Origin of the sequence: Catellatospora sp. NPDC049609 (assembly GCF_040675365.1) — a bacterium.
Lineage (GTDB): Bacteria > Actinomycetota > Actinomycetes > Mycobacteriales > Micromonosporaceae > Catellatospora.
In genome coordinates this window covers 1-44,413 of record NZ_JBFAOU010000056.1, presented here as the reverse complement: position 1 = coordinate 44,413, position 44,413 = coordinate 1, and the positions used below count along the sequence as shown (strand labels likewise).

At 71.6% G+C, this 44,413-nt stretch carries 37 protein-coding genes; 25 read left to right on the top strand and 12 right to left on the bottom strand.

The annotated features are described in order from the left end of the window. Positions 1-29 precede the first annotated feature (29 nt). The 6 genes from AB0J67_RS17825 (at position 30) to AB0J67_RS17800 (ending at position 7,641) form a co-directional block, all read left to right on the top strand. Positions 30-770 carry an SDR family oxidoreductase gene (locus AB0J67_RS17825; protein WP_363483397.1) on the top strand — a complete coding sequence of 247 codons (741 nt, stop codon included), beginning with the start codon at positions 30-32 and terminating at the stop codon, positions 768-770. 155 nt (positions 771-925) lie between these two features. Beyond that, positions 926-1,831, top strand: coding sequence for an ABC transporter ATP-binding protein (locus AB0J67_RS17820; protein ID WP_363483394.1), 906 nt, complete (start codon positions 926-928; stop codon positions 1,829-1,831). After that, complete coding sequence (locus AB0J67_RS17815) at positions 1,828-2,781, top strand: ABC transporter permease (protein ID WP_363483391.1); 954 nt, start codon at positions 1,828-1,830, stop codon at positions 2,779-2,781. Before AB0J67_RS17820 ends, AB0J67_RS17815 begins: the two co-directional genes overlap by 4 nt. 193 nt (positions 2,782-2,974) lie before the next feature. Continuing rightward, positions 2,975-3,733: a hypothetical protein gene (locus tag AB0J67_RS17810; RefSeq protein WP_363483388.1), complete on the top strand. Its 759-nt coding sequence runs from the start codon at positions 2,975-2,977 to the stop codon at positions 3,731-3,733. Positions 3,734-4,013: 280 nt separating this feature from the next. After that, positions 4,014-7,256: a M36 family metallopeptidase gene (locus tag AB0J67_RS17805; RefSeq protein WP_363483385.1), complete on the top strand. Its 3,243-nt coding sequence runs from the start codon at positions 4,014-4,016 to the stop codon at positions 7,254-7,256. Next, positions 7,246-7,641 (top strand): hypothetical protein, encoded by a 396-nt coding sequence (locus tag AB0J67_RS17800; protein ID WP_363483382.1) that lies wholly within the window; start codon positions 7,246-7,248, stop codon positions 7,639-7,641. The genes AB0J67_RS17805 and AB0J67_RS17800 overlap by 11 nt, the downstream gene beginning before the upstream one ends. Positions 7,642-7,710: 69 nt before the next feature. On the opposite strand, the gene AB0J67_RS17795 is transcribed toward AB0J67_RS17800, so the two are convergent. Both AB0J67_RS17795 and AB0J67_RS17790 read right to left on the bottom strand, forming a co-directional pair. After that, on the bottom strand, positions 7,711-8,709 hold the full coding sequence (locus tag AB0J67_RS17795) for an RNA polymerase subunit sigma-70 (protein WP_363483379.1): 999 nt from the start codon (positions 8,707-8,709) through the stop codon (positions 7,711-7,713). Positions 8,710-8,829: 120 nt separating this feature from the next. After that, positions 8,830-9,297 carry a hypothetical protein gene (locus AB0J67_RS17790; protein ID WP_363483376.1) on the bottom strand — a complete coding sequence of 156 codons (468 nt, stop codon included), beginning with the start codon at positions 9,295-9,297 and terminating at the stop codon, positions 8,830-8,832. Between the two features lie 334 nt (positions 9,298-9,631). Between AB0J67_RS17790 and AB0J67_RS17785 the strand changes: the two genes are divergently transcribed. Further along, on the top strand, positions 9,632-10,888 hold the full coding sequence (locus AB0J67_RS17785; protein ID WP_363483373.1) for a hypothetical protein: 1,257 nt from the start codon (positions 9,632-9,634) through the stop codon (positions 10,886-10,888). A 116-nt stretch (positions 10,889-11,004) separates the two neighbouring features. Here the strand turns inward: AB0J67_RS17785 and AB0J67_RS17780 are convergent, their stop codons facing one another. Next, a complete protein-coding gene (locus AB0J67_RS17780) occupies positions 11,005-11,412 on the bottom strand; it encodes a hypothetical protein (protein WP_363483370.1) in 408 nt (135 codons plus the stop codon). 265 nt (positions 11,413-11,677) lie between these two features. Here AB0J67_RS17780 and AB0J67_RS17775 point away from each other — a divergent pair, with 265 nt between their 5' ends. The 7 genes from AB0J67_RS17775 to AB0J67_RS17745 all read left to right on the top strand — a co-directional run bounded on the left by AB0J67_RS17775 (position 11,678) and on the right by AB0J67_RS17745 (position 21,542). After that, the gene (locus AB0J67_RS17775) at positions 11,678-12,472 is read left to right on the top strand and encodes a MerR family transcriptional regulator (RefSeq protein WP_363483367.1); all 795 of its coding nucleotides are present in this window, start codon (positions 11,678-11,680) and stop codon (positions 12,470-12,472) included. Continuing rightward, entirely contained in the window at positions 12,469-13,407 is a 939-nt protein-coding gene (locus AB0J67_RS17770; protein ID WP_363483364.1) for a hypothetical protein, read from the top strand. The genes AB0J67_RS17775 and AB0J67_RS17770 overlap by 4 nt, the downstream gene beginning before the upstream one ends. A 65-nt stretch (positions 13,408-13,472) precedes the next feature. Then, positions 13,473-14,045 (top strand): isoprenylcysteine carboxylmethyltransferase family protein, encoded by a 573-nt coding sequence (locus AB0J67_RS17765; protein WP_363483361.1) that lies wholly within the window; start codon positions 13,473-13,475, stop codon positions 14,043-14,045. A gap of 355 nt (positions 14,046-14,400) precedes the next feature. Further along, positions 14,401-17,868, top strand: coding sequence for a discoidin domain-containing protein (locus AB0J67_RS17760; protein ID WP_363483358.1), 3,468 nt, complete (start codon positions 14,401-14,403; stop codon positions 17,866-17,868). Between the two features lie 180 nt (positions 17,869-18,048). Next, complete coding sequence (locus tag AB0J67_RS17755; RefSeq protein WP_363483355.1) at positions 18,049-18,735, top strand: DUF899 family protein; 687 nt, start codon at positions 18,049-18,051, stop codon at positions 18,733-18,735. Positions 18,736-18,911: 176 nt separating this feature from the next. After that, positions 18,912-20,003, top strand: a complete 1,092-nt coding sequence (locus tag AB0J67_RS17750) for a winged helix DNA-binding domain-containing protein (protein ID WP_363483352.1) — start codon at positions 18,912-18,914, stop codon at positions 20,001-20,003. Positions 20,004-20,150: 147 nt separating this feature from the next. Next, entirely contained in the window at positions 20,151-21,542 is a 1,392-nt protein-coding gene (locus AB0J67_RS17745; protein WP_363483349.1) for a DUF1996 domain-containing protein, read from the top strand. Between the two features lie 61 nt (positions 21,543-21,603). On the opposite strand, the gene AB0J67_RS17740 is transcribed toward AB0J67_RS17745, so the two are convergent. From AB0J67_RS17740 to AB0J67_RS17725, 4 genes are all read right to left on the bottom strand, one after another. After that, positions 21,604-22,266, bottom strand: coding sequence for a hypothetical protein (locus AB0J67_RS17740; protein ID WP_363483346.1), 663 nt, complete (start codon positions 22,264-22,266; stop codon positions 21,604-21,606). Between the two features lie 4 nt (positions 22,267-22,270). Continuing rightward, positions 22,271-22,912, bottom strand: a complete 642-nt coding sequence (locus tag AB0J67_RS17735; RefSeq protein ID WP_363483343.1) for a response regulator transcription factor — start codon at positions 22,910-22,912, stop codon at positions 22,271-22,273. Between the two features lie 14 nt (positions 22,913-22,926). Continuing rightward, on the bottom strand, positions 22,927-24,114 hold the full coding sequence (locus AB0J67_RS17730) for a histidine kinase (protein WP_363483340.1): 1,188 nt from the start codon (positions 24,112-24,114) through the stop codon (positions 22,927-22,929). Between the two features lie 171 nt (positions 24,115-24,285). Then, positions 24,286-24,726, bottom strand: a complete 441-nt coding sequence (locus AB0J67_RS17725; protein ID WP_363483337.1) for a VOC family protein — start codon at positions 24,724-24,726, stop codon at positions 24,286-24,288. Positions 24,727-24,830: 104 nt separating this feature from the next. On the opposite strand from AB0J67_RS17725, the gene AB0J67_RS17720 reads away from it, so the two are divergent. From AB0J67_RS17720 to AB0J67_RS17690, 7 genes are all read left to right on the top strand, one after another. Beyond that, positions 24,831-25,427, top strand: a complete 597-nt coding sequence (locus AB0J67_RS17720; RefSeq protein ID WP_363483334.1) for a sugar O-acetyltransferase — start codon at positions 24,831-24,833, stop codon at positions 25,425-25,427. Positions 25,428-25,526: 99 nt separating this feature from the next. Continuing rightward, positions 25,527-26,525 (top strand): LacI family DNA-binding transcriptional regulator, encoded by a 999-nt coding sequence (locus tag AB0J67_RS17715; RefSeq protein ID WP_363483331.1) that lies wholly within the window; start codon positions 25,527-25,529, stop codon positions 26,523-26,525. A 113-nt stretch (positions 26,526-26,638) separates the two neighbouring features. Beyond that, positions 26,639-28,819, top strand: coding sequence for a carbohydrate-binding protein (locus tag AB0J67_RS17710; protein ID WP_363483328.1), 2,181 nt, complete (start codon positions 26,639-26,641; stop codon positions 28,817-28,819). Positions 28,820-28,915: 96 nt separating this feature from the next. Next, a complete protein-coding gene (locus tag AB0J67_RS17705) occupies positions 28,916-31,027 on the top strand; it encodes a glycoside hydrolase family 36 protein (RefSeq protein WP_363483325.1) in 2,112 nt (703 codons plus the stop codon). A gap of 62 nt (positions 31,028-31,089) precedes the next feature. Further along, positions 31,090-32,400 (top strand): extracellular solute-binding protein, encoded by a 1,311-nt coding sequence (locus tag AB0J67_RS17700; protein WP_363483322.1) that lies wholly within the window; start codon positions 31,090-31,092, stop codon positions 32,398-32,400. A gap of 68 nt (positions 32,401-32,468) precedes the next feature. Beyond that, entirely contained in the window at positions 32,469-33,425 is a 957-nt protein-coding gene (locus AB0J67_RS17695) for a sugar ABC transporter permease (protein WP_363483318.1), read from the top strand. Further along, complete coding sequence (locus AB0J67_RS17690) at positions 33,422-34,282, top strand: carbohydrate ABC transporter permease (protein WP_363483315.1); 861 nt, start codon at positions 33,422-33,424, stop codon at positions 34,280-34,282. The genes AB0J67_RS17695 and AB0J67_RS17690 overlap by 4 nt, the downstream gene beginning before the upstream one ends. Positions 34,283-34,354: 72 nt before the next feature. Here the strand turns inward: AB0J67_RS17690 and AB0J67_RS17685 are convergent, their stop codons facing one another. The 5 genes from AB0J67_RS17685 to idi (AB0J67_RS17665) all read right to left on the bottom strand — a co-directional run bounded on the left by AB0J67_RS17685 (position 34,355) and on the right by idi (AB0J67_RS17665) (position 41,567). After that, positions 34,355-35,800, bottom strand: a complete 1,446-nt coding sequence (locus AB0J67_RS17685; RefSeq protein WP_363483312.1) for an MFS transporter — start codon at positions 35,798-35,800, stop codon at positions 34,355-34,357. A 129-nt stretch (positions 35,801-35,929) separates the two neighbouring features. Further along, complete coding sequence (locus AB0J67_RS17680) at positions 35,930-38,008, bottom strand: chondroitinase-B domain-containing protein (RefSeq protein WP_363483309.1); 2,079 nt, start codon at positions 38,006-38,008, stop codon at positions 35,930-35,932. A gap of 372 nt (positions 38,009-38,380) precedes the next feature. Next, the gene (locus AB0J67_RS17675) at positions 38,381-39,448 is read right to left on the bottom strand and encodes a hypothetical protein (RefSeq protein WP_363483306.1); all 1,068 of its coding nucleotides are present in this window, start codon (positions 39,446-39,448) and stop codon (positions 38,381-38,383) included. Positions 39,449-39,624: 176 nt separating this feature from the next. Beyond that, entirely contained in the window at positions 39,625-40,869 is a 1,245-nt protein-coding gene (locus AB0J67_RS17670; protein ID WP_363483303.1) for an MFS transporter, read from the bottom strand. Positions 40,870-41,024: 155 nt separating this feature from the next. Beyond that, the gene (idi, locus tag AB0J67_RS17665; RefSeq protein ID WP_363483300.1) at positions 41,025-41,567 is read right to left on the bottom strand and encodes an isopentenyl-diphosphate Delta-isomerase; all 543 of its coding nucleotides are present in this window, start codon (positions 41,565-41,567) and stop codon (positions 41,025-41,027) included. Between the two features lie 198 nt (positions 41,568-41,765). Here idi (AB0J67_RS17665) and idi (AB0J67_RS17660) point away from each other — a divergent pair, with 198 nt between their 5' ends. The 4 genes from idi (AB0J67_RS17660) to AB0J67_RS17645 all read left to right on the top strand — a co-directional run bounded on the left by idi (AB0J67_RS17660) (position 41,766) and on the right by AB0J67_RS17645 (position 44,329). Next, the gene (idi, locus tag AB0J67_RS17660) at positions 41,766-42,359 is read left to right on the top strand and encodes an isopentenyl-diphosphate Delta-isomerase (RefSeq protein ID WP_363483297.1); all 594 of its coding nucleotides are present in this window, start codon (positions 41,766-41,768) and stop codon (positions 42,357-42,359) included. Beyond that, positions 42,356-43,240 carry a MerR family transcriptional regulator gene (locus tag AB0J67_RS17655; protein WP_363483294.1) on the top strand — a complete coding sequence of 295 codons (885 nt, stop codon included), beginning with the start codon at positions 42,356-42,358 and terminating at the stop codon, positions 43,238-43,240. Before idi (AB0J67_RS17660) ends, AB0J67_RS17655 begins: the two co-directional genes overlap by 4 nt. 208 nt (positions 43,241-43,448) lie before the next feature. After that, positions 43,449-43,811, top strand: coding sequence for a hypothetical protein (locus tag AB0J67_RS17650; protein ID WP_363483291.1), 363 nt, complete (start codon positions 43,449-43,451; stop codon positions 43,809-43,811). Then, complete coding sequence (locus AB0J67_RS17645; protein WP_363483288.1) at positions 43,808-44,329, top strand: DUF427 domain-containing protein; 522 nt, start codon at positions 43,808-43,810, stop codon at positions 44,327-44,329. The genes AB0J67_RS17650 and AB0J67_RS17645 overlap by 4 nt, the downstream gene beginning before the upstream one ends. The last annotated feature ends 84 nt before the right edge of the window (positions 44,330-44,413 follow it).

Genomic DNA, 44,413 nt, shown 5'->3' with positions numbered 1-44,413 from the left:
GGTACGGCGCGGACGTGCCGAAGTAGGTCATGCCCGCCTCCTCGGCGAGCCGCCACAGCGCGCCCGCGGTCGTCATCCACGGCCGCGGCGCCGACCGGGCGAACGCGGTCGCCGAAGCCGTCCGGGCCGAGGGCGGCACCGCCGCCGTCGCGATCGGCGACCTGTCCACCGATGCGGGCGCGGACGCCGTCGCCGCCGCGGCCCTCGCCGACGGGCCGGTCGACATCCTGGTCAACAACGCCGGCGTCTACGATCACCTCTCCTGGACCGACGCCACGCCCGAGCTCTGGGCGTCGACGTACAACACCAACGTCATCTCCGGCGTCCGGATGGTTCAGCGGCTCGTGCCGCAGATGCGGGAACGCGGCTGGGGCCGCGTCATCCAGATCGGCGGCGGTCTGGCCTCCCAGCCGATCGCCGCTCAGCCGCACTACAACGCCACGCTCGCCGCCCGGCACAACCTCGCCGTGTCGCTGGCCCGCGAGCTGAAGGACAGCGGTGTCACCTCCAACGTGGTCTCGCCGGGTGCGATCCTGGTCGACTCGGTGCAGGAGCTCGTCACCAACATCGCACCAGACCATGGCTGGTCGGGGACGTGGGAGCAGATCGAGCGGGCCGCCGCGAACGACTGGGTGCCCAACGACATCGGCCGCTTCGGCCGTCCTCACGAGATCGCCGGGGCGGTCGCGTACCTGTGCAGCGGCTACGCGGACTACGTCAGCGGCGCGACCATCCGGGTCGACGGCGGCACCATTCGTTCCGCTTTCTGACGGCGGGCTCGACCGCTTCCCCGGACCGGGTAGCACCGGGGCGCCGTGGCCACGCCGGTCGCCGCCGGTCGCTGCCAGGCCGTTCTTGCGTGCGGCCGATACCTAGAACTACTATGCATCACGCTTCTATGTATCAACCGAAAGAGAGCTGGCCGATGGCCGACGATGGTATAGCTGTCCGTGGGCTGACCAAGGTGTACAAGAACGTGCGCGCGGTCGACGACCTGTCGTTCACCGTCAGCCCGGGCCGGGTCACCGGCTTCCTGGGGCCGAACGGCGCGGGCAAGACGACCACGCTGCGCATGGTGCTGAACCTGGTCCGTCCCACGGCGGGGACCGCGACGATCGGCGGCCGGCGCTACGCCGACCTCACCGATCCCATCCGCAAGGTCGGCGCGCTGCTGGAGGCGTCGGGCGCGCACCGCGGCCGCACCGGCCGCAACCACCTGCGCATCCTGTGCGACGCGGCCGGGATCCCCGTCGGCCGGGCCGACGACGTGCTGGCCACGGTCGGGCTGGCGCCCGCCGCGAACCGCAAGTTCAAGGGGTACTCGCTGGGCATGCGGCAGCGGCTGGGCATCGCCGCGGCGCTGCTGGGCGACCCGGACGTGCTCATCCTGGACGAGCCCGCCAACGGTCTGGACCCCGAGGGCATCCGCTGGATGCGGGACCTGCTCAAGTCGCTGGCCGACGAGGGCCGCACGGTCCTCGTGTCCAGCCACCTGCTGTCGGAGATGGAGCTGCTCGCCGACGACGTCGTGATCATCGCGGCGGGGAGGCTGGTTCGGCAGGGTCCGGTGGCCGAGGTCATCGACTCGGCCGGTGGCGCACAGATGCTCGTGCGCACGCCCCGCCCGGAGGCGCTCGTCGCCGAGCTGGGTGCCGCGATCACGGCCACGCCCATCGAGGGCGGGGCGCTGCGGATCGTGGGCGCGGACGGGCCGGCGATCGGGGCGGCGGCGATGCGGGCGGGCGCCGAGATCCACGAGCTGACCGTGGAGCGGCGCGACCTCGAGAACGTTTTCCTTCAGCTGACGGCCGGAAAGGCGGACATCCGATGACCGCGACCCTACAGGCGGCCCCGGCCGCGCAGCGCCCGGTCATCGCCGAGGTCGGCGTCCCGGGGCTCCGGCTCGTGCGCAGCGAGATCCGGAAGATCACCACCACCAACGCGTGGTGGCTGTTCGGCATCGCGTCGGTGGTCTTCACCGGGCTCGCGCTGTTCATCAACATGTCCGAGGCGGCCGAGCACCTCGCCCGGGCGCGGGACACCACGGCGGTGTTCCGGCCGGGCCGCGGCATGAGCGCGGCGGAGGTCGCCGCGGCCAAGGCGGAGTTCGCGCAGCTGCACGACCTGCAGCTGCAGGCGGTCAACGCGGCCGGCAACATCTTCACCAGCGGCCAGTTCTTCGGCCTGCTGCTGGTGATGCTGCTGGGCGCCCTGGTCATCACCAACGAGTTCCAGTACCAGACCGCGACGGCCACGTTCCTGACCACACCGCAGCGGACCCGGGTGGTGTTCGGCAAGCTCTTCGCCGTCCTCGGACTCGCGGTCCTCTTCTGGCTCGTGTCGCGCGCCCTGTCGGTCGGGGCCGGGTTGCTGTTCTTCGACAACATCGGGCTGACGAACTCCCTGACCGCATGGCCGGTCCAGCGCGCGATCATCTTCAACCTGGTCGCGTACCTGCTGTGGGCGCTGCTCGGCTTCGGGCTCGGCACGCTCATCAACAGCCAGATCGGCGCCGTGGTCACCGCGATGATCATCTACCTGGGAGGATTCGTCGGCGGGATCGGCGTGTTCAACCTCATCCGGGCCTATCTCATCCACGGCGACTGGGTGCTGACCTCCGCCGTCATCATGCCGCCCATCGCGTCGCAGGTCATGGTCTCGCCGGAGAAGCTGTATCCGCAGGCCGCGCCGTGGTGGGTCGGCGTGCTGGTGCTGACCGGCTGGTCGCTGGTCGCCGGCGCCATCGGCATCGTGCTCAACCGCCGCCGCGACATCGCCTGACAACGGCCCCGCCGGCGGTCACGCCTGATCCTTCCGGCAGCGGCGGGCGGCACGGCTGCGTCTCCGCTGCGTGCAGCGTCGACCGGGGCCGGTCACCCGCCCGCCGCTGCGGAAGGATCAGGCGTGACCGAGGTCGCACTCATTTTCCAGAATCGGCCCCACGGAACAGGCCGTCCGGCGGGTCTCCACTGCCATGAGAATCACCACGACCGTCACCCGCGGCCTCCTCGCCGCCGTCGTCCTCCCCGTCGTCGCGGCGTGCGGCGCGAGCACGCCGGCGCCGCTCGATCCGAGCGCGGCGGCCCGCCAGCGCGTGATCGACAGCGCGAACATCGACTGCCTGGACGACCGCAGCCCGCTGGTCGCGATCACCGACGCCGAGCAGGACATGACGGCCGCGATCCAGGTCGGCACGGGAGACACCGGTGTCGTCCTGCTGCACCAGCTCGACGGCACCGCCTGCCAGTGGTACCCGTTCGCGCTGATCCTGGCGCAGCGCGGCTACCGGGCACTGTCGCCGGACATCACCTCCCGCGACGCCGTCGACGTCGCCCGGGCCGGCATCGCCCACCTGCGGGCCGGGGGAGTCAAGCGCGTCTTCGTCATCGGGGCCTCGCGCGGGGGCACCGTGGCCCTGGCGGCGTCGGCGGCCACCACTCCACCGGTCGACGGCGTGGTCGCCCTGTCCGCTCCGACCGTGTACGACGCCGACGCGCTGACCGCCGTCACGAAACTGGACGCGCCGACCCTGCTCATCGCGGGCGACCTGGACGGCACTTTCGCCGACCATGCCAGGGAGCTGTACGGCCTGTCGGTCGCCAAGCACAAGAAGCTGATCATCCGCTCCAGCGTCAGCCACGGCGTGACCCTGCTGAGCGGGAACGTCGAGGACATCGTCATGGCGTTCCTGACCGATCCGGCGGCCACCGCCGACGCCCCGGATCCGGCGTAGCGGCGCAGCCGACCGGTGGCGGGCCGCGCAGCGTGGCGGGCTGGACATCGTCTCTTCGGCTGATGTCACGTGACGGTGACGTGTCACGTTCGCGAGGCGATGACCCTGCGCCGGGACGACCGCTTTCGGGTCCTTTGTCGACAACCGGCTACTTAGTCAACAACCATTCCACTGAGGACAACTTGCGGACAGAAGGCGCCCCACCGCGCCCCTAACGTCGGCCGCAGTCCCGGGCTCACAGGGAGATCCGGGAGCACCCACCGTAGGGGGTCGTGGCCGCATGACTGGCCGACAGAACAGATCAGCGCTCGCGTCGGCGACCGTGCTCGGGCTCGCCCTGGCGCTCGTCCCCGCCGTGGCGACCGCGGCGCCCGCGCCGGACCCGCGTGGTTCGGGCGTCGCGTCCTCGGTTCGCAAGGATCCGGCGACCGGACACGCCCGGATGATCTTCAATTCCGGGGGTCACCTCACCGAGCCGTCGAAGAGCCCCGCCGAGCAGGTCGTGCTCGGCTACATCCGCGACAATCGGGCGCAGTTCGGCCTGACCGCGGCGCAGGTCGCCCAGCTGAGGGTGACCTCGTCCTATGTCACCAAGCACAACGGCGTGCGCCAGGTGACCGTCGGCCAGGCCGTCGACGGCATGCGCGTGCACGGCGCGCTGCTGACCGCCACGGTCGACAGGCAGGGGCGGCTGACCCTGATCGGCGGCTGGCTCGCCACCGCGCCGACCTCCGGCGACGTCGCCCTCACCGCGGGCCACGCGCTCGACCGGGCCGCGGCCGCCCGGGGCGCCAAGGCCAAGACGCCGCTCAAGGGCGCCGACAACAAGAACAAGGGCCGCCAGACCTTCCCCAACGTGTACGCCCAGCGCCTGGCCCACCCGCACGACGTCTCCGCCGAGCTGGTCTGGTATGCGCCCGACCACACGTCGACGCTGCGTCCGGCGTGGTTGACCGACGTCGAGGTCTCCGGCGGGTCGTGGACCGAGTCGCTCGTCGACGCGGCCACCGGCAAGGTCCTGCAGGAGCAGAGCCGATACCAGCACAGCGGCCCGGAGGGCACGGTCTTCACCGGGCAGCACCCCGACGTGACCGGGGCGACCCGGCAGGTCACGCCGTTCAGCGGGATCGACGGCTCCTGGGTCGCCGATCGCCTCACGCAGGGAAACAACGTCAACGCCTACCGCGATGAGGACGGCGACAACAACGCCTCGGACACCGGCAACGACGCCATGCGCCCGCAGACCCCCGCCGGCGGTGACCCGGACCACCAGCACTTCAACTACCCGTTCACCGACGCCTGGCGGACGAACGCGGCCGCGACGCAGGCCAACCTCGACGCCGACCTCGACGCGATCACGACCCAGCTCTTCTACTACACCAACGTCATGCACGACTACCTCTACGGGCTGGGCTTCGACGAGGCGTCGGGCAACTTCCAGGTCGACAACTTCGGCCGGGGCGGCAGCGGCAACGACCCGGTGCTCGCCGAGGCGCAGGACGGCTGGGACTTCGGCTGCATGACCGACCCGCCGAACCCGGTGGCCGTACGCTGCCTCAACAACGCCAACTTCGGCACGCCCGGCGACGGCGGCAGCCCCCGCATGCAGATGTACATGTGGCAGCCGGGCCGGCCCTGGCGGGACGGGTCGCTCGACGGCGACGTCATCGCCCACGAGTACGGCCACGGCGTGTCCAACCGCCTGGTCGGCGGCGGCAGCCTCGGCGGCGGCCCGCAGACCGGGGCGCTGGGCGAGGGCTGGAGCGACACGATCTCGTTCCTGAAGTGGGGTGACGCCACGGTCGGCGAGTACGTCACGGCCAACACCGCGACCGGCATCCGGTCGCAGGCCTACGACACCTCGACCGAGACCTGGGCGAGCTTCGACCCGGCCCGCGGCGTGCACCGCAACGGCGAGATCTGGGCCGCGACGGTGTACGACATCCGCGAGGCCAAGGGCATCGGATACACCCAGCAGATCGTCATCGACGGTATGAAGAACACCGTCTCGTCGCCGAGCTACCTCGACGCCCGCGACGGCATCCTCGCCGCCGACATGACCAACACCGGCGGCGCCAACCAGTGCCTGCTCTGGCGGATCTTCGCCAGCCGGGGCATGGGGGCGAACGCGTCCTCCAGCGCGGACCAGGCGACCGAGACGGCCGACTCGACCGTCCCGGCGGCGTGCCTGCCGACCGCCGACGCCGGCGGCCCCTACAGCACGTCCGAGGGCACCGACGTCCAGCTCAGCGCGGCGGGCTCGGCCAAGGGCACCGACCCGTCGGCGGGCGATCTCACCGCCTTCGCGTGGGATCTCGACGACGACGGTCAGTTCGACGACGCCACCGGCCAGTCCGTCCCGTTCACGCGGGTCGGTCAGGACGGCGTCTTCACCGTCGGCGTGCGGGTCACCGACAGCGCCGGCAACACCGACACGGACACCGCGACGGTGACCGTGACCAACGTCGCGCCCGCGGTGACCCTGAACCAGATCGTGGCGACGCCGGAGAACAGCGGCATCACGCTGTCCGGGAAGATCAGCGACCCGGGCTGGCTCGACCCGCTGACCGCCACGGTGAACTGGGACGACGGCACCGGTCCGCAGCCGCTGACCGGCACGCTGGAGAACGTCCGGCCCGACGCGACGCTGACCTTCTCGGTCCCGCACACCTACGGCGACAACGGGGTGTACGCGATCGAGGTCTGCGCCGCCGACGACGACGTCATCACCTGCGCCACGATCGCCGCGACCATCACCAACGTCAACCCGACCGCGGTGATCTCCGGTGACGGCCAGACCACCTACCAGGGGCAGCAGGCGTTCGTCACGCACGCCGGCGAACCGGTCCAGGTCACCGGCTCGTCCACCGACCCGGGCAGCGACGACCTCACGCTGACCTGGGCCTGGGGCGACGGCACGTCGGACGCACTGAGCTCGCTGGTGAACCCGCCCGCGACCGACCCGGCGAAGAGCCCGTCGATCCAGCCGCGTGACGTCACGGCCGCCAGGTCACACGTCTACGCCGACGCGTGCCTGTACACGCTGACGTTCACCAGCCGCGACGACGACGGCGGCACGGCCGCCGACGACGCCACGGTGATCATCACCGGCAACGCCGACCGGGCCCGCAGCCAGGGCTACTGGAAGGTCCAGTACGACGCCAAACCGCCGAACGACTTCACTCAGGCGCGACTGGACTGCTACCTGGCTATCGTGTCCTTCATGAGCTCTGTCTACGGACCGCTCACGGTGCAGCAGGCCCACGCGATCCTGAGCAGCACGTCCAGCGACCCGCGGGCGCTGGTCTCCAAGCAGCTGCTCGCCGCGTGGCTGAACTTCGCCAACGGGTCCTACGACCTGGGCACGCCCGTCGACACCAACGGTGACGGCGTCGCCGACAGCACGTTCGGTGCCGCGGTCGCGGCGGCGGAGGCGGTCTACCACAACGCGTCCGCCACCAAGGTCCAGCTGCTGGGGCAGCAGAAGATCCTCGAGCGGTTCAACCTGCGCGATGGCGGCTGACCCACGCCTGGCCGGGCTCGTCGTCCTCGCACTCCTCACCGGGTGCGGGGCCGGCGGGCCCGCCGCCGCGCCGTCGGCGTCACCGGCCACGCCGCAGGTCACGCGTACCACCGAGGAAGGCAGGCCCCGCGTGCTGACCGAGGCCGACGACGGCGCGGTGGTGCCGCTGAGCGTGGGCCAGACGGCGACGCTGCGCCTGACGGGCCCGGAAGGCGGGCCCGAACCCGCGGTGACCGGCGACGCGGTGCTGCTCATCCGCATCGCGAACGTGACCGGGAGCGGTGCCCGCGAGTGGGAGATCCGGGCGGTGCGACCGGGGGACGGCACCGTGACCGTGCCCCGCGACGGCGGGCGGCCCGCCGTCATCACCCTGCGGGTGACCTGACCACCGGTGCAGGCGGCGCGGCCGGCACCGGCCGCGCCGCCTGCACGGGAGCCACTCTCGCCGGTCGACCTACTCCGTGCCGTCCGCCGGCAGGAGCTCCGGCAGCCCCAGGCGCGGGAACCGGTCGTCGTGGAACGTGACGATCTCGGTGATCGCCCCGCCGGTGACGCGCAGGACGTCGATCGTCAGCGGCAGGTACGCGCCGTCCGGCTCGCGCCGGTGGTAGAAGGCGACGGCGGGCTGCCGGTTCACGGAGGTGAGGACGGCGCGCAGGTGCTCCATGTCCGCGAAGCCGCTGTCGGCCCAGTCCTTCACCACCGCCTCGCGCCCGACGTGCAGGCCCGGCGTGGGCGGCATCGAGCAGCGCACGTCGTCCCGCAGCAGGGTGGCGACCTCGGCGATGTCCGTGGCCAGGCAGGCGTCGGTGTAGCGGCGCACCAGCTCGCGGGTCCCGGCGTCCAGCTCGCCGCCGGTCCAGTCCTGCCGCTCGGTGGGCAGGTGCTCCCGCATGCCGGCGCGGGCCCGCTGCAGTGCGCTGTTGACGGAGTTGACGGAGTCCCCGAGCAGGTCCGCGACCTCCTTCGCCGGCCAGCCGAGCACGTCCCGCAGGATCAGCACGGCCCGCGGGCGCGGCGCCAGGTGCTGGACCGCGACCAGGTACGCCAGTTCGAGCGTCTCCCGCGCGACGGCGACGGCATGCGGGTCGTCGGCGTCGCCCGCGGGCAGCTCGTCGAGCAGCCGGTCCGGGTAGGGCTGCAGCCACAGCACCTCGCCGCCGGTGGCCGGCTCCGGCCGGCACTTGGCGAGCAGGTCCAGGCAGGCGTTGGTGGCGATCCGGTACAGCCAGGCCCGGAACGTCGACCGCCCCTGGAAGGTCTCCCGCCGCCGCCAAGCCCGCAGGAACGTCTCCTGCACGGTGTCCTCGGCGTCCTCGAACGAGCCGAGCATCCGGTAGCAGTGCACGTGCAGCTCCCGCCGGTGCCGCTCCGCCAGCCCGGAGAACGCCGGCTCGTCGACCTCGGCCAGCCCGCTCCCGCCCGGCTCCTGCAACCGCGTGTTCCCACTCATCACGTCATCCTTCCGCGTCGTCGTGCCCCGTCCTAGATATGACGGGTACGGGCGCGACAACTCATCACCACCGCCGCCCGCGCCGTCCGGACCTGACGTTGCCCGGCGGCCCGCCGGTGGTCAGTGCCAGTTGTGGTGTTCCAGCGGGCGGCAGACCAGGACCCGGCCGCCGGTGCGCGCGGACAGCCGCTCGGCGTCGCGGACGGCGAACCGCTCGGGCCACGTGGCACCCAGCAGCAGGTAGCCGCCGTCGGGGCCGGTGGGCGGTAGGAGCAGCTGGAACTGCTGAAGAGGGGTGGCGACGGCCCGGCTGCCGCCCGCCTTCCAGCGCCTGCGGCACCGCCCGCCGGTCACCAGCGCGACCCGCTCCAGCAGGGCGAGCGTCGTGTACCCCATCGGGATCGCCGCGTACAGGGCAGTGTCATCGGGTGTCTGCTCGGCAGGGAAGACCCGGGAGGGCTTCTCGTGCGCCCAGTAGAACAGGCCGGCGTAGGGCAGGCGGCCGTCGAACGGGTCGCCGCCGCCGTCGGGCCAGTCGGCGCCGCGGAAGCGGCCCGGCCCGGTCTCCTGCTCGAAGTCGTCATTCACGGGTCGACGATAGGCCGCGGCTGCCACGCGGGGACCGTCACCGCGGCGTCACCGACGTGCCCCGCCGACCTCGCCGTGCCGCGCTGACCGGTCGGGCCGCGCGCCCGCTGGACGACGGTGGGGGCTGACCCGTCCTACGAGGACCGATGCCCAGCAATGTACATCGAATGTACGGTCCTAAATGTACGCTGCTGACGCCGCGTGCGACCGACATCGCCGCGCGCGGTGCCGAGCATCGGTCGGGACTTTCGGGTCCGCCGGCGATTCTCGGATGGGCCGCCACCCGACCTGGCGGCGGCCGACCGCCTCTGCCCCCACCTCGCCGGAGGAACCTGTGCCAGCCATCACCCGCCGCAGCGCCCTGGGTCTGTTCGCCGCCACCGCCGGACTCGTGGCGTGGGAACCGCTGTCTCCCGCGACCGCGGCGCACGCCGCCTGCGGGTCCATTCCCTCCAGCGCCGACCCCGCGGTCCTGCACGTCGTGTACGCCGTGGCCACGGAGCTGGGCGCCAGCGAGCGTGTGCTGCTCGCCGGCTTCGAGGCGGGCTGGGTCGAGTCGCACATGAACAACCTCAACTGCGGCGACCGGGACTCGCTCGGGGTCTTCCAGCAGCGGCCCTCGCAGGGCTGGGGCACCGCGGCACAGATCCTGGACGTGCGGTTCGCCAGCAACTCGTTCTTCAGCCGCGCGATCCCGCTGGCCGCGGCGAACCCCTCCTGGACGGCCGGACAGGTCGCGCAGGGTGTGCAGCGATCGGCCTTCCCGACCCGCTACGACGAGGCACGGCCCGTCGCCGAGCAGCTCCTGGCCCAGGCCCGCGCGGCGGCGGCGCGGCAGGTGTTCGAGGCGGCCAGCAACAACGGCTGGCGGGCGCTGGGGGTCGGGGGCGCCAACGGGCCGGTGACCGGTTCGTCGACGGCGGCGATCGGGGCCGGCGGTACGAAGATTATCTACAGCCTGCGAGGCGGGCAGGTGTTCGAGGCGGCGAGCAGCACCGGCTGGCTGAACCTGTGGACCGGGATCCAGGGTGCGCAGGGCACGGCGCTGGCGGCGCTGCACCTCGACAGCGTCAAGTACATCTACTCCGTGGTCGGCGGCTACGTGCACGAGGCGCACAGCGCCAACGCGTGGCGCAACCTCAACACCGGCATCGGCGGGGTCGGCACCTCGTCCATCTCGGTGATCCAGGTCAACGGCGTCAAGTACATCTACAGCATCGTCGGCGGTTACGTGCACGAAGCCAGCAGCGCCAACGGCTGGCGCAACCTCAACTCCGGCGTGCGCGGCTCGGCCGTGGCGGCCATCGCGTACGGCTCCACGAAGATCCTCTACGTGGTGAACGGCGGCGCGGTGTACGAGGCGGCCAGCAACGCCGGCTGGGCGAGCATGTGGACCGGCATCGCCGGAGTCTCGGACGCCGGCATCGCGGCGGTCGACAACAACGGCGAGAAGCTGATCTACACCTCGGCCGGTGGATACGTCCACGAGGCGAGCAGCCACATGGGCTGGCGCAACCTCAGCACGGGCGTCCCCGGCTCCCGCGTCAGCGCCATGGCGATGTCCGGGGTGAAGTACCTCTACAGCAACTGACCCGTCCGGGTGGGGTGCACCTCGACGGCGCGTGCTCGTAGACGATCGAGGTGACGCGAAACCGCCGACAGGCAGGCGCCGCGGCGGGCCTCGGCGTTGTCGGAGACCTCCGGGCGCTACCTGGCGGCGGCGACGTCCTCCACCGACCACCCCACGAACCGGGCGATGTCCTCATCCGGCGTGGTCAGCAGGTCGACCCAGTCCTCCAGCGCGCTGGCCAGGCTCTGCGGGATCCCCGGATTCTCGGGCTCGACCGGCTGCCGCTCGATGTTGTCGATGTGCAGGTACATGTCGTCGGGGTCCAGCGCGGCGAGCACCTCGTCGTCGCTCGTGCCGGCGTCGCCGCTCGCGATGACCTCCCCGGTGTGCCAGTCGGTGTACTGCCACGTGGACTGGCTGGTCTGGCCACCGTCGATGATCCGGTGCCCGCTGGCCTTCAGCTTGTCGACCGCGTCCGCGAGACTGCGCTCCGCCTCGCGCTGTGCGACCAGATACCGGCGCACGTACTCCTGTACCAGGTCCATGACCAACCCCCGGGGAAGACCTCGGCGCGTGGTCCGGCCGAGCACGGGCTACAGAGTGCCCGGCCGGACGCCCGTCGCCAAGGACACACGCCGTAACCGATCCGTATTCGCCCGATCGGCCGAAGCCGCCCGGGGGAGCCCGTCAGCCAGGCTCCCAGGATGGTCCGGCGAGCGTATCCGCACCCACGCCGCGCAGGCCTGCCGCCTGAGCCTGGGCACGGCCACGGCTTGACCTCGCCCCAAGGGCACGCCGCAGACTTGCCGCGTGCAGAAGAGACATCTCCTGGCGGGTGAGTTCGGCGCGGCCGCCCGGCTGTCGCCTAAGGCGCTGCGGCTGTACGCCGACCTGGGCCTGCTCCTGCCCGCCTGGGTGGAGCCGGCGACCGGTTACCGCTGCTACACGCCCGATCAGCTGCCGCGCGCCCGGCTGCTGGGCAGGCTGCGCCGGCTCGGGCTGCCCCTGAACCGGATCGGGCACCTGGCCGACCTCACCCCGCAGGCTCGTGAGCTGGAGCTGCGCGGATGGCTGCGGGCGCAGCGCGACCTGCTCGACGAGCGGGCGGCCGCGCTCGACGCGCTGCAGGCACCGGCCGACCCCGGGCTCACCGGTGCGGTCGCCGAGCGGGAGGTGCCGGCCACGAAGGTGCTGTGCCGCACCCGCCGGGTCGACTCCACCACCCTGCCCGAGCTGATCAGCGCCGCCGACCGGGACATCCGGGCGCACCTGCGTGCCTCGGGCCTGGCCGGTGACGGCAGCAGGCTCGTGTCCTTCCACGACCTGGTCACCCCGGACAGCGACGGCCTGGTCGAGGTCGCCGTGACCTACGACGGCAGCGTCGAGCCGGTCGACGACCTGCACATCCGCCTGGTGCCCGCGCACACCGCGGTCTACCTGCCCGTGCCGGCGGGCCACGAGGACCTTCCGCTCATCCTCCGCGTCTACGACGCGGTGGAGGCCTGGACCGATGCCCGCCCCGACCTGGTCTGCACCGGCCATCCGTACGAGATCTACCCCGGCACCGGGGCGCGGTTCGACGTCGCGTGCCCGGTGTCGCGGTGACCGAAGGGACCCCCATGCGCCACCTTCCCTACGTGGGCAGCGGCCCGTACTGCTACGCCAACTCGTTCGCCATGCTGCTCGGCGCGCAGGCGCCGTCGACCGCCGTCATCGAGGTCACCACCGCCGGTCCGTTCGGCATGCAGCTCATCGGCGGCACGCTCATGTTCTTCGACGGGTACGGCTGGAATCCCGAGCTCGGCTTCGACCGGGCCCTGGCGGCGCTCGGCTGGACGTCCACCGTCAGCAAGGGCGGCGACGCCGACGAGGCGCTGGCCCGCCTGGCGGCCGCGGCCCGGCGGGGCCCGGTCTGGGTCGGGCCGGTGGAGATGGGCCACCTGCACCACCAGCCTGAGATGACCGGCCCGATCGGCGCCGACCATTTCGTGGTGGTGCTCGACGTGGACGACCGGCGGGTGCTCATGCACGACCCGCACGGCTACCCGTACGCGCAGGTGCCGATCGGGGACTTCACGGCCGCCTGGCGCGCCGACACGGTGAGCTACGGCGAGGCGTTCACGATGCGGACGGACTTCGTGAAGACGGCCGACGTCGCCGACGCCGACGCGATCAGGTCCATCATCCCGGCCGCGATCGGCTACCTGTCGGCGTGCCCGGACCTGGAGATGCCGCCGGGCAGCCTGGCCAACGGCGAGGCCGCGGAGCGGACCGCGCAGCTGATCGAGGCGGGCGCCGGCGACGGCATGCGCGAGCACCTGATCTACTTCGCGATCCGGGTCGGTGCGCGCCGGCTCAGCGACACCGCCGACTGCCTGCTGCTGGCCGGGTACGACGAGGCCGCGGCCATCGCGGCGACGCAGGCGCGGCTGGTCGGCTCGATGCAGCACCCGATGGTGACCGGTGACCTGCCGGCGGCGGCGGCCGCGCTGCGCGAGCTCGCGCCGACCTACGACCGCCTGCGCGCCGTGCTGCGGTGAGCCGGCACGGCGGCGGACGCGGTGGGCTCGCGGCCTGCGGGCCTGGCGCGCAGTAGGGTCGGCGGGTGCAGCTGTCGGCGCTCGCCCGCGGGATCCTGATCGCGCTCGGCCTGGTGTGGGTGCTGGTGGAGGTGCGCCAGTCGCGGGTGGTCCGCGCCGACGCGAGCCGGGCCGATCGAGGCAGTCGCGAGGTGGTGGTGCTCGCCATCGGCGCCGGCCTGGTCGCGGCGGTCGCGGTCGCGCGCTGGGTGCCGTCGGCGGCTCTACCGCCAAGCGCCGTGGTCGGCTGGATCGGGTGCGGGCTGGTGGCGTTCGGCATCGTGCTGCGGATCTGGAGCATCCGCACCCTCGGCCGGTACTTCACCTTCACCGTGCAGACCAGCGGCGACCAGCCGGTGATCACCGCCGGGCCGTACCGGGTGGTCCGGCACCCGGGGTACACCGGGCTGCTGCTGCTCAGCGTGGGGATCGGCCTGCTGCTGGCGAACTGGCTGGCCGTGGTCGTGGTGACCGCGGCGGCGACCGGTGGCCTGAGCTACCGGATCAGGATCGAGGAGCGGGAGCTGCTGCGGGATCTCGGGCCCGCCTATCGCGAGTACGCGGCCACCCGCAAGCGGCTGATCCCCTTCATCTGGTAGCCGGCCGGGCGCGGCGTCGCTCCTGGGCGGTATTGACAAACGTAAGTCGCTGTGGCGCGATACCAGGTGGTCAAAGAACACTTGCGCCCGGGCGTAAGGGGTGAGCGCGGCTCGCCGTCACCGGGCTCGTCGGGCTGCGTTCCCCACTTCTGTCACGACCGCCAAAAGTTGTGATCGGGCGACAGAAACATCTGTACATCTAGAAAAAAGAATTCTAAAGTTTCTGTGCCAGGCATCGGCGTGCCAGGTCGCTTCAGGACAGACAACGCACTTTTCCGTTGTCCTGGCACGCCGTTGCGAGCGGCGTCGCCACAGCGAAAAGGTGCGCGGCAGCTCCGCTCCCACTGGAGGAAAAGTGTTCGCACCGTCCCGATGGGCACGCCTGACCATGGCGGGTGCCCTCACGACAGCGGTCATCGCCGCGGCCGGGTGGTTGCCCGCCACCGCAGCGGCCGCCGCTCCGCCACCGCAGACACCAGGCATCACGTTGCGGGTCTTCGACCTGCAGGTCGCGCTGAGCAGCCTGTGCAACCTCAAGCCGGCGCAGACCCCCAACATCGACAAGCTCATGTCGACGATCGACTGGACCACGGCCGCCCAGTTCGGGCTGGAGGACAACTTCTACGCCCAGGCGCTGGGCTACGTGAACATCCCGACCGCCGGCAGCTACACCTTCCGGCTGATCAGCGACGACGGCTCCCGGCTGCTGATCGACGACAGCATCGTCATCAACCACGACGGCCTGCACGGCGCGACGCCCAAGGACGGCGCGGTCACGCTGACCACCGGCTACCACGCGCTGCGCATCGACCACTTCGAGGCCGGCGGCGGCCAGCAGCTGACGCTGCAGTGGCAGACGCCCGGCTCGACCACGTTCGTGACCGTGCCGAACTCGGTGCTCAGCACCGACGCGGGCGTCGTGCGGGTCACCGCCCCGGGCCGCAAGGAGTGCGAGGGCACCGGCGACTCGCCCGGTGACGGCCTGCCGCTGACCTCCGTGCACCCGAACTTCAACCTGGCCAACCTGCGCCCCAGCGGCTTCGAGCCGCGGGTGACCGGCATGGACTGGCTGGCCGACGGCCGCCTGGTCATCTGCACCTGGGGTGGCACCAACGACTCGGGCACCTCGCAGGCCGGTGAGGTCTGGATCCTGGGCAACACGAGCGGCAACGCCAACCCGAGCACGGTCACGACCAAGCGGGTCGCCAGCGCCCTCAAGGAGCCGATGGGCCTGAAGGTGGTCGACGGGGTCATCTACGTGTCGGAGAAGATGCGGCTGACCAGGCTCGTCGACACCAACGGCGACGAGGTGACCGACCAGTACCAGCAGGTCGCGACCTGGCCCTACGGCGGCACGTTCCACGAGTTCGCGTTCGGCCTGATGTACGAGGCCCCGTACTTCTACCTCAACCTGTCGGTCGGCATCGACTACGGCGGCAACACCACCAACCCGCAGGTGGTCGGCAACCGCGGCACCACCATCAAGATTCACAAGGACACCGGGGCGTGGACGTACGTCGCCGGCGGCCTGCGGACCCCGCACGGCATCGGCTGGGGCCCGGAGAACGGCCTGTTCGTCACCGACAACCAGGGCGGCTGGCAGCCGGCCTCGAAGCTGGTGCACATCAAGCAGGGCCGCTTCTTCAACCACTACCTGAACCCGCCCGGCCCGTTCGACAGCGCCCCGGTCACCCCGCCGGTGATCTGGCTGCCGCAGAACGAGATCGGCAACTCGCCGAGCACCCCGAAGTACATGACCAGCGGCCTGTACACCGGGCAGTTCGTCATCGGCGACGTGACCTACGGCGGCCTGCAGCGCGCCGCGGTCGAGAAGATCAACGGTGAGTACCAGGGCGCCCTGTTCCGGATGACGCAGGGCCTGGAGGCCGGCATCTCCGAGGTCAACGTCGGCCCGGACGGCGCGATCTACGTCGGCGGCATCGGCGGCGGCGGCAACTGGGGCCAGTCCGGCAAGCTGAACTACGGCCTGCAGAAGCTGATCCCCAACGGCAACAACGCCTTCGACATGCTGAACATGAAGGCCCTGTCCAACGGCTTCGAGATCGAGTACACCCAGCCGGTGTCGGCGGCCACCGCCACCAACCTGGCCACCAAGTACCGCGTGAAGCAGTGGCGCTACGTCCCGACGGCGGCCTACGGCGGCCCGAAGATCGACGAGGAGACGCTGACGGTGTCCTCGGCGACCCTGTCCGCCGACGGCAAGAAGGTCACCCTGGTGATCAACGGCCTCAAGGCCGGCCGGGTCGTGCACATCCGCTCGCCGCGGCCGTTCGGCTCCACCAACGGCCAGTCGCTGTGGAACACCGAGGTCTGGTACACCCTCAACAACATCCCCGGCCAGGCCCCGTCCAGCAACCTGGCGCTGAACAAGGCGGCCACGGCAGACAGCTCCTGCGCCACCTCCGAGGGCCCGGCGCAGGCCGTCAACGGCAGCGTCTCGGGCGGCAACGCCGACAAGTGGTGCTCGCTCGGCACGAGCAAGTGGCTGCAGGTCGACCTCGGCTCGACGCAGAGCATCAACCGGTTCGTCGTGCAGCACGCCGGCGCGGGCGGGGAGGACACGGGCTGGAACACCCGTGACTTCAACATCCAGACGTCCACCACCGGCACGAGCTGGACCACGGCGGCGACCGTCACCGCCAACACGGCCAGCACCACCACCCACAACATCGCCACGGTGCAGGCCAGATACATCCGGCTGAACGTCACCACCGGCGGCACCACCGGCAACGGCGCGGCCCGCATCTACGAGTTCGAGGCGTACGCGCCGACGACGACGCCGGCGGGCAACCTGGCGCTGAACAAGGCGGCCACCGCCGACAGCTCCTGCGGCACGACCGAAGGCCCGGCGAAGGCGGTCAACGGCAGCGTCTCGGGCGGCAACGCCGACAAGTGGTGCTCGCTCGGCGCCACCAAGTGGCTGCAGGTCGACCTCGGCACCGCGCAGACGGTCAGCCAGCTGGTCGTCCGGCACGCCGGCGCGGGCGGGGAGAACACCGCCTGGAACACCCGCGACTTCAACCTCCAGCTGTCCACCAACGGCACCAGCTGGACCACGGTCGCGACCGTCACCGCCAACACCGCCAGCGTCACCACGCACAACTTCACGGCGGCGTCGGCACGCTACATCCGGCTCAACATCACCACCCCGGCCAGCGACGGCAACGGCGCCGCCCGCATCTACGAGTTCGAGGCGTACGGCACCACGACGCAGCCGACCAGGATCGTGCTGTTCGACGGCACCAACATGAACAACTTCCAGCACGCCAACGGCACCCCGGTCACCTGGCCGCTCGGCAACGGCGGCGTGGAGGTCCTGGGCGGCGACATCAAGTCCAAGCAGGCGTTCGGTGACTTCAAGCTGCACGCCGAGTTCTGGCTGCCGCTGCTGCCGGGCGACGTCACCGGCCAGGCCCGCGCCAACAGCGGGATCTACCTGCAGGACCGCTACGAGCTGCAGGTGCTGGACTCGTTCGGGGACACCACCCTGGCCAACAACGAGTGCGGCGCGATCTACGAGAAGATCGCACCGTCGGTGAACGCGGCCACCGCGCCGCAGACGTGGCAGACCTACGACGTCACGTTCCGCGCCGCCCGGTGGAACGGCACCACCAAGACCGAGAACGCCCGCGTCACGGTCGTCTGGAACGGTGTCACCGTCATCAACAACGCCGAGATCAACGGGCCCACCGGCAACGGCGCCGCGGAGACCTCGGCGCCCGGCCCGCTGCGGTTCCAGGACCACGGCGACCCGGGAGCGAACCTGTTCTACCGCAACATCTGGGTGGAGCCGGTGGTCTGACCCCCGGTTCAGGCGAGGGAGCCGGCTCGGATCACGCATCCGGGCCGGCTCCCTCGTCCCCGCTTGTGGGTAGTTCCGGGCGTTTCCTGGTCCGAAGCGGCCGCCGGCGGGTGAGCAGGACGGTCCTCGGGTATCTAATGGGGGAAGGTCAGTGTCCGGACGACCGAGGAGATGTTGATCATGGCTGCTCTGCCACCCGTCGTCGACTCCGCCACCTGGCGCAAGGAGCTGGACGAGCTGCGTGCCCGCGAGAAGGCGGCCACCCGGGAGCTCGACGCGATCGCCGCCCAGCGACGCCGGCTCCCCATGGTGAAGATGCCCGAGTACACCCTGGTCGGGGCCGACGGTCCGGTCCGGCTCGTCGATGTCTTCGACGGCCGGTCGCAGCTGATCGTCTACAACCACATGTGGGACCCCGACCCGAACGCCGAGTGGCAGTGCGGCGGCTGCACCAGCCTCACCTCGTCGTTCACCCGGCTGGACTTCCTGGACAACTACGACGCGCGATTCGTGATCGTCACCCAGGGACCGATCGAGGCGGCCCTCGCCTACGCCGAGCGCGTCGGCAACAAGATGACGTGGTACTCCACCGCCGACAGCCCGTTCGGGGCAGACGTGGGCGCGCCGCCCGGTGGCGGGTTCGCGTTCAACGTCTTCCTGCGCGACGGCGAGACCGTGTACCGCACCTGGCACACCAGCGGTAGGGGAGTCGAGCAGCTCACGTACACGTTCGCCCTGGTCGACGTGCTGCCCTACGGGCGGCAGGAGGAGTGGCAGGACTCCCCGGAGGGCTGGCCGCAGGGGCCGGCGTACAGCGGCTGGCTCGACTCGCCCGACGTCGCCCGGCTGTACGGTCCCGCCGAGTGACACCCGCTGCGGGCGCCCAGGCCGTTTCCCCGGGGCGCCACCCTTCGCGCAACCACCGGGGGACCCTCTCGCCTGCCCGCCCGCCCCGGTTCATGCCTGCCTGGCAGCGCCGGGTCGCGGCGTTCTTCGGCCATGAGCTGTGATGAAGGCAGCGCACGCCATGAAATGATCCGTCCGTGCTGACCCGCCGTGACCTCAACCGCGCCCTGCTCGCCCGGCAACTGCTGCTGGAGCGCTCGCCGATGGGACCGCTGGCGGCGATCGAGCACCTGGTCGGGCTGCCCGCCCAGGCCCCGAACCCGCCGTACCTCGGGCTCTGGACGCGGCTGGCCGACTTCGCGATCGAGGACCTGTCGGGGCTGGCCACCTCCCGGGCGGCCGTGCGCGTCGCGCTGATGCGGGCCACCCCGCACCTGGTCAGCGCCCGCGACACGGACCTGCGGCCGCTGCTGCAGTCCGTGCAGGACCGCCACCTGGGCGCCGCGGCACGGGAGCGGCTGCACGGCGCCGACCCGGCCGAGGTCGCCGCCGCCGGGCGGGTGCTGGTCGAGCAGCGCCCGTACACCCTGAAGGAGCTGGGCGCCGCACTCGCCGCACAGTGGCCGCAGGCCGACCCGGCCGCCCTCGGCACGGCGGTGCGCGCCGGGGTGCCGCTGGTGCAGGTGCCGCCGCACGGCCTGTGGGGCGCGGTCGGGCAGCCCGCGTACACCAGCGCCGAGCACTGGCTCGGGGCGGTCGGCGCCCCGCAGCTGACCGTGGGTGACCTGGTGGTGCGCTACCTCAACGCGTTCGGACCGGCCACCGTCGCCGACGTGCAGGCCTGGTCGGGGCTGACCGGGCTGGGCGAGATCGTCGACGGCCTCGGCACCCGGCTGGTCTCCTACCGCGACGAGGACGGCACGGAACTGCTCGACCTGCCCGGCGCTCCGCTGCCGCACCCGGACACCCCGGCACCGGCCCGCTACCTCGCCGACTTCGACGCGGTCCTGACCGCCCACGACGACACCAGGCGGATCATGGACGACCGGGACCGCCGCGACGTGTTCGCCGTGCCCGGTGTCATCCCGGGGACGGTCCTGGTCGACGGGTTCGTCCAGGCGCTGTGGCAGATAACCCGGCGCAAGGGCGTGGCGACGCTGGTGGTGCGGCCGCTGTTCCAGATCCCCACCCGCGACGTGCAGGAGCTGACCGAGGAGGGCGAGCGGCTGCTCGCCTTCGCCGCCGCCGACGCCACCCGCCGCGAGGTCAGGTTCAACTCCCGCTGGTGAGGCCGCCCGCTGGGCAGCCGCGTCCGCTGATCCAGAAAATGGGCCCCGCAACCGTCGTCTGCTGAGGCGTTCGCCTCATGATGCGACTCACGGCCGTAACTACGTTGCAAAGAACTCGCTTTCTTCGCAGATCGTAGGAGGTCGCGCATGACAAGGGACTGGATCAGACGGCGGGTGCGGGTGGTCTCGGTCGGCGCCGGCTGTGCCGGGATGGTGCTGGCCGCGGCCGTCGTCGTGCTGACGCCGTCGGCGGGTGCCGCCGCGGAGACGGTGGTGCAGGCCGAGGCGTACTCGGCTCAGTCCGGTGGCGTCGTCGAGCCGACCGTCGACACCGGCGGCGGCTCCGACGTGGGCTACCTGTCCCGGGGGGACTGGCTGCGCTACGACGGTGTGGACCTGGGCGCCTCGGGCGCGATGGCCGTCTCCGTGCGCGTCGCCTCCGCCGTGGGCGGACAGGGGACCGTCCAGCTGCGGACGGGCTCGGTGACCGGCCCGGTCCTGGCGCAGTTCGCCATCACGGCGACGGGTGGCTGGCAGGCCTGGGTCACCCAGACCGTGAACGTCACCAGCCACCCGGCCGGTGTCCAGTCGGTGTACGCGGTCATGGCCAACGCCGCCAGCGGCGCCGACTTCGTCAACCTCAACTGGCTGTCGTTCGGCTCCGGCGGTGGCACGGCCACCGGCTGGGAGAGGGTCGACCCGGTGAAGTGGAACGCGCAGCTGGCCGCGTTCCGGGCGATGGCGATGGCGCCGGCACCGGCCAACGCCGTGCGGGTGCCGGAGTTCAACGCGACCTGCACCTACAGCCACTCGTTCCGGGACGACCCCATCATCTTCCCGCGGCTGCCCGGCGCGTCGCATATGCACACCTTCTTCGGCAACCGCAGCACCAACGCCAACTCCACGGTGGACACGCTGCGCGCCAACACCGCCACGACGTGCACGCCGGCCCCCGCGGACCTGTCGGCGTACTGGGTGCCGACCCTGTACGAGCGCGGCGTCGCGGTGGAGCCGAAGGGGGTCGTGGTGTACTACGGCTCGCGGCTGGCCGACCCGAGCCAGACGGTGCCGTTCCCGCTGGGCTTCGAGATGATCGCGGGCAGCGCGGGCCGCCAGGTGCCCACGCCCGCGGGGGCGGTGAACCAGTTCTACTGCGTGGGCGGCACCACCGGCGGCGAGATCGGCCGCAGCGCCGACGGCAACTGGCCGATCTGCTCGCCGGGCGGGACGCTGATGTTCCAGCTCGTCTTCCCCGACTGCTGGGACGGCGTGCACCTGGACAGCCCCGACCACAAGTCGCACGTGGCGTACACCGCGAACGGGACGTGCACGAGCGCGTTCCCGGTGGCGATCCCGTCGGTCTCGTTCGTCATCGCGTATCCGGCCGTGGGCAGCGCGGACGGGTTCACGCTGGCGTCGGGGATGGCCTCGTCGATGCACGGCGACTTCGTCAACGCCTGGGACAACGACGCGCAGGGGCACCGGGTGAAGAACTGCATCGTGCAGTCGGCCAAGTGCAACAGCGCCGGGCAGTTCTGAGCACACGTCCGGGCGGGCGCTCCTGCGGCGCTCGCCCGGACGCCGGGCGTGCCGGGCGGCGTCAGCTGACCGTGATCGTGTTGATGTCGGGGGCCGAGCCGGTGTCGTTGAAGAACCGGATCCAGCACGCGCCCTTCGGCAGCCACAGGCGCACCGACACCTCCACCGGGATGAGCCAGCTGCTGGCACCGGCCAGCGCCAGCTCGCGGACGGGGCCGCCGTTGACGGCGATCTTGAGAGTACGCGGCTGCTCGGTCTCGTAGACGACGGTCACCGTACGCTGACCCGCCTGCGGCAGGCCCGTGATCCGGACCGCGAGGGTGTTCGGGCCACCGATGTAGCCGACCCGGCTGCCGTCCACGCAGGTGGGACAGTCGATCACGCGGGCGCCCACGCGGATGTTGGCCGGATCGGCGGCGTGCACGGTGATCGGCCGGAACCGGATCGCCGCAGGCGTCTTCACCGGCGGCGCGGGTGCCGAGGCCGTGCCCCGCACCGCCGCCTTCGGCGGCCGCGAGGTCCGCGACGGCACGGGTGCCGACGGCGTCCCCGGCGCCGGTGTGGCGGACGGCTGCGGAGTCGGCGAGCCGGCGGGCTGTTCGGCGACGGGCACGCCATGCCGTTGCGGGCCGGGCGTGATCAGCGGCGGGACGACGGCGATCGTGGCGCCGACGGCCATGACGAGGGCCGACCAGCCCAGCACGCGCCTGGATACGACGGACACGCCCTCACCTCTGCCCGGTCCACACGACGACCGCCTCGGTGCGGCTGGCGACGCCGAGCTTGGCGAAGATGTGCTGCAGATGGTTCTTGACGGTCTTCTCGGTCAGCGTCAGCCGGTGGGCGATGGCGGCGTTCGACAACCCCTGTGCGAGCTGCGCCAGCACCCCCTGCTCGCGTGCCGTCAGACCGAACCGGGACTTCGCGAGCCGCCGCCGCTCGGCCAGTTCGCGGCGGGTGCGTTCGTGTTCGGCCTGTTCGCGTACGGCCGCGGCGGCGACGGCGGCGGCGACGGGGGAGAGCCAACCGTGCCCGGCCGCCACGGCGAGCACCGCGCGGTGCAGCTCCGCCGGGTCGAACGCGCCGTGCACCAGGTAGCCGCGCGCGCCGCCGCGCAGCATCCCGGCGATGAGGTGCGGGCTGGCGTCGCTGGTGAGCACCAGCACGCGCGTGTGGGCGATCAGCGCGCCGAGCACCGAGAGCCCGTCGGCCACCGGCATGCGATGGTCGAGCAGGGTCACCATGGGCCGGTCCCGGCGGGCCAGCGCGACGGCTTCGCGCCCGTCGGCGGCCTCGGCCGACACCTGTACGTCCGGGCAGAGTGCCAGGTAGCCACTGAGGGCGGCCCGGACGATGGGATTGTCGTCCACGACCATCACCGAGATCACGACGGTGTTCCGGCGTACGCTGCCGCTGCCAGCGGACAGTCCGCGAGGACGGTCGTGCCCGCGCCCGGCGCGGAGACCACGCGCAGGGTGCCGTGGACGGCGGCGGCCCGTTCGGCCATGCCGATCAGGCCGAAGCAGCCGCGCCACTCGGCCGGCACCCGGAAGCCGGACCCGTCGTCGGTGACGCGCAGCCGGACGCTCTCGCCGGCTTGCGCGAGCTCCACCGTCACCAGGCTCGCCCCGGCGTGGCGGGCGATGTTCTCCAGCGACTCGTGCAGGATCCGGGCCAGCTCATAGCGCAGGTCCACCGGCAGGTCGCCCACCGCGGCCGACAGCCGCACCGGGACACCTTCGCGTTCGGTCCACCGGCGACAGATCCTGTCCACCGCCGCGCCGAACTCGTGGTCCGGCTCGTCGAGGCGCAGCCCTTCGAGGACCTCCTGCGCCTGGCGGACGGCGGCGGTGGCCCCGGCCGAGACCGTCGCGGCCAGCTGCTCGGCCAGGGCCGGCTGCCGTCGCAGCGAGGCGGGCAGCGCCAGTGCCGCGAACGAGACCCCGCGCAGCGTCTTGGCGACCGAGTCGTGCAGCTCGCGGGCCAGCCGTGCCCGTTCCGACGCCGCCGCCGTACGCTGCGCCGACGCGACCAGCGCGACCGACAGCTGCAGGTGGGTGGCCAGCGCGGCGGTCGCCACGGCCGCGCCGACGGCGGCCAGCACGTCGACGATCGGGAAGGCCAGCACGAAGGCGGCCAGGCCCGGCGCGTCCGGTGCCGAGCCGAGCAGATGGGCGGCGACCAGGTAGCCGAGCCCGGCGTAGCCCGCGGCCGGCAGCAGCGCCCAGAATCCGATGAGCACACCGGCCAGCGCGCTCGCCCCCGCGGCACAGCAGAAGAACGCGACGTCGCCGTCGCCGATCCCGAGGACGGCCATGACGATCGTGGCGTCCGCCGCCAGCAGGAGCAGGGGATGGGCGACCACGTGCGGATCGCGGGACAGTGCCACGAGCGCGACGACCGCGGTGAGCAGGACGAGCAGGCCCACGACGACCAGCGGAGTGGGCTGTGCCCGCAGGCGCAGGTCGCCGCCGGCGACGGCGAGGGTCGCGGCGGCCCGGCCGAGCAGCACGGCCCGTGCGACGGCGGCCCGCGCGACCACGCGGTCGAAGTGTCCAGCTGTCGTTGTCACGAGTCCTGCCCCGGGCGTGGGCGATACCTTGACGATCTTCGAGGGAGCGCTCTCTCGATGATCGGACACCCGATCGACGGTTGTCAAGGTGGCAGCGATCCGGCCCGAGGCGGCGCTCCGGCGGGTCGAAGCCGGACGCCGGAGAAGTGCCGTGAGGGGACGGCAGGTGTCTCAGTTCAGCTGCTGGGCCAGCGCGAGGATGATTCCGCCCGGACCGCGCAGATAGCAGAGCAGGTAGCTGTCCTCGTAGCGGGTCACCTCGCCGACGAGCTCGGCCCCGTGCGGGCGCAGGCGGGCGAGGGTGTCCTCGATGTCGTCGACGGCGAACATGACGCGGTGCAGGCCCAGCGTGTTCACCGCGGTGAGCTCCGGCGTGGGGACGATCGCCTTCGGATGGTGGTACGTGGCCAGTTCGAGCCGGCCCGGGGCGTCCGGGATCCGCATCATCGCGATCTCGGTCCGCAGGTCGTCGAGCCCGACCACCTTTCCCGCCCAGCTTCCCTCGATCGGCGTCCTGCCTTCCAGCTCCATGCCGAGCTCGGTGAAGAAGGCCACGGCGGCGTCGAGGTCGTCGACGACGATGCCGACGTTGTCCATACGCTTGATCGTCATATCCCGAGGATAGGGGCGGAGTCCGACGGCGCCGGCCGGGCACGTCGCCTGACCAGGCGTGTTCGTTGTACGAGCGGGACGGCTCCATGCGTACGCTCGTACCCATGGATCACGTGGGTGACGGCCGCTCCATGCGGGAGCGGATGCTGGCCGGTGACCTGTACATCGCCGACGACGAACTCGTCGAGCACATGCAGCGGGCGGCCCGGCTGATGGAGGCGTTCAACGCCACCTCCATCGGCGAGCCGCAGCGCCAGCGCGAACTGCTGGAGCAGCTGCTCGGCGCGGTGGGCGAGGACACCTACATCCGGCCGCCCATCCGGATCGACTACGGCAGCCACATCCGGATCGGCGCCCGGTCGTTCGCCAACTACGGCCTGGTCGCGCTCGACGTCGCGCCGATCACCATCGGCGACGACGTGCAGATCGGCACCAACGTGCAGCTGCTCACGCCGACCCACCCGATCGACCCGCGGCTGCGCCGCGACAAGTGGGAGGCCGCCGAGCCGATCACCATCGGCGACAACGTGTGGCTGGGCAGCGGAGCGATCATCCTGGCCGGAGTCACCATCGGCGACAACACCGTCGTCGGGGCGGGCTCGGTGGTGACCCGCGACCTGCCCGCCGACGTCGTCGCCGTCGGCAACCCGGCCCGCGTCATCCGCGACATCCCGCAACCGCCGGGTCCGGCGTCAGGCTAGGCTGCCGACCGGGTCGTTGACCGGTGATCACCGACGGTTCACGATGGCGATGCGGCGGTTCGTCGGCTGAACGGCGTTGTTGGTCGGCGGGGGGATGTAGTGGCGAGCATCAGAGATGTGGCGGCGGCGGCCGGTGTGTCCTACCAGACCGTGTCGCGGGTGCTGAACGATTCGCCGCGGGTGCGCGAGGAGACGCGCCGGCAGGTCGTCGAGGCCATGCAGCGGTTGGGGTTCCGGCCCAACCGCGCGGCGCGGGCGCTGGGCCTCGGCCGGGCCAAGGCGGTGACGGTCGTGACGTCGAACACCACGCTGTACGGGTACGCGATGACGCTGCAGGGGATCGAGGAGTCGGCGCGCGAGCAGGGCCTGACGGTGGCCGTGCGGGTGGTCGAGTCGGCGGCGGACGCGCACGTGGTGCAGGCCGTGGAGTATGTGAGCGACCCCAGCGCCGGCGGGGTGGTCGTGGTGGCGTTCGACGCCGAGGGTGTCGAGGTGCTGCGGCGCCTGCCCGGGGACGTGCCGGGGGTCGCCGCCATCGAGCCGGGCGTGGTCGCCGGTTCCGGCAGGACGTCGATCTGCCTGGACGAGCGACTGGCCGCGGCGGACGCCACCAGGCACCTGCTGGGGTTGGGGCATCGGACCGTGCACCACGTGGCGATCCCGTCGGAGTCGGGCACGGGAGGGCGTGCGGCGGGCTGGCGGCAGGCGCTGGAGGAGGCGTGGGCGGAGATCCCCGACGTGGTGGCGGCCGGCTGGGACGCTCCGTCTGCCTACGAGGCCGGCCGGCGGCTGGCCGCTGACCCGGGGGTCACCGCGATTCTGTGCGGCAACGACGACACGGCGCTGGCGGTGCGGCGGGCGCTGTACGACCTGGGCCGTGACGTGCCCGGCGACGTCAGCCTGGTCGGGTTCGACGATGTTCCGGGCTCGGCGTACTGGACGCCGTCGTTGACGACGGTGCGGATGGACTTCGCGGGACTGGGCCGGGCCTGCCTGCTGGCGCTGGTGGCCGAGCTGGCGGGTGAGCCGGTGCCGGAGCCCGCGCTGGCGTCGCCGCACCTGGTGGTGCGGGAGTCGACGGCCGCACCGCGGCGTTAGGACACTTGCCGGTAACAAATGAGTAACGGGGCCTTCTCCTGAGCCATGTGACCGGTCACACTGTTGCGTGTGACCGGTCACACAGATGGGTTTCTCTTGAGGAGGTCCGCCCCATGAGTTCCACCCGCTCTGCCCAGATACGACGGCGAACAGGCTCGGCGCTGTTCGCGCTGGCCGTCGCCGCGGGCGTGTTCGCCGCCGCCCCCAGCGCGCACGCCGCCTCGCAGCTCACCGTCGACCTGGCGGTCAACACCGGCGCGCTGCGCTACGGCGCGACCGGTTTCCTCTACGGCCTGGGCGACGAGGGCATCCCCAACCAGGTGATGCTGTCGACGCTGAAGCCGAAGGTGACCGCGCAGAAGGCGCCCGACGGGCTGCAGCACCCCAACGGCGACGCGCTGAAGATCGCTCCGATGTGGAAGCGCGTCGGCGGCGGCGACATCCAGATCTACATGCAGGACATCTACCAGCAGTGGCCGTACGAGAACCTCGGCATCAACGACTACCTGGCCAAGGTCGACACCATGGTCCGCAAGGTCGTCGCCGACCCCTACCGCAGCTCCTACGTGTACGTGCCGTTCAACGAGCCGGACCTGATCTGGTACTCGGGCAACGTCACGGGCATGGCGGCCCACTGGAAGCAGGTCTACGACAAGATCCGCTCGATCGACGCGTCGGCCCGGATCGCCGGACCCAACTTCGCCTCCTACCGCGCAGCCGACATGCGCACGTTCATGACCCTGGCCAAGAACAACAACGCGCTGCCGCACGTCACGACCTGGCACGAGCTCGGCAACGACTTCTTCACCAGCTGGGACGCGCACCTGGCCGACTACCGCGACATCGAAGCCGACCTGGGCATCAGCCAGCGGCCCATCAACATCAACGAGTACGCCCGCTCCTCCGGTGACCTCGGCGTGCCCGGCAACCTCGTGCAGTACGTCGCCCGGTTCGAGAACAGCAAGGTCGACGGCTGCCTGGCGTACTGGACGACCGCCGGCGGGCTCAACGACCTGGTCACCCACAACAGCCGCGCCACCGGCGGCTGGTGGCTGTACAAGTGGTACGGCGAGCTGACCGGCAACACGGTCGCCGTCACCCCGCCGTCGGCGAGCAGCTCGCTGCAGGGTCTGGCGGCGCTGGACGCGGCCAAGAAGCAGGCCCGGGTGATCTTCGGCGGCAACAACCCGGCCGGCGGCACGTACGACACCAACGTGGTCGTGCGGGGCTTCGGCTCGGCGTCCTATCTGGGCGGCAGCGTGCACGCGATGGTCTTCGGCGTCGACACCAGCGGCCTGAACCCGTCGTCGGGGCCGTACCTGGTCACCGAGGGCGACTTCACCGTCTCCGGCGGGCAGATCACCGTGCCGCTGACCGGCCTCAAGGGCGCCAGCGCCTACCAGGTGATCATCACGCCCAACAAGGACACCACCTCGGCCGCCTCGACGACCCGCTACGAGGCCGAGTACGCCGCGCTGGGCGGGTCGGCCGCCGTCACCTACGGGTCGAACACCGGCTACTCGGGCACCTACTTCACCGAGGGCTACGGCGCCAGCAGCAACGCGAGCACGAAGTTCGTGGTCAACGCGGCGGCCAACGGTTACTACAACGTCGGTCTGCGCTACGCCGCCGGACCGATCGGCGGCGCCCCGGCCGCCCGCTCGATCCGGCTGCGGCTCAACGGCGCCGACCTGGCCACCCCGGCACTGCCGGGCACCGCGAACTGGAACACCTGGAACACGGTCACCACCAAGGTGTTCCTGACCGCGGGCATCAACCAGATCGAGGTCAACGCCTACACCGGCGACGACGCCGACGCGATCAACGTGGACTACCTCGACGTCACCGCGACCACCGGCACCATCACCGCCTACCAGGCCGAGGCCTCGGCCAACACCCGGTCGGGCACGGCCGCCGTCGGCTCGAACACGGCGGCGTCCGGAGGCCAGTACGTCGGCTTCGTCGGCAACGGCGCGGGCAACACGCTGCGGTTCAACAACGTCACCGTGCCGGCGGCGGGCCGCTACCGGATGGTCGTCACCTACGCCAACGGCGAGCTCGGCCCGGGCGCCACCAACTACAACAGCAACATCGTCGACCGGTACGCCGACATCAGCGTCAACGGCGCCGCCGCCCGGCGGTCGTACTTCCGCAACACGCTGGGCTGGTCGAACTTCCGCACCACGGTCGTCGACGTCGACCTGGCCGCCGGGGCGAACACCATCACCTTCGCCAACGCCGCGGCCTACGCCCCGGACCTGGACCTCATCCAGATCGCAGCGTCCGTGGGCTGAACCGGGCCCGGCCGGTCCCGCTCCCCGCCTACCCGGTGCGGGACCGGCCGCCCCGGATCACCGCACTTCGTCTTCTCACCGCAAGGAGCAGCAACGTTGAACGCATCGGACGCCACGACGAGTCTGACGTGGGGGCACGCGGCGTTGACCGTCGTCGTGGACACCTCGCCGGGCCGCCCGGTCAGCGTAAGCACGACGACCGGCGTCCAGGACGACGCGGGGGAGCACAGTGCCCAGCCGCTGGTGGAGATCCTCACCGCCGCGACCGGACGGGCCCGCGCCTCCCACCGGTTCTCCGAGACCGCCGTCGGCCGCCGGCTGGCGTTCACCGGCAGCCACGCCTCCCGCGACGGCGACTGGCACCGCCTGCGCATCAGCCTGCACGACGCGGTCACCGGCCTGTCGGCGCACGTGGAGCTGCGCTCGCTCGACGGTGTCAGCGCCGTGCAGGCCGCCACCAGCGTCGTCAACGACGGCACCGAGGCGGTCACCCTGCTGGGCGTGTCCTCGTGGTGCGCGGGATTCGGCCGGGCCGCCGACGGCCTCGAGGTCGTCTGGGGCGACAGCGAATGGCTCGGCGAGGGCCGCTGGTCGCGGCGGATGCTGCGCGACGGCGCCACCGTCGACCTGGACCTGCGCCTGCACGGGCAGGACGGCCGCGGCCGGTTCGCCGCGATGAGCAACGGCACCTGGTCGACCGGCCGGCAGCTGCCGACCGGCGGGCTGGTCCACGAGCCGTCCGGCCGGGCCTGGCTGTGGCAGGTCGAGCACAACGGCGCCTGGCGCTGGGAGGTCGGCGAGCGCCTGGACGGGGCGTACGTCGCGCTGACCGGCCCGACCGACATCGACCACCAGTGGCAGCACCGGCTGGCACCGGGCGAGCGGTTCACCACCGTGCCGGTTTCGGTCGCGGTGTCCGGCGGGGGACTGCACGGCGCGGCGGCGGTGCTGAGCGCGCACCGGCGCGCCCTGCTGCGCCCCCACCCGGACCGCGCCGGGCTGCCGGTGGTCTTCAACGACTACATGAACACGCTGATGGGCGACCCGACCACGGCCAAGCTGCTGCCGCTGGTCGACGCCGCCGCCGCGGCCGGCGCCGAGGTGTTCTGCATCGACGCGGGCTGGTACGACGAGGACGGCACGTGGTGGGACAGCGTCGGGGCGTGGGAGCCGTCGCAGACCCGCTTCCCGCGCGGCATCGAGGAGGTCCTGGCCCACATCCGCCGCCGCGGCATGACCCCCGGCCTGTGGCTCGAACCCGAGGTCATCGGCGTGCGCAGCCCGCTGGCCGACAAGCTGCCCGCCGAGGCGTTCTTCCAGCGCGGCGGCGTACGCGTGGTCGAGCACGGCCGCTACCACCTCGACCTGCGCCACCCCGCCGCGCTTGCGCACCTGGACGAGACCGTCGACCGGCTCGTCGAGCAGCTCGGCGTGGGCTACTTCAAGCTGGACTACAACATCGACCCGGGCGCGGGCACCGACCGCGACGCGGCGAGCCCGGGGCAGGGCCTGCTCGGGCACAACCGCGCCCACCTGGCCTGGCTCGACGCCGTGCTCGACCGCCACCCCGGGCTGATCCTGGAGAACTGCGGGTCCGGCGCGATGCGGATGGACTACGCGCTGCTGTCACGACTGCAGCTGCAGTCCACCACCGACCAGCAGAACCCGCTGCTGTACCCGCCGATCGCCGCTGCCGCGCCCATGTCGATCCTGCCCGAACAGGCGGCCAACTGGGCCTACCCGCAGCCGGACATGACCGACGAGCAGATCGCCTTCACCATGTGCACCGGCCTGCTCGGAAGGCTCTACCTGTCCGGGCACCTGGACCACATGAGCCCGGCGCAGGCCGGCAGCGTCCGCGACGCGGTCGCCGCCCACCGGGAGATCCGCGCCGACCTCGCCCGCGCCGTCCCGGTCTGGCCGCTGGGCCTGCCCGGCTGGTCGGACGCGTGGATCAGCCTCGCCCTGGTCGCCGGCGACACCACCTACCTGACCGTCTGGCACCGCACCGACCCCGGCCGCATCGTGCTGCACCTGCCGCACCTGGCCGGCCGCCACGTCGAGATCGGCACGCTCTACCCGCACCACCTGCCCGCCTTCGGCACCGCCTTCGACCCGGCCACCGGCCGCCTGACGGTCGACGACGGCGGCGGCGTGCCCGCCGCCCGCACGTTGCGCCTGCGGGCCGTCCACCGCGACGGCCGCTGACCCGCTAAATTATCCGCCCTGCGCTGCAGAGCGGGTCCACCCCACCCGAAAAGGATCACACGATGAAGAAGTGGCAAGTCCTCGCCATCGCGGCGGCCCTCACCCTGGGCCTGACCGCCTGCAGCGACCCCGGTGCCGCCCCGGAGACCGACGGCTCCGCCGCGACCTGGGCCGACCCCACCGCCACGCTCGACGGCGTCAACCTGACCATCTGGGCCGCGCAGAACAGCAACACCGTGCCCAAGAAGGTCATCGAGGGCTTCCAGGCCGCGACCGGCGCCAAGGTCACCGTCGTGACCATTCCCGACCCGTACGAGCAGGGCGTGCAGACCAAGGTCGCCACCGGCGACAAGCCCGACCTGGCGTTCTGGCAGCCGACCGCGTCGATGCTGACCGCCCTCAACGCCAGGAGCAACCTGCAGCCGCTCACCGACGCGCCCTGGCTGGGCAAGCTCGACCCGGGGCTGAAGGACATCACGGGCATCCTCGACGGCACCCGCTACGCCGCGCTGGTCACCAGCCCCGCCGTCGAGGGCGTGTACTACAACAAGGAGGTCTTCGCGGCCAACGGCGTCACCGCCACCCCGAAGACCTTCGACGAGATGATCGAGACCGGCCGTGCCCTCAAGGCCAAGGGCGTCACCCCGTTCTTCGAGATGGGCGCCGACCGGTGGGCCACCCAGTGGTGGGTCCAGGTGCAGCTCGCCGACGCGGCCAAGGCCGGCCTCTGGGAGAAGATCAACAAGGGTCAGGCCAAGTTCACCGACGCCGACGTGCTCGGCGCGATCAAGAAGTACAAGTCGCTGATCGACGAGGGCCTGTTCAACAGCGACATCAAGACCGCCAAGTTCGAGGACCAGGGCAAGGCCCTGCTCGACGGCAAGGCCGCCATGGTCGTGCAGGTCAACTCGTACTTCGGCCAGCTGCAGGCCACCGCCGACACCGCCACCCTCGACAAGAGGATCGGGTTCTTCCCGATCGCGCCGTCGGGCAACGTCGGCACGTTCATCCCCGACCAGTCCAACGCCCTGGTCGCGTTCAAGACCGGCGACGCCAAGCGCGAGTCCGCCGCCCGCCAGCTGCTGTCCTACTGGATGGGTCCCGGTTACGCCGACTTCATCGCCGACCGCAAGACCCTGTCGCTGCAGCCGTCGGTGCCCAGCCCCGCCGGCGTCCCGCAGGCCCTGCTCGACGTGCACAGGTCCCTGTCCGGCTCGGTCGGCTCCATGCAAGCCCTCGCCGTGGCCAACCCCGACCTGTACCTCAACCTCGCCGACATGATCGGCGGGACCATGACCCCCGAACAGGTCGCCACCGCCACCCAGGACCAGTTCGCCCAGCTCGCCAAGGCCGCCGGCGTCGCCGGCTTCTGACCAGCCGCTCGCCGACCACCAGCCCGGGGCGACGGACACCGCCCGTCGCCCCGCCTAGGAGCCGCCCCGTGCCCACCGCCACCGACACCCCCGCGAAACTGCAAGCGCCCCGGCAGGCGGCCGCGCCCGCACCGGCCGGCGTCAAGCCGCGCGGCAGCATCGCCGGGCGTACCCACCCGATGTGGTTCCTCGCCCCGGCGTTCGCGATCCTGCTGGTCTTCTTCTTCCTGCCGACGGTGTTCAACTTCGTCTACGCGTTCACCGACTGGTCCAGCTTCAAGAGCGCGATCAACCCCGTCGGCTTCGACAACTTCACCGACCTGGCCGCCAACGGCACCCTGTTCCGCGCCCTGCGCATCACGGTCGTGTACGCCGTGCTCGTCGCGGTGTTCCAGAACCTGTTCGGGTTCCTGCTGGCCGTCCTGCTCGAACGCGACACCCGCACCAACAAGATCCTCCGCGTGCTGTTCCTGGTGCCGGTGCTGATGTCCGCGCTCGCCGTCGGCTACATCTTCCAGGCCCTGCTCAAACCCGAGGGCAGCGTCAACGGCCTGCTCGGCGCGCTGCTCGGCCGGGACGTCGACATCGCGTGGCTGGGCGACCCGACGTGGACCATCGTCGTGGTCGCCGTGATCCACGCCTGGAAGTGGATGGGCCTGTCCATGCTCATCTACCTCGCCGGTCTCAAGACGATCCCGGAGGACCTCACCGAGGCCGGCAGCATCGACGGCGCACCCCGCTGGACCATGTTCTGGCGGATCCGGTTCCCGCTGCTGGCCCCGGCGGTCACCTTCAACGTCGCCACCGCGCTGCTCGGCTCGATGAACGGCTTCGACATCGTGCAGGCCACCACCGGCGGCGGCCCCGCCCGTACCACCGAGATCCTCAACATCTTCATCTACCGCACCTTCGGCCAGGGCCTGTTCGCCCAGGCCACCACCATGAGCCTGGTGCTGTTCCTCATCGTGGCGTTCATGGCCTTCCCCGTCATCCGCATCCTGCGCAAGCGCGAGGAGATCCTGTGAGCACGACCTCCCGCCGCCAGGGCCCCGGCCGCAGCGACCACCCGGTCTGGACCCGCCTGCAGCCGATCGTCGCGACGCTGCTCGGCCTCACCGTCATCGGCGTACCGCTGTGGCTGGTCGTCGCGACGGCCGGCAAGTCCCGCGGCGAGGCGCTGACGCCGAACCTGTCCCCGCCCGGCGACTGGCAGCTGCTGGACAACCTGCGGCAGGTCTGGGCCGAAGGCGAGGTGCCCGCGGCGTTCCTCGGCAGCCTGCTGGTGGTCGTGCCCGCCGTCGCCGGGGTGCTCGTGATCGGCTCGATGGCCGCCTGGGTGCTGGCCAGGCGCGCCAGCCGGCTCAACGCCGCGCTCTACGCCCTGGCCATCAGCGGCATCGTGCTGCCCCCGGCCGTCGTCACCGTCGTGCTGCTGCTCCGCCAGCTCGGACTCGCCGGCAGCGCCGTCGGGATGATCGGGGTGTACATGGGCATCTACCTGTCCACCGTCATCTTCTTCGTCACCGGGTTCGTCCGGACCGTGCCGGTGTCGCTGGAGGAGGCCGCCCAGATCGACGGCGCCACGCCCGTGCGGGTCTTCGTCCGGGTCGTGCTGCCCATGCTGCGCCCCGTGCTGGCGACCGCGACCATCCTGGTCTGCCTGTACGTCTGGAACGACGTCTTCTACGCCTTCTTCGTCGTCGGCGGGCGCCTGGACACCCTGCCGCTCAACCTGTTCCGCGTCGCCAGCGCCGGGCTCTACCTCAACAACTGGCACCTCATCTTCGCCTACGTGATCCTGATGAGCCTTCCCCTGGTCGCCGTGCTCGCCGTCGCCCAGCGGAGGATCATCTCCGGCATCACCAGCGGCGCGGTGAAGTAGCCGCCGACACCGCGGGAGCGGTCACGAACCCGTCCGCAGGACCGTGACCGCCTCGCGGGCGAGGCCGCCGGATCACTGGCCCCGGCGGCCCGGCGAGCGACGCGAAGCGTCGTCGACGAGGTCTTCCGCGGTGGACAGGTCGACGGCGTCCGCGTCCGGGGACGGCTCCGCGTCCGGCCCGGCCGGCTCCGGCTGCCGGAGGTAGTAGCCGCTCAGCCGCCGGTAGGGCGCGCTGCGCAGGGCCAGCACGGTGGCGGCCAGCCCGAGCACACCGGTCAGGACGAACACCAGCGCGAGACCGCGATCGGCGCCGACGCCGAACCAGCCGCCGATCGTGTCGGCTCCGACGCCGTCGGTCATCAGCGGAATGAACACGAACTGGGCGATCGGCCCGATGAGGAACGCGGTCAGCGGCGAGGCGGCCTGCTCGACACTCTGGGCGAACCCGAAGACCCGGCCCTGCCGCTCGTAGGGCACCACCTTCTGCAGGATCGTCTGCTCGGCGGCCTCGGCGTAGGGCACGAGCAGCATGTAGGCGTACATGCCGACGGCGAGCAGCGCCACCGACGAGCGCAGCGGGAACAGGATGGTGACGGTCCACAGGACCACGTTGACGCCGAGCAGCAGGCGCAGCGGGTTGCGGCCCAGGCCGGTCCGGGCGACCAGCAGGCCGCCGACGATGAACCCGGTGCTGAGCACACCCCACAGCAGCCCCCACGCCTGCACGCTGACCAGCGACAGCCCGTAGGCGTCCATCAGCGCCATGAAGACGCCGCCCAGGAAGTTGTTGAACGCCGAGAACACGATCAGTGCCAGCAGCCCCGGCACGTTGTGGACCACCCGCAGGGTGCCGCGCAGGTCGACCTCGCGGGCGGGTGCGGCGGACGGGTCGTCGGTCGCGGGCGTCGTCTCACCGGTCGGTTGTTCGCGAACGGCGAGCAGTCCCAGGTGCAGCATCGAGACGGCCAGCACGCCCACCGCCAGCAGCAGCACCCAGAACATCCCGCTGGCGCCGACCAGCACACCGCTGATCACGGACGTGACCAGGAATGACACTCCGGCGGCACTGCCGACCAGGCCGTTGGCCTTGTCCCGCTCGGCCTCGGGGATGAGGACGGTGACCAGCGTCGGCAGCGCGATGGTGCGGATGTTGCCGGCGATCACGCCGCACATCAGCAGCACGACGAACGCCCACAGCAGGACGCTGGACGGGTCGGTGAACTCGTGCCTCGGTGTCAGCTGGTAGACGACGAACGCGGCGGCGTACAGCGTGGCCGAGATCAGGGCCGAGCCCTGCATGACGGTCTTCTTGCGGTGGTGGTCGACGAGACTGCCGAACCAGATGCCGGTCAGCGCGGTCATCACCAGGAAGATGCCGGCGATGACGCTGGTCGCGAACACCGACCGGGTCTGCAGGTAGACGTAGAACGTGATCGCGAACCACACCGTGAAGTTGATCACCGACACCAGCAGGGTGTTCGCCAGCAGGTGGTAGAAGACCTTGCGGTTGCCGTCCATCTGGATCACGATAGCCGCCCGGTCGCCGGATTCCCGGTGCCGGGCGATCGCGGGCGGGCCCGCGCCGGCCGGGACTGCGATGGCGGCCCGGTCTGGTGGAGCGGGCCGCCATCGCGATGTCGCCGCAGCCTACGGGGCGTTGGGGCCGACCCGGGCAGCCGTGAGCGGGAGCCGCAGGACCGGGGCGGCGGACCGCTCGTCGGCGCCGACGTCCGCGGTGCCGCTGCGCGGCTGCCCGTCGAGATCGTCGACGAGGTACGCGTATACGCCGAGCGCGGCGTCGACGGCTGCGCTGCCGGTGCCGATGCGGTAGAGCGTCCCGTCGAATGCCAGCAGCGGATCGGCCACCCGGATCGCGGACGCCGGAGCGCTGACCCCCACCGTCGCCGAGCCGGTCGGCCAGGCGACGTTGCCGGAGTAGGTCAGGTTCACCGGCGTCTTGAGCTGGTTGAACAGCTTCCCCTGCCCGCCGGTGACCAGGTTGTCGGCGATGACCGCGTCGACCGGCGCGAGGCTGTAGTTGGCACCGATCTCGATGTTGGACACGTTGCCGACGAACGTGTTGTGCACGACGGTGGGCCGGTAGACGCGCCAGTGCGCGCTCAGCGCGCCGGAGGTGTCCACGTCCCCGCCGTCGAGCTGCAGGGCGGCGTCGAAGCCGGTGCCGGTCAGGCCCTGGAAGTAGTTGTTGAAGATCTTGTGGTCCTGCCCGTACACCCGGATGCCGCCGGTCCCGGCCTTGCCGCCCCCGAGGAAGAAGTTGCCGTAGAGCTGCCCGCGGTTGCCGTGCCGGTGCGAGAGGGTGCCCTGCGAGGTCAGGAACGTGTTGTAGCGCACGACGTTGTCGTTGCTCTTCACCGAAATGATCTCGGGGTCGCCGTCGCAGTTCTCGAACAGGTTGCTCTCGACGGTCGTGAAGCCGCTGGACTGGGAGATCTCGCTCCAGCCGACGCGGATGGCCTCCATCTCGTTGGTGGCGCGCGGGCCGATGTTGCGGAAGTGGTTGTGGTCGATCAGGTCGTGCTGTGACTGCTGGGTGGCCGATCCGTCGATGGTGATGAAGTTGCCGAGCTGGTGCTTCTCCTCGAACAGGTTGTGGTCGATCCGGTTGTGGTGGCTGTTCGCGCCCTGCACCAGCACCCACTTCAGCGAGGACGACTCGGTGAGCCGGAAGTGGTTGCGGGTGAGCCGGATGTTGTTCGAGCTGGTGACCTTCAGGGTGCTGCTGTTGGTCCACCGCAGGCCCTCGAAGGTCACGTACGAGGAGTCGAGGACTTCGAGCTGGCCGGCGTTGACGACGGCCGACCCGCGGTTGGCCGCGACGATCGTGATCGGTGCGGTCGCGGTGCCGTGCTTGGCCGACAGCTTGCCGATCGTGTAGTTGCCGTCGGCGAGCACGATCCGGTCACCGGCGATGGCGCCGGCGAAAGCGCTGGTGAGCTGGCTGGAGGTGGAGACGTTGACGACGCGCCCGCCCGCCGGCGGGTTGGTGGGCGACGCGGAGGGGGAAGGGGGCGCCGAGGGCGAAGGGCTGGGCGCCGCGGAGGCGCTGGGGGAGGGCGGCGTCGAGGGTGCCGGGCTGCTCGGCCCGGGCCCGGCGGCGTCCACCACCAGCACGTCGTCGAAGGAGGCGACGCCGTTAGCGTACAGGCCGATCCGGCCGCCGGCCTGCGTGGTGTCGGTGGCCTGCACGTGCAGCACGCCGTCCACGTAGCCCTTGAGCGAGGTGCCCGACACCTCCAGCGCCAGTCGGGAGTAGGCGGTGGCGCTGTAGGAGACCGCCACCTGCTGCAGCACGGTGGTGCTGCCGGAGGACTTGCGCTGCAGCAGCACCTTGCCCTGGTGGAGCAGCAGGCTGTAGTAGTTGTTGCTGCTGGTGAAGCGCGCGACGATGCCGTTGCGGACGGTCGTCGAGCCCACCTTGACCCGGGCGGAGACGGTGTAGTTCTGCCACGTCGTCTGACCGTTGACCAGCAGGTACGTCTCCGAGTCGGTGGAGGTCTGCCGGGCGACGTCCGATCCGTCGGCGGCCAGGGACCACGTGCCGGTGTCCGAGTCGTCGACCCATCCTCCGGCGGGGAAGGTGGTGTGGCTTTCGAAGTCGTCGGCGAGCAGGGTCGCCGCGTTGGCGGGCTGGGCGGCGATCACGGCCAGCAGGGCGGTGACCGCGGCGCTCAGGATGACGGCGAGTAGGCGCCGGTGTGGCATGGGCACTCTCCAGGTGGGAGGGACGGTGCTGTCCGGCGACGCAGGGTACGTGCGATACCCCGGACAGGTGTGGAAGATGTCGCCCGAGCCGACAATCGTTGCAGTGCCTCTGATATAGCAATCCATGTTCTGCTGCATCGAAACACTGGTGCAACGATGCAGCGAGGTTAGCGGCGGGATGCAGGCGTGTCAACGCATCAATGCCGCCACGATCGCGGCTGCTGCCCGACCTGTGGCAGGCCAAGGGATGCGACCAGTGCGTAGGGCCGCAATCGGGTCACCGCCGGACGGCAAAGCCGAAGGGCGGCCGCCGTGGAGGCGGGCCGCCCTTCGGGTGCCGCATCGCTCGTCGCTGCGTCACGTTCCTGCCGGTCAGGCGTCGGCGAGCACCGGGACGGACTCGTCGACGAAGTCGAGACGGTTGTCGCCGTCGGCGGCCGGCGGGTACTGCAGTGCGACGAAGCTTTCGTTGGCCTTGAACACCAGCTCGCCGCCGGGAACGACGGAGCCGTCCGCGCGCCGGACCAGGAGCCGGTGGTCCTCGACGAAGATGGCGCCGGCGTGCCCGGCCGGCACGTCGATCTGCCGGGTGACCGCGCGGGACTCCATCTGCGCCACCGCCACCGCGTGGCTGTAGCCGAGGGTGACCGCGACGCTCACGCTGCCGCCGATGTTGACGCCCTTGATCCCGACGCCGGCCTGCGCGCTCACCGTGATCGTGGTCGACGTGGTGAAGGTGTCGGTGACCGTCCGGGTCACCCCGGTCGTGTACGTGTCGCCGACGCGCTGGGTCAGCGTGGTCTGGTTGTCGAGGAAGGCGACCAGGTCGTACCGGCGCCAGAGCTCCAGCCGGTAGAACGGCGAGTTGGCGACGCGCCAGGCGGTGTCGCGCCCGGCGTCGCGCACGGCGGGGAACGGCACGACCGTGGCCCGGTAGAGCTGCCATTCGTCGTCGAACTCCGGCCGTTCCCGGCTGGTCAGGCTCGGCGGCACGGGCAGCTGTCCCATCTCGGCCGCGACCGGCAGCGAGAGTACGTACGGCGGGCGGGTGATGGTCTGGTTGTGCGGTGGGAGCAGGAAGACCCGGTCGCCGCCCTCGTACGGCTCCAGCACGACGTGCCCCTTGATGAAGTCGGCCGCGTGGCAGTAGTCGTCCCGGACGCAGGCCAGCAGGTCCTTGGCCACGGGCGGAAACGCCGCGACCCGGCTCAGCGCCCGGTAACCCTGCGGCGGCACCGGGTCGACCGGCTCCCAGATCGGCAGCGTGTCGCTGAGCCGGGTGGGCGGCTCCACCAGGTCACCGCCGGTCGCGTCGCGGACGCACATGATCCAGTCCGAGCCCTGGAGCACTCCGGGCAGGGCCCTGAAGCCCGCCGGTGGATGGACGTGGTCGCTGTAGATGAAGCCGAGTTCCAGGTCCCCGAAGCGATGTGTGAGCACTGCCGACCCTTCCGTTATGCACGATTTGGTGGCAATCTACCTTCGAGTCCTGGTACGCGGGCCCGACCCGCCGAACGCCGCCGACGGACTCGGGTGGCCGGTTCGGGGCCGGCGAGCTGCTGGTGGGACGCTGATGCGCGACGCCGCGGCCGGTGAACCCGACGGGCGATCCCGCGCTACGCCAGCGCGAGCTCTGTCTCGGCCGGCACGCCCCGGGCGCGAGCGCGCCGCGCCCAGCGCACGGTGACCGGCACCGCTGCCCCCGCGACGGCGTACACCAGGCCGAACAGCACCCAGCCGGGCCAGCCCCAGCCGACCACCACGGTGGCCAGCAGCGCGGGCGCGATCACCCCGGCGACCGAGAACCCGGTCCCGAACAGGCCCTGGTACTGCCCCTGCGCGTGCTCGGGGGCGAGGCCGAACGAGATGCCCCACGACCCGGCGGCCTGGCGCAGCTCGGCGAGCACGTGCACGCCCGCCGCCGCGAACAGGATCAGCGCGGCCGCCCAGCCCGGCTGCCCGGCCGCGAGGCTGTAGAGCACACACGCGCCGAGCAGCAGCAGCCCGGATACGCGCTGTGCCGCGGCCGCGCCCTCGACGGTGCCCGTGCCGCGGCTGGCCCGGACCTGGAACAGGGCGACGACGATCGCGTTGAGCAGGGTCATCCCGGCGACCACCCAGGTCGGGGCATCGGTGCGCTCGACCACCCACAGCGGCACCGCCACGTTCAGCATGCCGTAGTGGATGCACAGCACCCCGTTCAGCGCCGCCAGGGCGAGGTAGGGGCGGTCGCGCAGCACGATCAGCGCCGGGCCCGACGCCGCCTTCGGCTGCGCGGCGACCGGCGGCACGCGCAGCACCAGGGTGCTCGCCAGCAGCGCGATCGCGACACACACCACGATGATGACGGTGTACGCGAACCGGGTGTCGTACCGCAGCCCCACGCCCGCGATCACGGCGCCGACCGCCCAGCCGACGTTGGTGACCGAGCGCAGCAGGGCACGGGTGCGTACCCGCTGCTCGCCGGGGATCGATCCGGCGATGAGCGCGCCGTTGGCCGCGCTGAACCCCGTCTCCAGCAGCTGGACCCCGCAGGCGACGACGACGAAGCCGACGAAGCCGTCCACGGCGAGATAGCCGAGCATGAGCGCCGCGCGGGCGACGCCGAACGTGACCATGACGCCGCGCGGGCCGATCCGGTCGGCCAGGTGCCCGGCGGGCACCCCGGCGAACAGGCTGACCACCGCCGCGATGGTGAGACCGAGCCCGACCTCGGCGGCCGACAGCCCGACCGACCGGGTGAAGAAGATGACGCTCACGGTGATGAACAGGCCGCGTGAGGTGGACCCGGCGAGGGTGCTCAGGATCAGGGCGCGGGTGGCCTGGTCGGCGGGCAGGCGGCTGGTCAACCGGGAGAGCATGACGGGCACGCTAGTCCTGGCCGCCGCCTCCGCGCCTGCCGGTTTTACGTGCGTTGGCCCACATTATTCGTGGTCGGCGATGTCGACAGGCGCACAGCCTGCGTGGCGGCAGGCGGCAGCGACCGCTGTGCCGCGCCCTCCGCCAGGTCGGCGGCTCAGCCCAGCAGCACCGCGGCGGCGAAGGTCGCCGTGACCGCCTTGATGAACCACGGCGTGAAGGCGCGCGGTCGGCCGGCGGCGAGCGGCAGGGCGTCGGCCGCCACCACCCAGCGCACCTCGTCGACCTCCAGCGGGTCCACTGCCACCTGCACCGGCCGGCCCAGCGCGGCCAGGTACAGGTGGTGGAAGACGTACTCCACCCGGCCGCCGGCCGGATCTCGCATCCGGTGCCGCAGGCACCCGACCGGTTCCGCCACGACGGCGGTCAGGCCCAGCTCCTCGTACACCCGCACCGCCGCGGCCTTGCTCGGCGCCTGTCCGGGAAGCGGATGCCCGCTGCACGCAACATCCCACCGGGAGGCGAACGTGGGCTTGCTCGCCGAACGGCGCTGCAGCAGCAGGTGCCCCCGGTCGTCGACGATCACGACCGACACCGCGCGATGCAGCACTCCGGGCGCGCGGTGGACCTGCTCGACCGGGGCCGCGCCGCAGGGCCTGCCGTCGGCGTCGACGGTCTCCACCAGCCAGTTCTCATCCACGACTGCACCTCCTGGGGCGCCAGGTGACCTGTGCAGCGGGACTCACCGACAACGTAGCCCACCCGGTGCGAGGCGCCCAGTCGCTGCGTCGGTTGGGGGTGCGTGCGGGTCCTACCCCCGGCCCGGGTCGATAGCACATCGCTCGGCTAAACGACGCAGATATCGACTCATTATCGTCCGGTGGGTAGTGTTGGCATCATGTCGGAGGAAACCGTTGCCACCAGGCTGCCGGAGGTGCTGCTGCCCGGTGCCGCGCCCGATCGCGAGCAGCAGTTGGTCGAGCTCGTCGACGAGCAGGGCGACACCGTCGGCGTGGTCACCGTGGAGGTCGCGCACACCTCACCGGGCCTGGCGCATCGGGCCTTCTCCGTGCTGCTGCTGGACGGGGCCGGCCGGATGCTGCTGCAGCAGCGCGCGGCGGTGAAGACCCGCTTCCCGCTGCGCTGGGCCAACGCCTGCTGCGGTCACCCGGCGCCCGCCCAGACCGTCACCGAAGCCGCGGCGGCGCGGCTGTCGGAGGAGCTCGGCGTCACCGGCGTCGAGTTGACCCCGCTCGGGGTCCACCGCTACCGCGCCGAGGACCCCGTCACCGGCCGCGTCGAGCACGAACACGATCACGTGCTGCTGGGCCGGCTGGCGGCGGACGCGAAGCTCGACGCCGACCCGGCGGAGGTGGCCGACACGCGCTGGGCCGACCCGGCGTCGCTGCCGGCGGCAGCGGAGGCGGACCCGGGCGCCTACGCTCCCTGGCTGCTGGGCGTGACCCGCCTGATGCTGGAGCGCCCGATGTGACCGAGCCGCGCAGCGCCGGAGACGTCGCCAGGGACCTGGGCGTGGCCGTCACCACGCTGCGCAGCTGGCATCAGCGCTACGGCCTCGGGCCGACCGGCCACGAGTCACACCGGCACCGCCGCTACACCGCCGAAGACGTGGCCCGGCTGGAACTGATGTGCCGCCTGACGGCGGAGGGGGTGCCCGCGGCCGCGGCGGCCCGCGTCGCGCTCGACGGCCCGCCACCGCCCGCGCAGACCGGCTCGGCCCCGCCCGGCGACCACCCCGCGGTCCGTGGGCTGGTCATCGCCGCCGTGCGCCTGGACATGCCCGCCATGCTCGCCTCGATCGTGTCCGCGGTACGCGGTCACGGCGTGCCCCATGCCTGGGACCGTCTGCTGCGCCCCGCGCTGCGCGAGGTCAGCCGGCTACAGGAGTGCGATCAGCACATGATCGAGGTGGAGCACCTGTTCTCGCGCTGCATCACCGAGGTGTTCTGGACCGTCCCGCGACCCACCGGGGCGGCGGCCACCAGAACGCTGCTCGCGTGCGCGGAGGAGGAGCAGCACACGTTGCCGCTGGAGGCGCTCGCGGCCGCGCTGGCCGAGCAGGGCTGCGGCAGCCGCATGCTCGGCGCGAGAGTGCCCGCCGCGACGCTGGCACAGGCCATCCGGCGGGTTGGTCCGGCGGCGGTGTTCGTGTGGTCGCAGCAGAGCCTCACCGGCGGTCCCGAGTATCTGCGGACGGCGCTGGCGGCCCGCCCCCGGCCGGCGCTGCTCGCCGCGGTGGGTCCCGGCTGGCTGGACCCGCTGCCCTCCGGCGTGACCCGACCCGTCAGCCTGGACGACGCGGTGCACCTGGCGCTGCCCACGGTCGGCCGCAGCCGTCTCGAACCCCGGTGAATCCGCGAGACCGCCCGGCCGGTGGCGCCGGACGGGTGCCTGCCGCTCAGCACTTGAGGCCGATGGGGTCCTCGCGCCAGGTGAGTACCGAATATTCGACGCAAGAATCGACGCAATATTTTGAATCGGTCTCGGGTCTGGCCCGCCGACAGCGACGATGGAACCGAGGCCCGGATACGCGGCCGAGCACCCGTCGTAGGAGGTCATGGTGGGCATCGAAGAGAAGATCAGCAACCTGTCACGCCGGTGCGCGGGACGTTCGATGGAACTGGTCGGCAGGATCACGAAGAACACGCGTTGGCAGCTGGCCGGCTACACGACCTGGACGTCGGCCCTCGAAGCCGAGGCTCGGGAGAAGGCCAAGGACGCCGCCAAGGCGATGGAGGCCGTCGCCGCCTACGGTCTGACCGGCCGACCCTTGCTGCAGGCCGGCGTGACAGTCCCCGTGCCCGTGCCGCCGGTCCGCGCGCTCGACACCGCCGAGTTCGACACCGCGGTCCACAGCCCGCCGAGCGGTGCCCTCGGCACGTGGCCGAGCGGCAGACGTGTCAACGGGCACCCGCTGCGATGAGGTTCTCCGAACAGCGGCCGCATGCCGCGCACGGTCGGCGTACGGAGGCGGGCGAGGCCGAGAGCGTGTGGGACTACCCGCGGCCGCCGCGCTGCGAGCGCTGCGAACGCCAGGTCACCGCCAGGCACCGCGGCCTGGTCGTGTTCGACACCCGGCAGGCGCTGCGGGTCCTGGAGACCTCACATCCGCCGGTGTACTACGTGCCCCGCGCGGCGGTGCGCCTGCCGCTGCGTCCGGCCGGACGCAGCACCTACTGCGAGTTCAAGGGACCCGCCTCCTACTGGGACCTGGTCGTGGACGAAGACGTCATCGTGCGCGAGGCGGCCTGGTCCTACGAGTCGCCGAGCGTCGGCTACGAGGACCTGGCCGGCATGCCGGCGTTCTATCCGTCGAAACTGGACGAGTGTCTCGTCGACGGCGAACGGGTCCGCCCGCAGGCGGGAGACTTCTACGGCGGGTGGATCACCCGCGACATCGTCGGCCCGTTCAAGGGCGAAGCGGGCACCTCCGGCTGGTGACCGTTTCGACCTGCGACGAGAGGCCTACGCGGGTCTGTCACAGATGCGGGGGGGGGGCGCCGGGGGGGCACGCGAGGGCGCGCC

What these genes read in the sequence shown, in the direction of transcription:
- AB0J67_RS17755 (WP_363483355.1), top strand. Translation starts at nt 18,049, where the DNA reads ATGGCTGCTCTGCCACCCGTCGTCGACTCCGCCACCTGGCGCAAGGAG.
- AB0J67_RS17800 (WP_363483382.1), top strand. Translation starts at nt 7,246, where the DNA reads ATGGCGGCTGACCCACGCCTGGCCGGGCTCGTCGTCCTCGCACTCCTC.
- AB0J67_RS17680 (WP_363483309.1), bottom strand. Translation starts at nt 38,008, where the DNA reads ATGCCACACCGGCGCCTACTCGCCGTCATCCTGAGCGCCGCGGTCACC.
- AB0J67_RS17805 (WP_363483385.1), top strand. Translation starts at nt 4,014, where the DNA reads ATGACTGGCCGACAGAACAGATCAGCGCTCGCGTCGGCGACCGTGCTC.
- AB0J67_RS17745 (WP_363483349.1), top strand. Translation starts at nt 20,151, where the DNA reads ATGACAAGGGACTGGATCAGACGGCGGGTGCGGGTGGTCTCGGTCGGC.
- AB0J67_RS17815 (WP_363483391.1), top strand. Translation starts at nt 1,828, where the DNA reads ATGACCGCGACCCTACAGGCGGCCCCGGCCGCGCAGCGCCCGGTCATC.
- AB0J67_RS17710 (WP_363483328.1), top strand. Translation starts at nt 26,639, where the DNA reads ATGAGTTCCACCCGCTCTGCCCAGATACGACGGCGAACAGGCTCGGCG.
- AB0J67_RS17685 (WP_363483312.1), bottom strand. Translation starts at nt 35,800, where the DNA reads ATGGACGGCAACCGCAAGGTCTTCTACCACCTGCTGGCGAACACCCTG.
- AB0J67_RS17720 (WP_363483334.1), top strand. Translation starts at nt 24,831, where the DNA reads ATGGATCACGTGGGTGACGGCCGCTCCATGCGGGAGCGGATGCTGGCC.
- AB0J67_RS17780 (WP_363483370.1), bottom strand. Translation starts at nt 11,412, where the DNA reads ATGGACCTGGTACAGGAGTACGTGCGCCGGTATCTGGTCGCACAGCGC.
- AB0J67_RS17825 (WP_363483397.1), top strand. Translation starts at nt 30, where the DNA reads ATGCCCGCCTCCTCGGCGAGCCGCCACAGCGCGCCCGCGGTCGTCATC.
- AB0J67_RS17795 (WP_363483379.1), bottom strand. Translation starts at nt 8,709, where the DNA reads ATGAGTGGGAACACGCGGTTGCAGGAGCCGGGCGGGAGCGGGCTGGCC.
- AB0J67_RS17820 (WP_363483394.1), top strand. Translation starts at nt 926, where the DNA reads ATGGCCGACGATGGTATAGCTGTCCGTGGGCTGACCAAGGTGTACAAG.
- AB0J67_RS17645 (WP_363483288.1), top strand. Translation starts at nt 43,808, where the DNA reads ATGAGGTTCTCCGAACAGCGGCCGCATGCCGCGCACGGTCGGCGTACG.
- AB0J67_RS17725 (WP_363483337.1), bottom strand. Translation starts at nt 24,726, where the DNA reads ATGACGATCAAGCGTATGGACAACGTCGGCATCGTCGTCGACGACCTC.
- AB0J67_RS17810 (WP_363483388.1), top strand. Translation starts at nt 2,975, where the DNA reads ATGAGAATCACCACGACCGTCACCCGCGGCCTCCTCGCCGCCGTCGTC.
- AB0J67_RS17670 (WP_363483303.1), bottom strand. Translation starts at nt 40,869, where the DNA reads ATGCTCTCCCGGTTGACCAGCCGCCTGCCCGCCGACCAGGCCACCCGC.
- idi (WP_363483297.1), top strand. Translation starts at nt 41,766, where the DNA reads ATGTCGGAGGAAACCGTTGCCACCAGGCTGCCGGAGGTGCTGCTGCCC.
- AB0J67_RS17700 (WP_363483322.1), top strand. Translation starts at nt 31,090, where the DNA reads ATGAAGAAGTGGCAAGTCCTCGCCATCGCGGCGGCCCTCACCCTGGGC.